Raw genomic sequence first — 55665 nt, forward strand, 5'->3', positions numbered from 1 at the left:
CGGAGAAGATCTTCCTCAACGCGGACGGGTTTATCGAGGGGCTTTTCTAGCGGGATATCCGCATGATTGTCGAGATCCTGCGGGCGTTCCGGACCCTTAGCCGTAGGGGCCGAGGAAGTCGATCTTGCCAACGGCCACGCCCTGGTTGCGCAGGATGTCGTGTGCCGTTGTGACGTGGAAGAAGAAATTCGGCAGGGCAAATTTCAGCACATAGTCATCGCCGGCAAAGGTGAAACTCAGCTTGCCGAAGGTGATGGTAATCTCCCTGGTATCGCTGTCGTCCAGATCGGATGGCTTGACCGTCTCCAGATAGGCGATCGTCCTGGCGATACGCTCGCGCAGGTCGGCAAACGTCTTTTCATCATCGGGAAAACTGGGTGCAGCGACGCCCGTCAGCCGGCCGATGGTATTTTTCGACGTATCGCTGACCCGCTGGATCTGGGCGGACAGGGGCAGCATGTCCGGGGCGAGCCGGGCGTTGAACAGGTCGTCAAGCGGGATCTTCTTCTGCGCGGCGTGAGACTCTGCCTTGTCGAGCAGACCGGCGAGCACGTTGAGGCCGCGAATAAAGACGGGAACCGACAGTTTGAACATGGAGACGGGCATAGAAAAATCCTTTGAGCGGAAGCCGTGAGTGGCCCGGATGTCCTGAGCAGATGGGACGTGGCCGAGCCTGGGGCAAGATGCTGCAGATAGTTTTCTGCGGCCATGTCGTCATCAGAGTCGCTATCGGCAGTAACGGTACCCACCCTTGCGCTCGATCACGTCGAAATGCAGATGGTTTTCGTGGGCTTCGTCGCTGCCGGGATCGAGCACGGTTTCGAAATACAGGCAGCCGGTCGCCGTTACGGCACGCTGGAAAGCCCCGGCCAATGTCGAATCCTCGTCGCGCGGCTGGATCTCGATCGATTTTCCGTTCTTGAAGGTGAAGGAAGCGATGTCGATGGCGTTGCCGCGCGCGTGCTCGGAAATCTTTCCGGTCTTGGCGTTGTTGCGCAGGCGGCAGATATAGCTGGATGCCTGGTTGATGGTGGTGAGCTCTCCCTCGCTTTCGAGCGCAACCTTGGCTGCGGGCAGAACCGCATCCTTGGTCCATCGCGCCAGTTCCAACGCCGTTTCGCACCGCATCTTGCCCTCAGGCTTCAAGGCGATCCCGGGCAGTACGGTCGACAGCGTCAACGGTTTGTCGATGCCGCAACCCTTGCCGTCGTCGATCCGCGGCTCTTCCTTGAAGATGGCGCCGATGGCCTTCAGGTCGGCAAGGCAAGCTGAATGTTCCTTCTCGTCTTCGGGCTCGATGGTCAGCACGGGCTCTGGTTCCGGCGCCGGTTGAACCGTCGCGGGCTTTGGGTCCACAGGGTTTTCCTCACCGGCTGGCGCCTTCTCGTCTTTCTTTGCTTGCAGCTTTTCCTCCGGTTTGACCGCTGGTATTACCTCGGGTTTCACGTCTGGTTTTTCCTGCGGGGTTGCAACCTTCGCACCCTGGTCGGGTTCAGCCGTGACCGGCTTGCTCTCCGGAACGGGAGCGTTTTCAGGAAGGCCGGCGCCCGCCAAAAGGAGGATCGACAGGAGGGAGGCGAGGAATCGAAGAGGCATGGATGGTCTCCGGTTCTGCCGGAGGCGGCAGGGGTTCGAATTCACAACGCATTTGAACAGGAAAGGGTTGCATTTAAAGCCGCAGGGTGCCGGATCGTTGCCAATTCGAAACACTTGCAGTGAGGAAGTCATAATCTGACAAAAGTAAGACAATTATTTGTTGACAATAAGGGTCATGTTTTTTAACCGATGCATATAAGCAGTCTTCGCGGCTGCTCCCAAATGCTTCAAAGCCAGTACCCAGCCAGCCCGTTGAGCAGAATGCCTCATTAGCCAGCCCGGTGACATTATCAAAGGATTGATCCATGATTACCCGGCATCACTGCGCGGCTCTTTTGGCATGCGTGGCGTTTTCTTCCGCTCTTCTTCCGGCACATATTTCCTTCGCGCAAGACGCAGTTGCCACGACGGCTGCCGAGACGGACGCGGGGACGACCACGCTGAAAAAGATCGTGGTCAAGGGTCCCCGTAGCACGACGACCGCGCCGGTGGGCAGTATCGCAGACACGCCTTTGGCGACCGAAATCGATGAAAAGACCATTGAGGAGAAGCAGGTTACGGACCTGGATGATCTCGGCCGCAGCGTCGATCCGGGCATCAATGCCTCGCGCGCCGATGCCGGTATCAACCTGCGCGGTCTTTCCGGTCCGCGCATTGTGACGGTGATTGACGGCATCCCAATTCCTTATCTCTCCAACAGCGCACGCCAGGGCGCCTTCGCGACCATCAACGCTAACGGCGGCGGCGATACATTTGATTTCTCATCTCTGTCAGCGCTCGACGTGGTCCGTGGCGCGGATTCGAGCCGGGGTGGTTCGGGCATGCTGGGTGGCGCCATTGTGCTGCGGACACTGGAGCCTGAAGACCTTATCGGCGAAGACCGCGATTGGGGTGGGATCGTCAAGTCTGTCTACGACAGCGAAGACGAAAGCCTTTCCGGTTCTATTGCCGGAGCGAAGAAGTTCGGCAACACTTCCGTTCTGTTCCAGGGTGGTTATCGCAAGGGCCATGAGCGTGACAACCGGGGAACTGTCGATAGCTACGGCAATACCCGTACCGAACCAAATCCGGCCGATTTCGATCAGAGCAACTTGCTTTTCAAGGTACGTCAGCAACTCGAAGGCGGCCACCGCATCGGCCTGACGGCAGAAAATTTCCGGCGTGATGCTGATTTCGATCAGAGGACGGAGCAGGGGGCTCCCCGTGTGTATGCCATCGGTAACTACAACAGTTTTGAAGACCGTTCGCGCAAGCGCGTTTCGCTCGATTATGATTACGAGGCATTGTCATCCGACGAAGCCTTCCGCGTTGCGCGTGCTACGCTTTACTGGCAGGAGCTGGAGCGGTCGTCCGGCTCGAATGGCCGCACGACGGCGAATGTCGCCTACGGCCGCGACAATTCGATCAGCAACAAGACCTTTGGCTTTAGCGGCAGTGCTACCAAAGAGTTCGAATATGGCGGTTTCGATCATTCCGTGACCGTTGGTCTGGATGCGGCCCGTTCCAAATGGAACCAGTATACCTGGGCCCTGTGCACGACGACTTGCCCGTCTTTGAACAATCAGTCTGAAATCCCGAATGTGACCAGCACAACTGTCGGTGCTACCATCGAGGATCGTATTTCGATGGGCGAGAGCGCCTTCGCGCTTACACCTGGGCTGCGCTTCGACTGGTTCGACTATGATTCGTCGGCTGGTGGTGGCTTCCAAAACAACTCTGGCGCTGTTTTATTCGGTGCGCCGAAGGATCGTGATGGAGCGCGTATCTCACCGAAGCTGCTCGCCACATATGATGTGACACCTGAAGTCGAGCTGTTCGTCCAATGGTCGATGGCCTACCGTGCTCCGACCGTCGACGAGCTCTACGCCCGCTTCTACAACCCCGGTGGCCGCTATGCCCAGCTTGGAAACCCCAACCTGAAGCCGGAAACCGGCAACGGGATCGAGATTGGTACAAACTTCGACACCGGTGGTCTGACAGGGCGCGTTGCTGCATTCCACAACACCTATGACAACTTCATCGATACCGTCACGACCACCAATCCCGCGACAGGGATCATGGAGTTCAGCTACACCAACGTCCGCAGTGTCAGGATCTCCGGTATCGAGGCCAGTGCGGTTAAGACCTTCGACAATGGCTTCAATATTCACGGTTCGCTGGCCTATGCCTATGGCAAGAACGGGGACACCGACAAGCGTCTGCGTTCGGTCGCACCTTTCAAGGCGATCATCGGTGCTGGCTACAGCCAGGATACGTTCGGGGTCGATCTTTCGATGACGGCCTCTTCCGCGATGCCGGATGACCGAGTTGCCTCGACCTTCGACGCGCCGGGCTATGGTGTCGTCGATTTCACAGGATGGTGGACGCCGGAGGAAGTTTCTGGCCTTCGTGTTCAGGCTGGTGTCTACAACATCTTCGACAAGAAGTACTTCAACGCACTGGGTGTCCGCGATGTCAATCTGGCATCCGCAGCCTCGCAGCCGCGCGATTTCTATTCCGAGCCGGGCCGGACCTTCAAGGTCTCGCTGACGCAGCGTTTCTAACTTTAGGTTCAACCCAAACCGTACTTTCCGGGAGCGGCCCATCAAGGCCGCTCCCTTTTCCGTGGCCGGTCCGATTGACAAAGTGCATATGCACATATATCTTGGAACGATGAAGCCGCAATCCTCCATCACCACCTGCAACTGCTTTGCCATTCGCCAGGCTGCGCGCTTCGTGTCGCAGCTTTACGAGCGGCATTATGCGCGGGCAGGGATCACGGCGGCGCAGTTTTCGTTGCTGGTCTATATTGCCGAAGCGGGAAAGGCTGGCATGGCTGATATCGCCGAAGCGATGGTGATGGATCGCACGACATTGGTGCGGGCGCTGAAGCCGCTGGAGCGCGACGGTTATGTGGCCAGCGAACCGGAAGGCAAAGGATCGCGCAAGCTGTTGCTGACGCTTTCCGCCAACGGACAACGGAAGCTTTTGGAAGCCGTCGAATGCTGGCACGCGGCGCAGGCAGAATATGTGGAGCTTGTCGGAGCCGAGCGCGCCGACGAGCTACGCCAGATGCTGCTGACCATCCCGTCCGGCAAGGCCGCCTGACGAGTAAAAGGCGGATCTGTATCCGGCTTTTTAACGAACAATATTGTGCATATGCACTTGTAGAAGGAAGAAAACGATGTCCCAGAAAATCGAAAATGCCGTTGCTCTCGTCACCGGTGCCAATCGTGGCATCGGCCGCGAATTCGTGGCCGAACTGCTGCGCCGCGGCGCCAAGAAAATCTATCTCGGCGCTCGCGATCCGGCCGCGCTTGCCGATCTCGTCGCTCTCGATCCCGCTCGCCTCGTGCCGCTCAAGCTGGATGTGACCAATGCGGCCGATGTCACCGATGCCGCCAAGGTGGCAACCGATGTCACGCTGCTGATCAACAATGCCGGTTTCGCCGGCGGGCAGGGGGTTATCTCGGCACCGGATCTTTCAATCGCCCGGCAGGAAATGGAGGTGAACTATTTCGGCGTGCTGTCGCTGTCGAAGGCGTTCGCGCCGATCCTCGCCAAGGCTTCTCAGAGCAGCATCGTCAATGTCCTGTCCTTCCTGTCGCTGGTAACGTTGCCATCGGCCGGCACCTATTCGGCGTCGAAGGCCGCAGGTCTTGCCGCCAGCCGCTCGATCCGGGCGGAACTGCTTGGTCAGGGTACGCAGGTCGTCGTCACCATGCCGGTGCAGGTCGAGACCGACATGGGCCGCAGCCTGCCGGAACCGCGCCTGCAGCCGCTGGATGTCGTCAGCGAAACGCTCGATGCGGTCGAGGCCGGCGTCGAGGAGGTTTTCCCGGGCGAACTGACCCGCACCGTCGCCACAGCCTTCGCGGCCGACCCGAAGGGCGTACAGGCGCATATGTCCACCCGGCTACCGGCATAATATGCAAAAGGGCGTGGCGGAAATCGCGGCTCCATTTTTCCGCCGGCGCCCGCTTGCACAATCCTCTCTCTCACGCTAACAATTCCGCCATGACACAGGCACGCAACATTGCAATCTGGTGGTGGGCTCGCTAAAGCGGCCTTGACCAGTCATGCGTGATTGAGACGATAAGCCGCCCGGAAGTTTCGAGGCGGCTTTTTTGTATTCGGGCCGCAGGAATGACGGGCCCGAACGGAGCGACAGATGGCGACGACAATTCTTGCAGACGGTGCGGAAGCCTATACCACCAAGGGCGGCATTTCCGTCACCCGCCGGCGGCGCGAGGCCCCTTATGGCGAAGCGATCTCCAGCTATGTCGATAGGCTCGACGAACGCCGGGGCGCGGTGTTCTCCTCCAACTACGAATATCCGGGCCGCTACACGCGCTGGGATACGGCAATCATCGATCCGCCACTCGCCATTTCGTCCTTCGGCCGTGCGCTGTGGATCGAAGCCTATAACGAGCGCGGCGAAGCGCTGTTGGAGATGGTCACGGCGCATCTGGCCGGTGTTGCCGATATCACGCTCGGCACTGCGACGGCGCGCCGTCTCGATCTGACCATCAACATGCCGGACCGGGTATTCACCGAGGAAGAACGCTCGAAAATGCCGACGGTGTTCACCGTCCTGCGCGCCGTCACCAACCTGTTCTATTCGCAGGAAGATGCCAATCTCGGTCTCTACGGCGCCTTCGGCTACGATCTTGCCTTCCAGTTCGATGCGATCGAATTGAAGCTGAAGCGTCCCGACGACCAGCGCGACATGGTGCTGTTCCTGCCGGACGAAATTCTCGTCGTCGATCACTACGCCGCCAAGGCCTGGATCGACCGCTATGACTTCTCCAAGGACGGCAAGACGACTGACGGCAAAGCCGGCGATATCGCTCCCGAACCCTTTCAGACCGTCGATAGCATCCCGCCGCATGGCGACCATCGTCCCGGCGAGTATGCCGAGCTGGTCACCAAGGCCAAGGAAAGTTTTCGCCGCGGCGATCTGTTCGAGGTGGTTCCGGGCCAAAAATTCTATGAGCGCTGCGAAAGCAAGCCATCGGAGATTTCAAACCGGCTGAAGGCGATCAACCCGTCGCCCTATTCCTTCTTCATCAATCTCGGCAATCAGGAATATCTGGTCGGCGCCTCGCCGGAAATGTTCGTGCGCGTCTCCGGCCGCCGCATCGAGACTTGCCCGATCTCCGGCACGATCAAGCGCGGCGAGGATCCGATCGCCGATAGCGAACAGATCCTCAAGCTGTTGAATTCCAAGAAGGACGAATCTGAACTGACGATGTGTTCGGACGTCGATCGCAACGACAAGAGCCGCGTATGTGTGCCGGGCTCCGTCAAGGTCATCGGCCGCCGCCAGATCGAGATGTATTCGCGCCTGATCCATACTGTCGATCATATCGAGGGCCGCCTGCGCGACGATATGGACGCTTTTGACGGCTTCCTGTCGCATGCCTGGGCCGTCACCGTCACCGGTGCACCAAAGCTGTGGGCGATGCGCTTCATCGAGAGCCATGAAAAGAGCGCCCGGCTCTGGTATGGTGGCGCCATCGGCATGGTCGGCTTCAACGGCGACATGAACACGGGCCTGACGCTGCGCACCATCCGCATCAAGGACGGCATAGCCGAGGTGCGGGCCGGCGCCACGCTGCTCAACGACAGCAATCCGGAAGAAGAAGAAGCCGAAACCGAACTGAAGGCATCCGCCATGATCGCAGCGATCCGCGACGCAAAGTCAGCCAACAGCCGTGGCACCGGCCGCGATGTCGCCCCTGTCGGTACCGGCGTCAAGATCCTGCTTGTCGATCACGAGGACAGTTTCGTTCATACGCTGGCCAACTATTTCCGCCAGACGGGCGCGACGGTCACGACAGTACGCTCGCCGGTCTCCGACGAGGTTTTCGATCGGGTGAAACCCGATCTCGTCGTGCTGTCGCCCGGCCCGGGTAGGCCGAAGGACTTTGATTGCAAGGCGACGATCAAGAAGGCGCGCGCCCATGATCTGCCGATCTTCGGCGTCTGCCTCGGGCTGCAGGCATTGGCCGAAGCCTATGGCGGCGATCTGCGCCAGCTGGCAGTGCCGATGCACGGCAAGCCATCGCGTATCCGCGTGCTGGAGCCCGGCATCGTCTTTTCCGGTCTCGGCAAGGAAGTCACCGTTGGCCGCTATCACTCGATCTTTGCCGATCCCTCGACCTTGCCGCGTGATTTCATGATCACCGCCGAGAGCGACGACGGCACGATCATGGGCATCGAACATACCAAGGAACCGATCGCAGCGGTGCAGTTCCACCCGGAATCGATCATGACGCTGGGCGGCGATGCCGGCATGCGGATGATCGAGAACGTGGTGGCGCACCTGGCCAAACGGGCAAAGATCAAGGCTGCCTGAGCCAGCATGGACGCAGGTTGAAAACCGCCGCGCCCGAAATGGCGCGGCGGTTCTTTTTGTGGGACGAAGGAATAAGCGATGGCGACTGAAATTCAGGGAAACAAGGCACAACGCCTGGCGTTCTGGGGCATCCCTCTGGCAATCGCCGTGCTGGGCCTGAAGATGCTCGCCTGGTGGGTGACTGGCTCGGTGGCGTTGCTGTCGGACGGTCTGGAATCGATCGTCAACGTCGTTGCCGCCATCGTCGCCTTCGTCGTCATCGGTTATGCCGCCAAGCCGGCAGATGCCGGACATCCGTTCGGCCATTATAAGGCCGAGTATTTTTCCGCCGTCGTCGAGGGGGTGCTGATTGTCGTCGCGGCCCTGTTGATCGTCGCCGAAGCGATCCCGGCGATCCTGGCGCCAAAGCTGCCGGAAACGCCGGTGCTTGGTCTGGCGATCAACCTTTTGGCCGGTATCATCAATGCGATCTGGGCCTATACCCTGATCCGCGCCGGTGCTGCCTTGCGCTCCCCGGCATTGACCGCCGACGGACATCACATCTTCTCCGATGTCATCACCTCGATCGGCGTCCTCATCGGGTTGGTGCTTGCCATTCTCACCGGTTATGCCGTGCTCGATCCGCTGCTTGCCGTGCTGGTTGCCTGCAACATTCTCTATCAGGGCTGGAAGGTCATCGCCCGCTCGGTGGACGGTTTGATGGATAAAGCCGTTCCGGCCGACGAGGAGGAAGCGATCAAGACGGCGATTGCCGCCAATGCGATGGGCTCGCTCGGCGTGCATGACCTGAAGACCCGCGAGGCGGGCGCGGCGATTTTCGTCGATTTCCACATGGTCGTTCCGGCTGCCATGCCGGTGGGCGAGGCGCATGACATCTGCGACCGCCTTGAAGACGCCATCCGCGAGGTTCATGCCGGTGCCAAGATTGCCATTCACGTCGAGCCGGAAGGCGAAAAGGCCCACGGCATTCGTGTCAAAGTCATCGAAGGATTGAGATCATGACAACAACCGACGTTTCCGGTCTATCGCAACTCGGACAGAATGTAGCGGCACCTCAAAATCCTGAAGAGGCCGTACTCGAGCGCGTTCCGACCAGCCATGCCGGCACGGATTTCGTCGTCCGCTTCACGGCACCGGAATTCACTTCGCTTTGCCCGATGACAGGGCAGCCGGATTTCGCCCATATCGTCATCGACTATGTTCCGGATGGCTGGCTGGTCGAATCGAAATCGCTGAAACTCTATCTGCATTCGTTCCGCAATCATGGTGCGTTCCATGAGGATTGCACGCTGGATATTGCCAAGCGGCTGGTCGATCTTCTGGCGCCGAAATGGCTGCGGATCGGCGCCTACTGGTATCCGCGCGGCGGCATCCCGATCGATGTCTTTTGGCAGACGGGCGCGCCGCCGGAAGGGCTTTGGCTGCCGGATCAGGGCGTGCAGCCCTATCGCGGACGCGGCTGAAACGAAAAAAAACGGCGGGCTTTTTGCCCGCCGTTTTTCGTTGAAGATGAGGATCAGTTGACGATCAGCGCCAGTCCGGCAAATGCGGTGAGGCCGCCGAGAATGCGCGAGATGAGCCGGCCGGAGGACAGCCGGCCGATGCCGAGTCCAAGGCCCATTCCGGCAATATGCAGGAGCGCGGTGGCAATCACGAAACCGGCGCTGAAAGGCAGGGCGCCGGCGGATCCGAGCTCGCCGCCATGGGCATACCCGTGGAAGAGCGCAAAAACGCCGACGAAGGCGGCGCAGGCAACGGTTTCCATGCGAACGGCCATGGCAACCAAAAGGCCAAGGGCGACGACGGAGGCGAGAATGGCGGGCTCGACGAAGGGCAGGTGGACACCGGCCATCGCCAGCGCAAAACCGAAGGCCATGGTACCGACGAAAGCAGAGGGCACCACCCACAGCGCGCGGCCGCCGATCTGCGCTGCCCAGAGGCCGACGGCGAGCATCACGAGAATGTGGTCGAGGCCTGACAGCGGATGGGTAAAGCCAGCCATCAACGATCCGTGTTCGGTTGGATCGAGATGGGCAAAGGCAGGTGAGGTCGAAATTGCGAAGGCCGATGCAGCGAGAAGAAGGCGTCTTTTCATTGTTGTCCCCATTGATGGGCGGGGAACGTGGGAGGCAGCCCCGCCGGATGCGAATTCATGACCTGAGCATCTTATTTGGCGATATTTCGCTGTCCATACGGCAATTGGCTTAGGTGGCGTCTTTACCATAGCCGCAGGGTGTTGAGGATTGAGCTTTCATCGGTATCCGCTTTTGTTGCATTGTTTTCGCAGTCGAGTCGCCTTATCTGACAGCGGCAGGACATTTGAATTTATTTCGCGGGAGAGTTCGCATGATGAACGAAGAAGACGACGACAAGGTCAAGGAATTGACTTTGGGCAAAGAGACTGAGGCGAACCTTTTCAAGTCTCGCTCGATTTTCATCTATGGCCCGATCAATCAGGAGCTGGCTCAAAAGGTTTGCTCGCAGCTCGTTGCGCTTTCCGCAGCCAGCGATGATGATATCCGCATCTTCGTCAGCTCGCCGGGTGGACACGTCGAATCCGGCGATTCGATCCATGACATGATCAAGTTCATCAAGCCGAAGGTCTGGATGATCGGAACGGGCTGGGTGGCCTCCGCCGGTGCGCTGATCTACGTGTCGGCTCCGAAGGAACGGCGCATTTGCCTGCCGAACACCCGTTTCCTGTTGCATCAACCCTCCGGTGGCACGCGCGGCATGGCGTCCGACATCGAGATCCAGGCACGTGAAATCATCAAGATGAACGAGCGTCTGAACCGGATCTTTGCCGAAGCCACCGGCCAGCCGGTCGAAAAGATCGCCAAGGACACGGACCGCGACTACTGGCTCTCCGCCGAGGAAGCCAAGTCCTACGGCCTGGTATCGCGCATCGTCACATCGGCTGCCGATATCTAAGGCTGATCGATATCCGAAGCATTCAAGCCCCGCTGGTCGCCCAGTGGGGCTTTTTATTGCCAGATTGCGCTTAGCGCTTTGGTGTCGACGATGGTGTCAACGGCTCTTCGGGATGGTTGGAGCCGACGCTTCGTTTCAATGGAACGAGGTCCATGACCGGCTTGCCAAAGCGAGTAATCGTGATCCTCTCTCCGGCTTCGGCACGGCGAGCAAGCTCGGAAAATTTGTCCTTAGCGATGCTGATCGGAATTTCGCCCATGTGGATATTGTAACTGCATCTGCCATATTCTCAATCGGATCGAGCTCCTGCGCGCGCCTTTTTCCAAACACCTCTCTTGCCCTGAAATTTATCTGCAGCTATACAAGCCTCATGTTGAAGACAGGCGCCATCATCGTCGAACAGGTTTCCCGCGGGCACGTTGCCATCGCGGAGCGTTCGCGCGCCTTTACATCGCTTCTTCTTCTCGGCCTTACACGCGGTTGCCGGGTTCTTTGAAGGAGCGCCCGGTGGCCGAAAGCCCACCGGCCCCAGCTCCTTGCCTCCCCTGAATTCCAGATACGAAAAGAACCCGAGAGCCAGCATTTTGCCGTCGCAATGCGACCGTCGATCGGTTATTGCATGCGGGCTATGCGCCTCACAGATGAAGAGAAGCCGCAATCATCATGAAGTCCCACACCGTCAAGCAAGGCATGCCTGAAGCCGCGGTCAAGTATCAGCCCTATCCGCAGATCAACATTCCCGACCGCACCTGGCCGGGCAACACCATCACCAAGGCGCCGATCTGGTGTTCGGTGGATTTGCGCGACGGCAACCAGTCGCTGGTCGACCCGATGGGTCACGACCGCAAGGCCCGGATGTTCCAGCTGCTGCTCGACATGGGCTTCAAGGAAATCGAGATCGGCTTCCCGTCGGCCTCGCAGACCGATTTCGACTTTGCCCGCTGGTGCGTCGAGGAAGGCAATGTTCCTGCCGACGTCTCCTTGCAGGTGCTGGTTCAGTGCCGTCCCGAGCTGATCACCCGCACGTTCGAATCGCTGCAGGGCGCCACCAAGCCGATCGTGCATTTCTATAATTCGACCAGCGAGTTGCAGCGCCGCGTGGTGTTTGCCAAGGACGTCAAGGGCATCAAGCAGATCGCAACCGACGCCGCCAAGATGATTGCCGACATGGCCGCCAAGGCCGGTGGCGGTTTCCGGTTCGAATATTCACCGGAGAGCTTTACCGGCACAGAGCTGGAAGTGGCGCTGGAAATCTGCAACTCGGTTGCCGAGATCATCCAGCCGACGGCGGACAACAAGCTGATCCTCAACTTGCCCTCGACCGTCGAGATGGCGACGCCCAACGTCTATGCAGACCAGATCGAGTGGATGTGCCGCAACCTCGACAATCGCGAAAACCTGATCATTTCCCTGCACCCGCACAATGACCGCGGCACGGGCATCGCTGCCACCGAGCTGGCGCTGATGGCCGGCGCCGACCGTGTCGAGGGCACGCTGTTTGGCAATGGCGAGCGGACCGGCAATGTCGATGTGGTGACATTGGCGCTCAACATGTTCACGCAAGGGATCGATCCGGAACTGGATTGCTCCGACATCGAGCGGATCAAGGAAGTCTACGAATATTCCAACCAGATGGTCATTCCCGAGCGTCATCCGTATGTCGGCGAACTGGTCTATACGGCCTTCTCCGGCTCGCATCAGGACGCCATCAACAAGGGCATGAAGGCGATCAAGGTTGCCAACAAGCCATTGTGGGAAGTGCCCTATCTGCCGATCGACCCGCAGGATGTCGGCCGGTCCTATGAGGCGATCATCCGTATCAACTCGCAGTCGGGCAAGGGCGGCATTGCCTATATCCTGCAAGCCGATTACGGCATCAACCTGCCGCGCAACCTGCAGGTCGAGTTCCGCGAGGATATCCAGCGCATCACCGACGAGTTCGGCAAGGAGTTGCCGTCAAAGGCGATCCACGGGCGTTTCATCGAGCGTTACGTCGATCAGCCGGATGCGCGCATCCGCTTCGTCGACCACCACACCTATCCGGTCGGCGAGCACAAGGGCGTGCGCGTCGTTGCCGCCGAAATCACCGACAATGGCGAAACCAAACGGATCGAAGGCAAGGGAACCGGTCCCATCGACGGCTTCATCAATGCGCTGTCGATCTATCTGGGCGTAGACATGTCGGTCGCTGATTATTCCGAGCATTCACTGCAGCACGGCTCGAATGCGGCCGCCATCGCCTATGTCGAGGTCGAGTATCCTGGTGGAAAGCTGTTTGGTGTTGGCATCAACACCAATATCGTCGCAGCCTCTCTTGAGGCCATTGTTTCGGCAGCGAACCGGGTGCTGGAACTGAAGGCCAAATAATTCAGCCGTTTACGCGGCGTCTTGAAAGAGTTGATTCAAACAGAAAGGGCCGCTTCCTGCGAGGATGCGGCCCTTTGCACATGGCAAGGCAAGATTCAGATCGCGGTCGAGACTGCTGTCGCCAGTTCATGCAGGCTTGCATCGGATGAGGGGCCGACCACGACGTAGGATGCGCCGGCCTTCTGCCACGAAATCATTGCGATGTCGTCGCGCATGCTTTCGGTCATCTTGCCATCGGTGCTGCCGGGCGTGCTCTTCAGAAAACAAATCGCAAAGACGTCGCCGTCCTGGTCCTTGTACATCAGTTGTGCCACCGGCTTGCCGGTTGCGACCAGCAGGCGGGCGCCTTCGAAGGTCAGGCCCTTGTCGCTCAAGTCCGGCAGCGCAAAGTTCACGCCGACGTTCGAAGCCAGCCAGCCCTCGATCTTGCCGCCTGCGGAGGCTGGTACCTCGACCAAATGTTCCGCTGTCTGGCGCGCATAGATGCGGTGATAGTCAGCGATATCGTCGAGCCATGTGCGGGCAGCGGCCATTTTCAATGGCTGGTCATCGTCATTGCCAGTCTTGCCGATGATGAAACCGGTCGAGCCGCCGACAAGTAGCAGGGCCACGGAGGCGGCGAGCGCGCGCGGCCACAGGCGCTGCTTTGCCTGGCGCGGCGTCGCGGTCACGACCCGCTCGGTCTTTGGATTGACGCCCGGCCCCTGCTTGATCCGGCGAACCAGCGACAGCGGCACCGGATCGTGAAGGAATTCCTCGAACGCCTCGTTTCCGAAGGTATTTCCCGCCTGAAGTATGTCAAAGACCCGCCTGGCCTCGTCATCGCGCGCCACCAGCTGTTCCAGTTCCTTACGTTCCGCCTCGCTGACTTCGCCGTCGAGATAGGCCGACAGCCGAACGTCGAGCGGGAGCCCCTTCGTGCTTTGCAACATTCAGGCCCTCCTTTCCGTCGTCTCTGTAATCATTGCGGCCAGGCGCAGGCGCGCGGTCGAAAGCCTGCTCATCACCGTTCCGATCGGTATCTTCAGGATGTCGGCTGCTTCCCGGTAGCTATGCCCTTCGACATTCACCAAAAGGAAAACACTTGCCAGCCCCTCCGGCATCGAGAGGATCATCTTCTGCAGCTGGTTGAGATAGACAGCCTTTTCGCCGGATGCCTCGATCGAGAGTTCATCCTGCTCGGAAGCATCGACCGTTCCACCGCCGGTGCGCACCCGGCGCTTTCTGATCTCGTCGATCCAGAGGTTGCGTGTCATTGCATATATCCAGCTCTCAAGCCGCCCTTCGCCGTTCCACAGGTGGTAACGGGTGATTGCACGCTCGCAAACCTCCTGCACCAGATCATCGGCATCGGCCGCATTGCGCGTCAGCGTCATCGCGAAACGGCGCAACTTGGGCAGCACGCTGACCAGGTCCCGTCGGAATTCGTTCGATTCTGCCGCTTGACGCATTGCTCTTCCAAAGAAAACGTTCCGGATCGGGGCTTTATTCGTCCGGTCTAAATAGACGCCGGTTGATATGAAACATTTGAGCCATGGTCTGCAAGTCGGCAGCGTATTGGAAGGGCATATTTTGCCACTTCAGGGACGTTTCTCACGTCAAATATCAGGCCGGGCAATGCCTTAGCGGAGCCCGGCCCGATTGCCGTCAATAGTGGCGGACGCCGCCGAGCGATTCGAGCAGCGCCCGATAGGCCCAGCTGTTTTCGCCGCCGCGGTCGCGAATCTCGATCAGTTGCGCCTTGGCTTCCTCGACCTTGCCCTGTTCAATCAGCGCCTGGCCCATGTAGGAACGGGCAAGGATATAGTTTTCGTCGGCCTGCAGCGCGCGCTTGTAGAAGCTCATGCCGACTTCCATGCGCCCGGCCTTGCGGTTGGAGTAGCCGCGATAGTTGAGAATGCGGGCACTGTTCTGGTCCTTGACCGCGTCGAGCACCTTGAGCGAATTTTCATACTGGCCGGCATAGGCCAATTCGCGGGCCGCCTTGAACAGGATATCGTCGTCAAGCCCGCTCTTTTTGGCGTTTACGCATTCCTTCTTGGTCTTGTCCCAGATCTTGCCGTCCTTGCATTCGGTGGAGGTCTTGGTCTTTTCCGGCGGCGCGGTCGTGTCCTCGCCTGCAGCAAAGGCCGCTTGGCCGAGTGAAAAGAAAGAGGCGGCTGAGAACAAGGCAATCATTGCAGTCTTGCTGTGGATCATGGTCATCTCCCTGGCTGAAACTGATACCGGCAAGCCGATCGCGCATGACATTTGCCGATGTCAGCGTTCTCCTTCTTACGGTCAGCCCTGTGGGACGGATGACCAGCACCGATTATTTCGCGAGCATAGTCTTTTTTCGCTGCTTGGCGAGTAACGAGTGGGCGATCAGAGCCGGGTGGTTTCGACCAGCGTCACGGTGCGGCTGTCCATCGTCAGTTCGAACCGTTCGCGAATGACGTTCCATTGTCCCGGACTGCCGGAGATCGAAAACAGGTTGAACCCGGCCGGTGGCTTTCGGCCACCACGGCCCTGCGATGCCGACGCGATGCCGACGACGGGCACGGGCTTGACCTGACCCTTGAGGGAATAGACCGTGTTCAGGTGCGTATGCCCGTGCAACACCAGTTCGGCCCCGCCGGCGGTGATCGTCGCGGCAAAGCGGCGGATGCCGAGCATGCGCTTGTGCATGGATGTGGCACCGCGGATCGGGGGATGATGGATCATCACGACGCGGAAGAGACCGGCTTCGCCTGCCGCACGCAGCAGGTTGACGGTCTCGCGCGCCTGGCGGCTGCCGAAATAGCCGCTGGCGGCAAAGGGCGGCGTGGCGACTGCCGTCGAGCAGCCGATCAGCGCCACGGGGCCGCGAACCCTAAGATAGGGAAAGCAGTGAAAATCCTCGTTCCATTCCGCCGGTCCGCGCTCGCCGCGCATATAGGGATACCAGGCCCGGGTGGTCTTCTCATAGGCACCCGGCACATAGGCATCGTGATTGCCCGGAACGATCGAGATGTTTTCCGGTTCTCCCGCTTCGCGCAACCATTCCGTCACGACCTCGATCTCGCGTGAGGAGGCAAGGTTGACCAGATCGCCTGTTATCGCCAGATGATCCGGATCGATCCGCTCGATTTCGTCCATCAGAAGGTTGAGCGTGTTGCCGACCAGATGATTGCGCCGGTTGCGGTGCCAGTTGACGAAGCCGGTAATGCGTTTCGATGCGAGTTCACGGAAGGAAAGGTCGGGCAGGGGGCCGAGATGGATGTCGGAAATATGGGCGAGTTTGAACATCCTTCGTACCTAGCGCATATTCCCGAAAAGGGGAATCATTCCAGACGCTTTATCCTCGGCGTGACACAACGAAAGGAACCGGACCGGCATGAGTGCAGCGCCGCCGGAAATGCGAAGCTGGAGGTCATGGCTCCTGACACGCCTGGCCCACAGCTATTTCGCCATCGCACGCGGCATGACGATGGGGGTTCGTGCTGCCTGCTTCGATGCCGAGGGCCGGGTTTTTCTGGTCCGGCATTCCTATCTCCCCGGTTGGCATATGCCGGGTGGCGGACTGGAGCGGCGCGAGACGGCCTTGCAGGCACTCGTCAAGGAGTTGCGCGAGGAGGGCAATCTCGAAATGAGTGGTCCACCCGAGCTTTTCCATGTCTATTTCAACCGGCAGACCAGCAATCGCGACCATGTGATCTTCTATCGCTGCCGCAATGTCCGGCAGGCTTCGCCGAAGAAACCGGATATGGAAATCGTTGAGAGCGGCTTCTTTGCGCTTGATGCCCTGCCGGCGGAAACAACGCCTGCGACGCGCCGGCGCCTGGCGGAACTCTCGGGAAGCGCTCCGCCAGCCGACGTGTGGTAGTTAGGCAGCCAGTTTTTCGCGGCCGTGCGGCGCGTCGAGGGCGAGCACCGGCCCAACGGGCACGACGCCAGTCGGATTGATCATCGTGTGACTGCGGTAATAATGCTCCTTGATATGACGCATGTTGACCGTCTCGGCGACACCGGACACCTGATAGAGATCCTGCAGATAGGCTTGCAGGTTCGGGTAATCGGCAATGCGGCGAATGTTGCACTTGAAGTGTCCGACATAAACAGGATCGAAGCGCACCAGCGTTGTGAACAACCGCCAATCGGCCTCGGTGATCCGTTCGCCGCTCAGATAACGGCGGGTGGACAGGCGCTCTTCCAGTTCGTCCAGCGCCTCGAATACCGTCGTGACGCTTTCCGCATAGGCGTCCTGCGCCGTGGCAAAGCCCGCCTTGTAGACGCCATTGTTGACGGCGCCATAGATACGCTCGTTCAGGGCATCGATTTCACCGCGCAGTTCTTGCGGATAGAAATCGTCGTTGGACCCTGTCAAGCCGTCGAAGGCCGAGTTGAACATGCGGATGATTTCCGCGGATTCGTTGGAGACCATCTTGTTCTGCTGCTTGTCCCAGAGCACCGGCACGGTGACGCGGCCGGAATAATGCGGATCAGCCTTCACATAGACCTGCCAGAGCGCCTCCGAGCCGAACAGGTGATCGACGGTGCCGCCGATCTCGTTCTTGAACTCCCAGCCCTTCGACAACATCAGCGGATCGACGATCGAGACGGTGATCAGGTCTTCCAGCTTCTTCAGCTTGCGGAAGATCAGCGTGCGATGGGCCCAAGGGCAGGCAAGCGATACGTAGAGGTGGTAGCGCCCTGGCTCTGCCTTGAAGCCTGCTTCACCAGTCGGGCCGGCCGAACCGTCGGCGGTGATCCAGTTGCGGAACTGCGATGCCGCCCGCTTGAAATGTCCCTTGGTTTCCTTGGTATCGTACCAGACGTCCTGCCAGACGCCATCAACCAGCATGCCCATCGTCAATCTCCTGCGGCGAAAGTGCCGCTTGTTTGTGAATTCATGATCTATAGATAGCGCATCAGAACGGCGCATATAGTGCGCAAAATCTGAACAGTGCGTTTTAGGCTTTGACGCGGCGCATTTTTCTGCTATCCGGCCATGCAGAATTTTTCTGAACACGGATCAAAATTGATGTCTTTCCCGGGAAGCCCACGACGACGCTGATGCTGCAAACGCCCCTGAGGGCGAAGCCATCATATTTTTGTCTCGTATGCCCGGTTTTCCGATGTTCATGAAAAAGCACGATCTCGTCTATCTTACCGAAGACGCTTCCCACGACGCAGCCATCGAAATTATCAATGAAGAAGCGTTCGGCCCCGGCCGGTTCGCCCGTGCTGCCGCCCGCATCCGCGAGCAGGGGCCGCACGATCTGGCGCTATCGTTCGTCTGCGCCGACGATGGTGAAACCATAGCCTCCGTGCGGATGACCCCTGTGATGGCCGGTTCGATCAAGGGTCATCTGCTCGGACCGCTTGCCGTTCGCCCCTCGCACAAGAACCGCGGAATTGGCCGCGAGCTGGTACGCATCGCGGTGGAGGCGGCGCGGCGCAAGGGTTCGCAATGTGTGATCCTCGTCGGCGATCCGCCTTATTACCAGCCGCTCGGTTTCGAGAAGGTCGCCTATGGCGCGCTGACCTTTCCGGGGCCGGTCGATCCCAATCGGGTTCTGGTCGTGCCGATGGTCGAGGACGCTCATGCCGGCTTGAAGGGCGATATCCACTGGCGGGCGTGATTTCCAGGCCGGGGATTATCGGCGGATAACGCCGCCACCTTCCCAATTCCGCCACAGTGACTGCGAATATCCCGGCCATCGCAACCGGGATATTTTGAATGCGTCTGCTGCCCGCCGTCTTCGCCTCGCTTCTCCTTGCCACATCCGCTTCCGCCGCCGATCTCATCCAGTTCTGGGACAAGCCGCAGCACGGCGGCAACAGTTTCAACCGACTGCCACCGGATCAGGCCTATTTCGATGCTCTTAAAGGCTATGGCGCCACCTGGGTGCGGCTGTCCTACGACAAGTGGAAGCCGGCCAAACGCGACTTCCTGATCGGTGATGCCGACAAATACGAAGGTATTCCGGCGCAGGACCTGGCGACGCTGAAGGCTGCGCTCGACCGGGCCGGGAAGGCGGGGCTGAAGGTGGTGATCACGCCACTGTCGCTGCCCGGCATGCGCTGGGCACAGAACAACGGCAACAAGTTCGATGGCCGGATCTGGCAGGACAAGCGCTTCTGGGCACAATCCGCCGCTTTTTGGAAGGATCTGGCTGCAGCCCTCAAGGACCATCCGGGCGTCGCCGCCTACAACATCATCAACGAACCGGCGCCGGAAAAGAACAATGGCGTTGCCGAGCATGGCGGCACGGAGGCAATGAAGGAATGGTATGCGAAGCAGGCCGATACCGCTCGTGACCTTCCGGCCTTTTACGACACCGTGATCAAGGCCATCCGCGAGGTCGATCCGTCAACCCCGATCATGGCGGATGCCGGCTGGTATGCGGCGGCCGACGCGTTCAGCTATTGGCCAAAGCCGCTCGCCGACGAAAAGGTGCTCTACAGTTTCCATATGTACGAACCCTATGCTGCCACCAGCGCGCCGAACATGAAGCGGGACAAACCCTATGCCTATCCGGGCAAGGTCCCGTTTGGCGAGATGGAAGAAACCTGGAACCGCGAACGGGTCGCCGCCTATCTGCAGCAGCCGGTCGAGTGGGCCGACAGCCACGACGTGCCGCGCAACCGCATGGTCGCCGGCGAATTTGGCTGCATGCGCCGCTGGGACGGCTGCAAAACCTATCTCGGGGATGTGCTGACGTCGCTCGACGGTAACAAACTGCACTGGGCCTTCTACAGTTTTCGCGAGGACAGCTGGGACGGCATGGACTACGAACTCGGCTCGCAAAAGGTCAATTGGAAATATTGGGAGGCCATCGACGAGGGCAAACCCGATCCGGTGAAGCGCAAACCGGGGCCGGAATTCGATCCGATCCGCAAAAGGCTTTAAGGGCTTAGCCCTTCGGCTCAAAGTCAGTGTGAATGACGGCTTGTCAAAACTCTCCTCCGTCATTCCTGTGCTTGTCACAGGAATCCAGCCACGGCGCGTCTGCGCCGTGAGGGGACAGTTACTCCGCTTAGAAGAAGAGTCTTACGCGCCGCAGACGCGGCGCACTGGATTCCTGTGACGAGCACAGGAATGACGGAGGCTATGGCGGCTTTGATACTGCAAAACGGAGAACCGCAGGAAATGCCCCTTACCGTCCCTCGCGATGCCACGTGGCTGAAAGCACGAACAGCAGCGCCGCCAGTCCAAGGAAGCCGGCGAACAGCGAGAGCGAATTGATGCCCTTCAGCACCGTTTCGTCGGTCATTCGCAGCGACATGCGCTGATCGTCGGCAACGCGGACGGTGCCGCGGACCGGCAGGATCTGCGGCATATCCACCGGCCCATCGGCATTGGCAAGCCGCTGTACCAGACCCTTGGTCTTTTGCGCCCAGGGGGCAAGCGTCTCGGTCGTCGAGATGGTTGCCTTGAACTCGGGCGCATCGACGCTGCCGACATGCACCAGCGTGTTGAGCTCGCCATTGGTGACTTCGAAAAGACCGGTCTCGGCTGTGCGCACACTGGCCTTGTAGAGGCCGGGTTCGCCTTCGTTGAACGTGATTTCCTCGGTCTTGCCGGAAGGGTAGGTCAGCGTGGCGGCGCCGGGATCACCGGCGATGGTTTGCCGGGCGATTTCCAGTGTTCTACCGCTGGCATGCGCCGTCAGCGCTTCTTCCTCCAGCGCCGGTTCCTGCATCAGCCAGTGGGCCGTGCGGCGGTAGAGCGACACGCTGGGGCCGCCGCCTTCAAAGCCGCGTGCCCAGAGCCAGCCTTGGTCGGAGAGCAGCATGGCGACGCGGCCCTTGCCGACGCGGTTCAACACCAAGAGCGGCTTGCCATCGGCGGCCTGCATCACCGTCTGGCCTAGTGGCTTATCGACATCGACCGTGCGGAACCAGCGACCCCAATGCGGCGGCTCGCTGTCGGCGCCTTCAAGGCCGCGGGTCACCGGATGTTTCTTTCCTTCTTCCGACAGCCGCGGATAGAAGGCCTTTTCGTTCATAAAGCCGGTCGGGCTGGCAGGCAGCACCGCCGACAACGGCGTCGTTGCAATCGAATCGTCGCCGGCATGTTCGGGACCTGCGGCAATCAGCAGGGCGCCGCCGTTTTCGACATATTGGGCGATGTTGTCATAGTAGAGGATCGGCAGAACGCCGCGATGCTGGTAGCGGTCGAAGATGATCAGGTCGAATTCCTTGATCTTGTCGACGAACAGCTCGCGGGTCGGGAAGGCGATCAGCGACAATTCGTTGATCGGCGTGCCGTCCTGCTTTTCCGGCGGCCGTAGAATGGTGAAATGCACCAGATCGACGGCGGCGTCAGATTTGAGCAGATTGCGCCAGGCCCGTTCACCGGCATGCGGCTCGCCCGACACCAGAAGTACGCGCAGGTTTTCGCGGATGCCATCGATGACGTGGACGGCGCGGTTGTTGGCTTCCGTCACTTCACCGGCGACCGGCGCCACGGCGAATTCGAGAATATTGTTGCCGCCGCGCGGCACGGTGAAGGCGAAAGGCACGTCGGTTCCGGGCTCTGCCATTTCCGTGGCGATCTGATTGCCGTTCAGGCTGACGGTGACTTCCGCCGTGCCGCCGGGCGCCTTTCCGTCATCGGCGATGCGGAACGTTACCTTCTGTTCTTCACCGACAATGCCGAAGCGTGGCCCACTGACGATCTCGACACGGCGGTCGAATTCGTCCGGCTTGCCGGTGATCAGCCCGTGGATGGGCGCGTCGAAGCCGAGCGGCTGGTTGATGTCGGGAACATCATGGATCTGGCCATCGGTGATGAAGATCGCGCCGCCGACGAGGGCGGGCGGCACGTCGGCCAGCGCCGTCTGCAGGGCCGTGAACAGTTTGGTCGATGGCGTTTCGGTATTCTCGTCATCGGCGGCTTCGACGATGCGGGCCTCGATCTGCGGGAATTTGGCCAACCGCTGTTTCAGCGTCGCCAAGGCTGCGTCGGTCATGGCGCGGCGGCCGGCATTGTCCTGGCTCTGGCTGCGATCGACGACAACGCCGACGATGGTGGAGAGCGGCTCGCGTTCCTCCTGAAAGAACACCGGATTGGCGACGGCAAGGATCAAGGCTGCAAGTGCTGCCGTCCGGAAGGCCGCACCCCGCACGCCGCGCCAGAAACCGAGCGCCGACAGCAGGATTGCAATAAGCGCAAGTACGGCGATGAAAGGCCATGGCAATAGCGGCTGGAAATCGAGTGTCATGGTCGCGCCCTCACTGGCCAAGCCGTTCGAGCAAAGCAGGGATATGCACCTGGTCGGCCTTGTAGTTGCCGGTCAGCATATACATCATGATGTTGACGCCGGAGCGGAAGGCGAGTTCGCGCTGCTGCTCGTCCGGCGGCACGGTCGGCAGAAGCGGCATGCCGTTGGTGTCGATCGCCCAGGCGCCGGCAAAATCATTGCCGGTGATCATGATCGGCGACACGCCGTCGCCTGAACGCGCCGGCCTGCCGGTTGGCTGGGAGCCATTGTCCGGCTGCGCCTCGATCCACAGCGGGCTGCCATTGTAGCGGCCGGGAAAGTTCGAGAGCAGATAGAAGGACTTGGTCAGCACGTTGTCTGTCGGCACCGGTTCCAGCGGCGGGATATCGAGATCGGCAAGGATCGCCTGCAACCGTTCGGAATTGGGGCTGGTGCCCGCACCGGATGACAGCGAGGAAAACTGGTCGCGCGTGTCGAACAGCACGGTGCCCCCGGAACGCATATAGGCATCGATCCGGCTGATCGCCGCCGGGCTCGGCATCGGCGCATTGGCGGATATCGGCCAATAGATCAGCGAGTAGAACGCCAGTTCGTCCGAAGCGATGTCGAGACCGATCGGCGGGCCGGGTTCGAGCGTCGTGCGGTAGGTGAGGAAGTCGGTGAGGCCCGCGAGACCGCGTTCGGACATACGATCGACATCGGCTTCGCCGGTGATGACATAGGCGAGATGGGTCTTGTCCAATTGCCGCAAAATGATGTCGTCGCCCGGCTTGCTATCATCGGCCAGTGATTGGCCGGGGATGGCGACCAGTAAACCTGCCGCGAGCGCCAGCGCGATCGCCGCTGCTGCCGGCATTCTCAACCGGGCAAAGGCGCCGCCCATGAACAGAACCACGGCGGAATCGATCAGCAGCAGTATAAGCGCTGCCGCAAACAGCCATGGCTTCAGCGACCAGGCCTCTGCACCGATCAGGGGCTCCGATGTGTACGGAATGGACAGGCCGGTGGCATCGATCGCCTTCAACTCCGTATCGCGGGGCAAAAGGTTCAGTGCGGCAAATCCTTCTTCGGAACCATAGAGACCAGGCGGATGTTCTGCGCTTGAGACCGGGGTGGTCCCAGTGGCAATTTCCAGCGGCCGCGCCTTGCCGGTCTCGCTGATTAGCACGCCATTGGCATTCAAGAGGCGGTATGGCGCCAGCGTCTGGCCCTTTGCCGTCGCTTCGCTCGCCACGCCGCCGCTGCGCGACAATTGCACGCTCCGGCGCAGCATCTCGACGAAATCACCCGAGATCGGCAGGTTCGACCAGGTCGCTTCGGCGCTGACATGGAACAGGATGATACGGCCGGCCCCTTGCGTCTTCGTTGTTACCAGCGGCGTGCCATCGGCAAGGCTCGCCCAGGTGCGTGATGAAAGATCGGCGGTCGGCTCGGCCAGCACTTGCCGCTTGACGAGAATGCCCTGCGGTTTCGGCATGCCGGCAAAGGGGCTGAGCGCCGGATAGTCGGCCAGCGGCTGCGGTTCCGACCAGGAGAGGGCGCCGCCCAATGCGCGTTCGCCCTGCCGCAGCGTTACCGGCACCAGCGGATCGTCGGCCGGGGCTGCGGCCAGACGCGGACCGGCAAAGCGAACCAGCGTGCCGCCGTTTTCGATCCACTTGGTGATCGGTGCATAGGTTTCTTCTGGCAGGCGGCCGATATCGGCCATGATCAGCATTGACGGCTTCTGGGCCAGAAGTTCGGGGATCGAGACGGCGAGGTCGGCTTCGGCCGGCTGGATCAGGTCCGCATAGGGAGCAAGCGCCCGGTTGATATAATAGAGCGGCGAGAGCAGCGGCTGCGACTGGTCGCGGGCTTCACCGCTGAGCAGCGCCACCCGGCGGCGGCGAAAGCCGTCATCGAGCAGGAAGGTGCCGCCGGCTGTTGCCGCGCCATCGATGGCGACGCGGGCAAAATCGTTGCGCAGTTCAAAGGGCGCGGCGAGCGTCCCCTTTGCGATCCCTTCACCGGCTGCAAATGCGACCGAGCCATTGGCGATCGCCCGGCCACGCGTGTCGTAGGCCGTGACCGGCAGCGTGCGCGCAGTGGTGGTGTCGAGGCGAGTGGCGCTGACCACCATCGACTCGGCATCATTGGCGGAATTGCTGATCGCCACGGCCTGAGCCTTGCCGCCTTCGATTAGCCTGAAATTTTCGGGCGAGAGCGCCGCAAGCTCGGCCATGATTTTGCCGTCACCCGTCTCGATACCATCCGAAAGGAAGGCCAGCGTACCGGGGGCAATGCCATTGAGCGCGGTCTTCAGCGCGTTGACCGCCGCTTCCCGATCCGGGCGCAGCGGTTGCGGTGCGGCGGCGGCCAGTCGGTTGCGGGCGGTGACGGCCGATCCGGGCACCGCGTTGTGGTCTTGATCTGCGGTGAAGACGACGGCAACCGGGAGGTCCTTTTCCTCGGCGTCACTGATCAACGCATCCGCCGTCTCCACCCGGCGCTGCCAATCGGTCGATGTCGCCCAGCTATTGTCGATCACCAGTGCCAGCGGGCCGTTGCCGGCCAGCGTATTGGAGCGCGGATTGAACACCGGATCGGCGATGGCAAAAATGATGGCGGCGGCCATCAGCATGCGCAGCAGCGTCAGCCACCACGGGCTTTTCGACGGCGTTTCCTCGCGCTTCAGGACGCTGGCGAGAATGCGCAGCGGGGGAAACACCTCGGTGACGGGTTTCGGCGGCGTCATGCGCAGAAGCCACCAGATCGCCGGAAGGGCAACGAGGGCGGCGAGCATCAGCGGATTGGCGAAGATGAACGGCAGGAAGCTCACAGCTGGCCTCCATGGGTGGCGCGCCCGGGCATGCCGGAGAGGTACATGTGCACGGCGACCAGCGCCTCGGAGGCGAGGTGATCGGTGCGGTGCGGCGTGAACGTCCAGCCGAGATGGCGCAGGTTTTCGCCAAGAGTGTCGCGCCTTGCGATATAGGCGCGGCGATAGTCGTCGCGGACGATTTCGGCACGGCCGGCGGTCAGCTTCTCGCCGGTTTCCGGATCGGTGAACTCGGTACGCCCGGCATAGGGAAAGCTCTCCTCGGCCGGGTCGGCGATCTCGATGACATGGCCGCGCAATCCGCGCCGGGCCAGCGGCCCGAGCTGTGCCATGATCGCATCGGCCGGATCAAGGAAGTCACCGACCAGCACCAGATCGCTGGCGCCACGGATCATCGCCGTCTGCGGCAGGCCGCCGGAAAGCGGCGTGTGCATCAGCGCGGTGGCCAGCCGTTCGGCGGCATTGCGGGCCGACACCGGCTCCATCACGCCGGGGCAACCGATGCGCTCGCCGGAACGGGCCAGAATTTCGGCAAGCGCCAGCATCAGCACCAGTGCCCGGCTTTCTTTGGAAACCGAGCCGAACTTCGATTTGTACATCATCGACGGCGACAGGTCGGCCCAGAGCCAGATCGTGTGGGCGGCCTCCCATTCGCGGTCGCGCACATAGGTATGATCGTCGCGGGCGGAGCGGCGCCAGTCGATACGCGACAGACTCTCGCCGTCGCTATAGGGCCGGAATTGCCAGAAATTCTCGCCGATGCCGCGCTTGCGGCGCCCGTGCCAGCCGGAAATCACCGTATTGGCAATGCGCTTGGCTTCGACCATGCAGTCCGGGATCAGCCGGGCGCGGCTCTGCGCACGGGAAAGCACGTCTCCTGAAGGCGTCGGCTCGACGATTTGGCCTATGGCAGCCATTCATTATCCCTTGGCTTGCTTGACTAGGCCGGTAATCACGTCACGTACCGTCATGCCTTCGGCCCGGGCTGCGAATGTCAGCGCCATGCGGTGCTGCAGCACCGGTTCGGCCAGCGCCATGATGTCATCGATGGATGGCGCCAGCCTGCCGTCATAAAGGGCGCGGGCGCGGGCGCACAGCATCAGCGACTGGCCGGCGCGCGGACCGGGGCCCCAGGCGACGTTCTTGTCGGTGGCAGCATTGCCGTTGCCGGGGCGGGCCGAGCGGACCAGCGACAGGATGGCATCGACGACTTTCTCGCTGACCGGCATCTGGCGGATCAGGTGCTGGATAGCCCGCAGCTGCGCGGCATCGATGACGTCGCGCGCCTCGGATTCATGCGTGCCGGTGGTTTCGAGCAGAATCTGCCGTTCCGCCGCCAGTTCGGGATAGCCGACATCGACCTGCATCAGGAAGCGGTCGAGCTGGGCCTCGGGCAGGGGATAGGTGCCTTCCTGCTCCAGCGGGTTCTGCGTCGCCAGCACATGGAACGGCTGCGGCAGGTCGTTGCGCTGGCCGGCAACGGTGACGTGATATTCCTGCATGGCCTGCAGCAGCGCCGACTGCGTGCGCGGGCTGGCGCGATTGATTTCATCGGCCATCAACAGTTGGGTGAAGATCGGGCCGGGCACGAAGCGGAACGACCGGCGGCCGTTGTCGTCCTGGTCCATCACTTCGGAGCCGAGAATATCGGACGGCATCAGGTCGGGGGTGAACTGGATGCGGCTGGAATTGAGACCGAGCACGGTGCCGAGCGTCGATACCAGCTTGGTCTTGGCAAGGCCGGGAACGCCGACCAGCAGCGCATGGCCGCCCGACAGGACCGCGAGCAGCGTCTGCTCGACGACGCTTTCCTGGCCGAAGATCACCTTGCCGACTTCCTTGCGGATCAGGGCGATCTCGCCCAGCGCCTTTTCAGCGGCGGCGATGATCGCCTTGTCGTCGACCGCGCCGTCTGTGGTTTTCATCACACCCATTGTCTGTCTCCAGTGGCCGGCAACGGTGCCGAATCGCGAAAAGCGCGCTTTTCGTCTCTGATTTTCAATCTATGCTCCGCCCGGTGGCTGACAAGACGGGAGCAACGCACTATCTCGTGAGCCAGTGCTCGATAAAAAGCAAGAATAGGGCCAAACGGGACGGAACGATGGCGGATGCGGAAATACATGGAACGGGCGATGCGGCGGGACTTGCGGCGCTGATCACCCGCGCGGCCGGGCAAACCAACGGGCAGACCAAGGGCTTGCCCCCCGTCGAGCGCTGGAATCCGCCGTTTTGCGGCGATATCGACATGGAGATCCACGCCGATGGAACCTGGTTCTACATGGGTACGCCGATCGGCCGGCAGCCTCTGGTGCGGCTGTTTTCCACGGTTCTGCGCAAGGACGAGGACGGCAACACCTATCTGGTAACTCCTGTGGAAAAACTGGGCATCCGCATCGTCGATGCACCTTTTGTCGCCGTCGAAATGAATGTGACGGAACGCGACGGCACGCCCGTCCTCACCTTCCGCACCAATGTCGGCGATGTCGTCGAGGCAGGCCCGGATCATGCGCTTCGTTTCGTCGTGCATGGCGAAAACCGCGAACTGAAACCCTATCTGCATGTACGCGGCCGGCTGGAGGCGTTGGTCTCCCGCGCGGTCATGTACGATCTGGTGGCACTTGGTGAGACGATCGAGATCGACGGTATCGAGATGTTTGCCGTCCGCTCCGGTGGCGTGACCTTCGCCATCATGCCCGCCCAAGAACTCGAAGCGCTTTCGGCATGACGGGCATTTTGTTTTCAGCCGACGATTTTCGCCGCCGTGCGCTCCAGCAATCCGGCAGTCCGGCCGAGGAGGCCTGGCGCGACCATGGCGATTTTCTGCTCAATCCGGATACGGTGCCTTACCTTGAAACCCTGAAGCTTAGGGATGCTGCCGTTCTCGTGCCGGTGATCGACGATGGCGATGAGGCGCGGGTTATCTTTACCCGGCGCACGGCGACGCTGCGCAAGCATTCCGGCCAGGTTTCCTTTCCCGGCGGCGCCATCGATCCCGAGGATGACACACCAGAGCGTGCGGCTCTGCGCGAAACCGAGGAAGAAATCGGCCTCGACCGCCGCTTCGTCGAGACGGTCGGGCGGTTGCCCTATTACATGGCGATGTCCGGCTTTCGCATCACCCCCATTCTGGCCGTGGTCCAGCCCGGTTACGATCTCATCCCCAATCCTGCGGAGGTCGCTGCCGTCTTCGACGTGCCGCTGTCCTTCCTGATGAACCCTGATAATCACGGCCGCGGCCAGGCGACCTGGAAAGGTGCCGAGCGGCATTTTTACAGCATGCCCTATGGCGAGCAGCATATCTGGGGCATTACCGCGGGCATTGTCCGCATGTTGTATGAAAGGCTTTACGCATGACCTCCGTTGCCACCGAGGCCTGGTTTTCGGCGCCCCCGCTGACGCGCATCTTCGATCTTCTCAATGCCGATGGCGGCGAGGTGCGCGTCGTCGGTGGTGCCGTGCGCAACAGTCTGATGGGCCGTGCCGTCGCCGATATCGACATGGCCACCACGCTCCTGCCGGAGGTAGTGGTTTCCCGTGCCAAACTGGCTGGTATTAAGGCGGTGCCGACCGGGATCGAACACGGCACGGTAACGCTGGTCATCGACGGAAAACCGTACGAAGTGACGACCTTGCGCCGCGACGTGGAGACCGACGGCCGCCATGCCGAGGTCGCATTCGGTACCGACTGGACGGTGGATGCGCAGCGGCGCGACCTGACGATCAACGCACTTTATGCCAATGCCAAGGGCGAGGTGATCGACCTCGCCGGTGGTCTGCCCGACATCGAGACGCGCACGATCCGCTTCATCGGCAATGCCAGCGAGCGGGTGGCCGAAGATTATCTGCGGGTGCTGCGGTTCTTCCGGTTCTTCGCTCACTACGGCTCAGGCCGCCCGGATGCCGACGGTCTGCGGGCCTGCGCACAGGCGCGCTCGAAGCTATCGACGCTATCGGCTGAGCGGGTCTGGTCCGAGCTGAAGAAGCTGCTTGCGGCACGCGATCCAGGCCGGGCCTTGCTGTGGATGCGGACATCGGGGGTGCTGACCGAAATTCTTCCAGAAAGCGAGAAATGGGGTATCGACGCAATCCCGGGTCTGATTGCCGCAGAACAGACTTTCGGATGGTTGCCCGATCCGCTACTCAGGCTTTCTTCCATCGTTCCGCCGGATGCGGAACGGCTCGATGCGATGGCCAAGCGGTTGCGGCTGTCGAAGGCTGAAGCGGCCTATTTTATCGGCTGGACCAAAGCACCGCGCCTGCCTGCCGAGATTGCCGATACCGCATTCGACCGGATGCTTTACCGGAACGGCGAAAAGGGTTTGGCGACGGCGCTGCGGCTTTCGCTCGCCTCCGCGCGCCAAAAATCCGAAAACGACCCGTCGCAGTTGCCTGAGTCGGCGCGGCTTCAGCGGTTGCTGACGCGAGCGGAGAAATGGCAGAAGCCGGTGTTCCCGCTGACTGGAGCCGATGTTCTGGCAATCGGCATTCCTGCCGGCCCGCGCGTTGGGGAAATTCTGGGGCAACTTGAGGACAAGTGGGTTGACGGAAATTTCAATTCCGACCGGGCAACGCTGGTTGCCCGGCTTCAATCGCTGACTTGAAACTGACGATGGTCTGAAATTGACGGCTGAGGCTCAGGCGACCTTAGCCTCCTCGACGATCCGCGCCTTGATATTGTCGACCATGTTTTCGCGAATCAGCGTTTCGCCATGCGTCGAACGCATGTGCTCCACGGCACGCCGCACGACTTCGGCGTCGCTGTCGGCGTGGGTGTGCCAGTCGCAGCCGGGCACGAGGGTCCCGCATTCAAACAATCGCATGATGCTCCTCCTTGCGTTTGCATATTCCGCCCGGCCTGGATTTCGGCCAGGCGGAACGATGCGACTATAACCGAAAACGCGGGACGATGGTTCCGCCGATTGCTCGCTGGCGCTCACAATGTTGACCGGACCCTTTTGGCGAATGCCCGTTTTCTGAACGCGACATCGCCTTGATGCTTCCTTTTCAGGGTCACATTGTCGCCCGATCCATCCTCAACCCTTGGGGCCGGGGTTAGCCCCTTTCGGAAAGGACGGTGAAAATCGTCTTGAGACTGACTTAAGGAAGGACACGCATATGACCATTCGCCACATGCCCGTTGCAGCCCTGACCGCTGCCGCTCTCAGCCTGATCGTCATCAATTCGCCCGCCTTTGCCCAAGGCGCTGCTGAGCCACAGGCAACCCAGCCGATGCAGGGCACGGCACCCGCCGCCATCAGCGACCAGAAGATCGAAGCCTTCGCCGTTGCCTATCTGCAGGTCGACAAGGTGCGTCAGGACTATGCCGCCAAGATCGGCGCCGAAAAGGATGCGGTGAACAAGCAGAAGCTTCAGAACGAAGCCAACAAGCAGATGATCAATGCGGTTGAAAAATCACCCGACATGTCGCTTGACGAATACAAGACCATCATCACTGCGGCGCAGACTAATCCGGATGTCGCCAAGAAGGTGCAGGACAAGCTCAAGACGAGCGATACCGCCCAATAGGTTGAATGGCGGAGCAGGGCAGTTTCGGTCCTGCTCCCCGCCGATTTCGATCAGAAAGCACTATAGAAAACCCGGGCTTTGATGCTATGCCTTCGTCTCCCTGAGACCTCCGCAAAGGCATGCCCATCATCATGAGCTCTTCTCTTCAGCAGGAACTGATCGCTTCCATCCGCAACATTGCGGATTATCCGAAGCCCGGCATCATGTTCCGCGATATCACCACGCTGCTTGGCAATCCGCGCGCTTTTCGCAGCGCGATCGATGCGTTGATCCAGCCCTTTGCAGGTACCAAGATCGACAAGGTTGCCGGTGTTGAGGCACGCGGCTTCATCATGGGCGGCGCCATGGCGCACCAGATGTCGGCCGGGTTCGTGCCGATCCGCAAGAAGGGCAAGCTGCCGCACGATATCGTCCGCATCGCCTACAGCCTCGAATACGGCGTCGATGAGATGGAAATGCACCGCGACGCTATCAAGCCGGGTGAAAAGGTCGTTTTGGTCGATGACCTGATCGCCACCGGCGGTACCGCCGAAGGCGCGACCAAGCTTCTGCAGCAGATGGGCGCCGATATTGTCGCCGCCTGTTTCATCATCGACCTGCCGGAACTCGGCGGCCGCAAGAAGCTGGAAGCCCTCGGTGTCGAGGTTCGCACGCTGATCGAATTCGACGGCCACTGATACACCAGGAAAACACACATGGTTTCGATACGCGATGCGCTCAGCTCCGCCGCTGACGAGGGGATTATCACGCCCGCACAGGCTGAAAAGCTGGTGCCGTTTCTGCTTGCCACAGACACTGGTGCGAGTGACGAAAAGCGTGCAGCGCCCGAACATGTCCTGCAGGCCGAAGATGCGCTTGAGGCCGAAGAAAGCGAACAGCCGCGTTTCGTTCGCGGCTTTCACGATATCCTGATCACCATCGGCGTCATCGTGGCGCTGGTCGGGCTTTGGGGTATCGGCAGCCTGTTTGCTGTCCTCCCGGCAATCGTCATTCTGGCTGAAATTCTGATCCGGCGGCAACGTCTGGCGCTTCCGGCTGTGGCGCTGACGGTGGCTCTGGCGCACTGGACCGTCATGTTTGCCCTTCTGGTTGTCGAAGTGGCGGCCCCCGAGGGGCTCGACACCTTGACCGACTGGCTTATGGTACTGCCGATCTTCGCCACTGTTATGGCCGTATTCTACTGGCGATACCGAGTGCCGCTGGCACTTGCGGCGACGCTTCTGTCGCTGTTCCTGCTGGCCATGGATATCGTGCTTGTCCTGCTCTCCAAGGTCTTGGGCTCGGCCGAGCTCATCACTGAGCATACAGGCCTCACTGCGAGCATATTCCTGATCAGCGCGCTGGGCATCTTTTCGGCGGCAATGTCCTACGATATTGCCGATCCAACCCGCAAGAGCCGTCAATCCGACGTAGCGTTCTGGCTGCATCTGGCGGCTGCTCCGGCGCTGCTCTATGCCATGCTGTCATTCATCTTCCTGCGCAACGTGTCGGGAGAATGGTGGGGGGATGCGACATCGCCGAGCGATGCCGCAGCCGTGCTGGCGATCGTCATCGCGTTCATGGCTGTCGGCCTGATCATCGACCGGCGCGCCTTCGTCACGTCCGGGCTACTGTCGCTCGGATTGGCTATCTGGACGATCCTGCAGCGCGGCGGTGTGGATTTCAGCGATTATTTTTCGGTCACCGTGCTTGCGGTCGGCGTTGTCGTGCTGATGATCGGTATCTTCTGGCAGGTGCTGCGGCGGGCCATCGTTTCGGTCCTGCCTGCCGGCATTACCTCACGCCTGCATCCGGTCTACCGCGCGAAGGGCTGACGACGGGTTGTCTCAAGGGAACTCGATGACCTTGCTCTCGAACCGGATGACCGGCTGGCCATCCTGATTCTCGCCTTCGCAGAGGATGGTGTTGATCCGCCATCCCGGCCGTGATTCCAGATCCTTTGCCGTGACGAACGTGACGAAGTAGGTGATCGTGTCGCCGGCAAAGACCGGCCGCAGCCAGCGCATGTCGCGAAAACCGGGCGACGGGCCAAGTTTTGGCGCCACGATGCCTTCGGCCGCCAGCCGCTTCATTTCGCCCAACCAGTAAGGGACAAAGCATTTCATCCAGCCGGCACAGGTATGCCAGCCGGATGCACAGAGCCCGCCGAACAGCGACTGTTTGGCTCGTTCCTCGTCAAGATGAAAGGGCTGCGGATCGAACTTTTCGGCGAAATGGATGATGTCCTCAGCCGTGAAGGTCACCGTGCCGATGGTTTCCCGTATTCCCGCGGGATGAAGGTCCGACAGCTTCATGGTTTTTCTCCCGCCGTTTGTTCTCCCGTCGGCTGGCAGCGGATCATGTTGGCATAGTCGCAGATCGCCACCGTCTCGCCGCGCTGGTTGGTGACGATGGCCCGCAGCCGGACGATGCCGATCTCGGGTCTTGAGCGCGAGACCCGCGCATCAACGACGGTGCAGCTGCCGGACAGCGTATCGCCGGCAAGCACCGCCTTCTTCCACTCCATGCTGTCGACGCCGGGAGAACCTTCAGACGCCGTCTCGTGGATATAGCCGTCGCACAGCATGCGCATCATCATCGCGCTGGTATGCCAGCCCGAGGCCGCAAGTCCGCCCAGGATGCTGGCCTTGCCTCCGTCTTCCGATAGGTGCATCGGCTGCGGATCGAATTCCGACGCAAAGGCGATCACCTCCTCGGCCTTGACCTCGATCGGCTTGAAATCGAACCGTTTACCGGCCGGAAAATCTTCAAAATGAAGCATGGTCAAATATTCTCCAACACGCACGTTCTAACATCCGTGCGTGTTCTGGGAAATGGAAACAGCAACGAGGGCGTACCGGGTCAAGGCTGGAAAGGCAGGTCCTGGCCGTTGATCTTCACCTTCTTGTTTTCGTCCACAACGATGTTCCACATATCACGGCCATCCGGCGCCCGCTTGGCGAAGCCCTTGACCATCAACAGCATGAACGCGGCCTGACCGAATTCCGGCACGGTCGCAGCATTGTTCTGCAGGTAGGAGATCGTCTTGTCGAAATGCTTGGCATAAAGGGTGATGTCGGTGTTCTGGCGGCCCTGCTGTTCGGGATAGACGGTGGTCGTGCCCGAGAGGCTGAAATCGTAGACGGCGGAGCGGGCCGAAACCTCGTCATACTTGATCGTCATGGCGCCGCCCGGCAGAAAGATGCGGCCGGCTTCCGCCGATTGTTCGTCGGTCAGCGGCTTGTCGGTGTCGAAATTGGCGCGGTCGATCAGATAGGTGATACCGCTTGCCAGGTTGAGCTTTTCCAGCGAGATGCGGGTGGTCAAGGTTTCTGGCAGCGCCGAGGCAAAGGCATCCGGAACCAGGCCAGGCGGCAGCGAGGGCTTGTCGATGGTGACGCCGAAGCCGACCTTCGCGTCATCCTTCAGGCCGTTGGTATCGATCGTGTAGCGCAGGGTTTCGGCGCCATAGGTGCCGGTCGGGGTAGCGACCTTGAGATTGGCGACCTCGATCGATTCCAAAAGGTTGTCAAACATCGGCAGGTTGGCCCGCACCAGAGCCTTGAGGCGGACCTGCTCGGTCGGCAGCAGCTTTTCCTTCTTCACATTGTCGAGGACGAAGAAAACCAGATCCTGCACCGGGCGATAGGTGAGCCCGTTGAACGCGACATCCGCCGTCATGCTGTCGGCGGAGATATCGACCTTCATTTTTGCGGGATCGATGATCGTTTCGGTAAAGCCCTTCATCGCCATGTTGGAGCGGATGTCGATGGTCTCAGGCGTTGTCCGCGTCGCATTCATCGTCGATTTCATCGACCCGAACCGCGCCTCGACCGACTGCTGCGGCGATGTCGATGTCATGAAAAGGCCGTCTGCCGACATCTCGCCGGATTTGAAATAGAGCAGATCGGGATCGACGATGCCTTCGGTACGCATCGCGTCGACCTTGTAGGTGAAATCGGTCTTTTCGGTTCCGGCGGTGAACTGTCCCTTCACATCGAGATCCGCTGCCTGGGAGAAGTGCCAGAGCCCGTCTTCCATCGGCCGGATCAGCGACAGAAACGGCTTCAGGCCCGAAATGCTGAAGGTCTTTGGATCAACGTCCTTCAGGAGCACGGTTGGATCGAAGGTCAGCTCGTAATCGGCAGTCCCGGGGCGGACCTTGATCAGGCCGGACTTCGCCAAGGTTTCCGGCAGGTAGGCGGTGAATTTCTGCTCGAGTTCCTGAGCGCCCTGATGGCTGATATCTGCGGCCTGCACCGGCTGGGTGACGAGGGCGGTTGAAAGCAGAAGGGCAGGTAGCAGGCGCATGGAAAACTCCTTGAGTGATTGCGAGGCAAACATAGAGCCGCACGCCGGAAGGGCAAGCGCCAATGGCCGCTGCCATCGCCACAGACGGCAACGCCGCTCGCTAGAGTTAACGAACGGCGTTGTCATGTCTTGAAGTGTTTGTCGCAGGCGGAGCCGATTGGCTGGCTTGCCGCTTGGTTTAGGTGTTGAAGCGGAAGTGGATCACGTCGCCGTCCTGGACGACATATTCCTTGCCTTCGTCGCGCGCCTTGCCGGCTTCCTTGGCGCCGCTTTCACCACCGAAGGCGATGTAGTCGTCATAGGCGATGGTGAAGGCGCGGATGAAGCCGCGTTCGAAATCGGTGTGGATGACGCCGGCTGCGGCCGGTGCCTTGGTGCCGCGCGGAATGGTCCAGGCGCGGGTTTCCTTGGGGCCGACGGTGAAATAGGTGATCAGGTCGAGCAGCTTGTAGCCGGCACGGATCAACTGGTCGAGACCGGCTTCGTGCAGGCCGAGCGCCTCCAGGAATTCCTTGGCTTCCTCTTCCGGCAATTGCGCAACTTCGGATTCGATCGCAGCCGAGATGACCACGGTTTCGGCGCCCTGCGCCTTGGCCATTTCTTCAACGGCCTTGGTGTGGGCATTGCCGGACACGGCATCGGCTTCGGCGACGTTGCAGACGTAGAGAACCGGATGGGCGGTCAAGAGATTGAGGCTCTGCAGCACCAGCTTTTCTTCCGCATCCAGCGTCGGCAAAAGCGTGCGTACCGGCTTGCCGTCCTGAAGCAGCTTCAAGGCTGCATCCATGACCGGCAGCAGGGTGACCGATTCCTTGTCCTTGGAGGCGGCGCGCTTGCGCGTCTGCTCGGTGCGGCGCTCCAGGCTTTCCAAATCGGCGAGCATCAGCTCGGTCTCGATCGTTTCGGCATCGCCAACCGGATTGATGCGGCCTTCGACATGGGTGATGTCGTCGTCTTCAAAGCAGCGCAGCACATGCACGGTCGCATCGACTTCGCGGATATTGGCGAGGAACTTGTTGCCGAGGCCTTCACCCTTCGACGCGCCACGCACGAGGCCGGCGATATCGACAAAGGAGATACGGGTCGGGATCAGTTCCTTCGACTTGGCGATATCGGCCAGCTTGCGCATGCGCGGGTCCGGCACGGCCACTTCGCCGGTGTTCGGCTCGATGGTGCAGAACGGATAGTTCGCGGCCTGCGCCTGCGCCGTCTTGGTCAGCGCGTTGAAGAGTGTGGACTTGCCGACATTCGGCAGTCCGACGATACCGCATTTGAAACCCATGGCCTTGAAACCTGTCCAATCGAATTCTGTTGCAGTGCCTTTTGCGGAAACTTGGGCCGAGGTCAAGCCTCAGAGCTGTTAAGGTGACACCTGATGGCATTTCGACTTGCAGGTAAGGCTGTTTTACCTTACTTTCAAGGCTGTGCAGGAGATAAACATGGCGATGCTAAAAGTCACTTCGAAAGGGCAGGTTACGCTTAAAAAGGAAGTTTTGCAGCATCTCGGTGCTCAACCGGGCGATAGCCTCAATGTCGATCTTTTGGCGAACGGCAGGGTGTCCGTTAGCATCGTCAAGCCGGAAAAACAGAGTATCGAAGGGCTGTTCGGGATGGTAAAAAATACGACCGGCAGAGTTCCGACGATCGATCATATCAATGAAGCCATTGCGGCAGGCTGGGCAGGCGAGGTCAAGTATTGAAGCTGATCGCCGACACCAACGTGCTTATTCGCAGCATTGTCGATGACGACAACAGCGAAACTCGTCAGGCGAGAAACGCGCTGACAACTGCGGACTGCATCGTCATTCCATTGGTAACGCTCTGCGAAACGGTGTGGGTTCTGCGCAGTTCCTATCGACTGAGCAGAGAGCAAGTGATCGCTGTCATCGTCCGGCTTCTGGGAGCGGAAAAGATCGTCATCGAACGCATGGCAGCCGAAGCGGGACTCGCCGTCATGAATGCTGGTGGCGATTTTGCCGATGGCGTCATCGCGTTCGAGGGACGCAGGCTTGGTGGCGTGGTTTTCGCGACATTCGACAAACGAGCGGCGGCAATCTTGAAAAAGACCGATCAGGCCGTCCTGTTGCTCGCTGCGGACTGACGACCCGTTGTCCGTCTTGTCTCGGAGCTGGTCACGATGCACAATGTCTCCATCCTCCACTCCCCTGCAAAAAGTGTGGATTTCCGATGGCGGACAACGACACCAGTCTCGAGCCGAAAACGACGACCAAGCCGAAGCTGGAAAGGCCGAAGCTCTACAAGGTCATTCTGATCAACGACGATTATACGCCGCGCGAATTCGTCATCATGGTGCTGAAGGCGGTGTTTCACATGAGCGAGGAGACCGGTTACCGGATGATGCTGACGGCGCACAAGATGGGAGTCTGCGTCATCGTCGTCTGTGCCAAGGATATTGCCGAAAGCAAGGCCAAGGAAGCAACCGATCTCGGCAAGGAAGCGGGCTTTCCGCTGATGTTCACCACCGAGCCGGAAGAATAGGGGAGGCGCTCTTCGGGAGCGTCAAATCCCGGGCGGACGCCGGATCTGGAAGCCGGTCTTGTTCTGCGTGAAGCCGCAGCCCTGATAGAATTTCAGCGTCGATTGTTCCTTGGAACCGGTCAGCAGCATGACCTTGTAGCAGCCCTGTCGCCAGGCGCATTCGAGCGCGTTTTTGATCAAGGCCCTCGCATGGCCGCGCTTGCGGTATTCCGCGTGCGTGACGACATTTTCGATCAACGCATAGGGCGCGCCGCTGCGGGTGAGGTTGGGGATTACCACCAGCGTCACCGACGAGGTTAAGGCTTCGCCCGAGAGACCGATCAGCACCGTCATGCCGGGCTGGGCGGTGATCTCGACGAAGCGCTCAGTTGCGATATCCGGCGCAATCTCCACATCATCCGCGTTGAGCTGGCGGTAGAGCGCAAGCAGCGCCGGAAGGTCGCCCCGCACTGCCGGCCGGATACGGAAATCGTCAGCCTGCACGTCTATTCGTCCTTGTTGCCGAACAGCTTCTTCAGCATGTCGGCCATCGGTCCGGTTGTCGGCAGGATCTTTGGCTGGGCGCTGTTGCGGGCCTGGCGGATATGCGATTTTCCAGCCGGTTTGGCGGGTGCCGGTTCAGGTTCCGGCTTGCCGCCGGTGGCCAGCGTCAGCTTGTTGAGAAACTGCGAATCGTCTGATTTGACCAGCATCTCGGCATTGTCGGCAAGTGCATCGAGCAGTGGCTTCAGCCAGACCTTGTCGGCCTTGGAAAAATCGCCGAGCACGTGGTTGTTCACCTTCTCCTTGGAGCCGGGATGGCCGATTCCGAGGCGCAGGCGGCGGTATTCCCGGCCGCAATGGGCATCGAGCGACTTGATGCCGTTATGGCCGCCATGGCCGCCGCCGGTCTTGATCCGCGCCTTCCCCTCGATCAGATCGAGTTCGTCGTAGATCGCCAGAATGTGCTTCGGCTCCAGCTTGTAGAAGCGCATGGCTTCGCCCACCGCCTCGCCCGACAGGTTCATGAACGTCTGCGGCTTCATCAGGAGCACCCGTTCGCCGCCGATCTCGCCTTCCGAAATCAGCGCCTTGAACTTCTTCGACCACGGCGAGAAGCTGTGGCGCTGCTGGATCGCGTCGACGGCCATGAAACCGATATTGTGGCGGTTTCCGGCATAGTCGGCGCCGGGATTACCAAGACCTGCGAAAATCTGCATGGATGTATCTCTAACAGTCGGACAGACCCGTCTTGCACCGTGTTGGCGGCCGGATGTCAACTGTTTGCGCTACGGCTGCAAAGATTTCCGGTCAGACCCTGGTGCGTGCAGGGGAGACCGACAGGTGCCCTCCAGAGAATGTGAGGCTTGGGTTGGCTGGCCTAGCGGTTCCCGCGCAGTCCGTATTTGGCGAAAATCCGGTCCTGCGTGCCGTCGGCGATGAGTTTTTCGAGCTGTGCCTGCATTTTTTCCACCAGGGCATCGGGCAGGTTGAGGTTGCAGGCGAAACCATAGAGCTTGCCTTCAAGGACGAGCGCGGGTTCAAGCGCCTTTCCCTCGTCGCGCATCGCCTCGAACGTCTTTTCGGAGGTCATCATCAGATCGATGCGCCCTCCGAGCAGCTTCTTGACCGTGGTTTCCATGTCGGCAGCGAGATCGATCTTGGGAAAAGCGTGGTTCTGCAGATAGGTGGCGGAAAAATCCCCACGCTGCGTCCCCACCGTAAAACGCTTGGCTTCTTCGATATTGGCCGGATTGACGCCAGAGCTCGTCTTGCGCACCATGACCATGCGATCGACGAGCAGCGGCTCGACCCATTTGAAGCGTTTGTCCCGCTCATCGTCATGCCCTGTCGTGAAGACGCAGGTCCATGGCTGATTTTCAGCAAGCGACAAGGCCCGCGCCCAGGGGAGGATTTCCAGCGAGTAGGGCGTATCGAGGCCCTTCATCATCAGTTCGGCCTGCTCGACGGCAGCACCGCTGATGACCCCATTTTTGCTGAAGTTGTAGGGAGGATATTCCTCCGTCAGCAATTTCAGTGTTTCGGCATTGGCGGTGTCCGACACAGCCGTACCTGATAGAAGGAGGGCGAGTGCGAACGCAATGTGTCTCATACCCGTTCTCCCGTCATTGTCGTTGTCATCATGCGAGGCTGGTGGCCTTCGCTTCTGATTCCATTTCCAGCATCAGCAGCATGTTTTCGATCGGCATCGGCCGGCTGAACAGATAGCCCTGACCGTAGTCGAGACCGAGCTTGCGCAGCAGCTCCCATTGCTCCTTGGTCTCGATACCTTCGGCAACGACGGTACAGCCCATCTGGTGCGAGATCGTCCGGATGCCCTTGATCAACATCCGGCTCTTGCGGCGGACGTTGGCAGTTCCTGTCGTCAGCGACCGTGTGAAGGACTGATCGACCTTGACGATATCGACCGGGAACCGGTTGAGATAGCTCAGCGAGGAATAGCCGGTGCCGAAATCGTCGAGCGCGATGCGGCAGCCGAATTCGCTGAGCTGCTTCAGCACCGCGTGTACATCGGGATTGTCGAGCATCAGCACGGCTTCGGTGATTTCGATGACGATGCGGGCTGGCGAGATATGGTTTTTGAGCAGCAGTGCCGCCAGCTTGTGCGGCAACGTCTCTTCGAACTGGAGCGGCGAGAAATTGACCGCGAGATAGGTGGTCTCTGTCCCCTCCATACGCGTCAGCCGGGCCAGGTGGCTGATCGCCTTTTCCAGCACCCGCTCGCCGATGCGGGCGATCGTGCCGGTTTCCTCGGCAATGCCGATGATCTTGGCGGGCGGCAGGATGCCCTTTTCCGGATGGTTCAGGCGCATCAGCGCTTCGAAGCCGGCAATGCGGCCATCGCTCAAGCTGACGATCGGCTGCAGATAGGCTTCGAACCAGTCCTCCTTGAGGCCGGCTTCGATGTTCTGTTCCATTTCATGGCGTTCGCGGGCGATGTCGAGCATGCTGGTATCGAACAGCAGCATGCCGTTCTTGCCGTCGCGCTTGCGCGCATACATCGCCATGTCGGATTTCAAAAGCAGTTCCGCCGCGTTTGCCGCGTGGTCGGGATAAAGCGCGATACCGACGCTGGCGCTGACCGAGAGCTCCGCACCTTCGACGAGGATCGGCTGGCGCAGGCTGGCGCAGATGCGGTCGCCGATCTCGCTTGCCAGAGCCTCGACATCCTCGGCGCTGACGAGGATGGCAAATTCGTCGCCGCCGAGCCGTGACATCGTATCTCCGGGGCGAAGGGTGGTGCGGATACGGGCAACGACCTGGCGCAACACTTCGTCGCCGGCGGCATGGCCGAAATTATCGTTGATCCATTTGAAGCGGTCGAGATCGATGAAGATGCAGGCGAGTTGCATCCTGTTCTCGTCTGCCTGATGGATGCCCTCATCGAGGGCTGCTTCGAAACCCTGGCGGTTCAAGAGGCCTGTCAGATGATCGGTGATGGCCTGCGCGTGGTTGCGGCTTTCGGCCTGCTTCAGTTCGGTGACGTCGGTCATGACGGACAGAGAGAGGCCGCCGCGCTCGCCGCTGGTGGCACTTTTCATTTCAAGGATGAGAACGGTCATCGTGTCACCATTCGCCTTGATGAAGGGAACCGTGACCTCGCAGATATTGGCATGGGTGGTGTTGCCGTTGCGGCGGCGCGCCCGGTAGGTTTCGTGCCAGTGTTCATCGACGAAATCGGTAAAGACACGTCCGATGACATCGCTGCGCGCATAGCCAGTGGCCGTCAGCCAGTAGTCGCTGACGGCGGTGAGGCAATTGGCCAGATCAAGGGAGAACAGCATGGAAGGTGTGAGGTTGTAGATGTCGGTCGCCCGGCTATGGGCGAGCTTCAGCTCGGTTTCCTCACGCTCCAGCTTGCTCTGCATCTCGTTGAAATTATGGGCCAACGCTCCCATCTCGTCGTCCGAAGTCCAGTCGACATGGTGGCGCGAACCGAGCCTCCGGGTGGCTTCGATCGCTGCCGTCAACCGCATCAGCGGCCGGATGACGGTCAGGCGGTTGCCGAGGATGGCTGCTGCAAAGACGATGCCGACGGCGACGATCAGGATGAAGAATACGCTTAGCTCATCCCTGCTGAAGCGCGACAGGAGGCCGGGCGTGGAGAGCCATATCTCCAGAGTGCCGACAGATTTTTGGCCGTCCTTCGAATTATAGAGGATTTCCCTGGTGAGAACCTTGTGCGGCAGGCTGGCATCCACTGGGCCGGTGGGAAGAGTGACGGAGATCGATTGGGAACTGTCTTTGACCTGCACCGACATGATCGCCGCATCGCCGATCAGCGATTTTGCAATCTGCTCGATACCGTCCGTATCGAAATCCCAAAGCGGCTTGGCAAGCGCCTGAGCACCTGCCTCCATGAGAACCTGCGTGTTCTGCAGGCTGTCACGCGCAACGCGCTCTGACGACAGGGTCAGAAACAACACGATCAACGGAGCGATAAAGACAAGCATCGCACCACAAACGATCGCAATAAAACGATTTTCAACAGAGTGCATCATCGGATGCACCCGGTCGCTGTACCAATCTTACGTCCCATTAGGATTCTCGTACACTGAAGCCGGAAAAATCCCCCAGCGACAACACATCATGAAAATCTTAAATGTTGCTGAAACCTCTGGACAAAAGCCGGGTTGGTCCACCGTACTGGACCGGTGAGGCGCGCACTACGCAACAAAAAACCCGCCTCACGCGGTGTGAGGCGGGTTCACAATCCAGGCCGTCAGGCCCCGATTTTTACTCGGAAGCTGTTTCTTCTTCTTCCGTCGTGCCGCCGGCAGGCTGCGCGATGGTAGCAATGGTGAAGTCGCGGTCGGCGATAACCGGTGTCGCGTTCTTCGGCAGCTTGATGTTCGAGATGTGGATGCCGTCGCCGATCTTGAGGCCCGACAGGTCGGCCGTCAGGAATTCCGGAATATCGTCGGCCGGAACAACCAGTTCGACTTCGTGACGAACGATGTTCAAAACGCCGCCGATCTTGAGGCCCGGGGACTTTTCTTCGTTGACGAAGTGAACCGGGATTTCAACGGTGACGACGCTATCCTTCGAAACGCGAAGGAAATCGACGTGCATGGTGAAGTCACGGACCGGATCCAGCTGGTAGTCCTTCGGCAGTACGCGGATCTTCTCGCCGCCAACGTCGATCGTGGCGATGGTGGTCATGAAACCACCGGCGTGAATCTTCTGGGTGACTTCCTTCGTGGAGAGGGCGATGGAAATCGGTGTCTGCTTGTCACCATAGATGACTGCAGGAATAAGACCGTTGCGGCGAAGTTCACGGGAGGACCCCTTACCAACCCGTTCGCGCGTTTCGGCCTTGAGCTCGTAGGATGCATGGCTCATGGTCGTACCTTTCTGGTGTGTTTTGGAGAGCTCATCCGCTTATCTATCAAGACTGGATGAACCGAGACGTTTGACCGCCTCATCCGCGTTTGCCTCCAAGGGTGTCTGCGCGGACGCGCGTCCATAGCCGAGAATACCCGTAAATGCAAGCAAAGCCGGTTTTTCGGGAAAAAGCGCCGCTTTGCCTCAAAATCCGCCTGAAAGTAGCGCTGCAACCGCCGTTGCACGCAACGCGCGATATCGTTCAGGGCTTGATAACCGTCAAATTATGGAAAATCCGCCCCGTTAATCTCTCTTAGCTGTTGCATGGCACATTGCGGCCACGTTCAAAACAGGTGTTTTATGATCAAGGTTCTCTCCTGCATCGCAACAGACCATCATTATGGCTTGTTGTCGCTTGCAACTCTCGTCTGTGTTCTCGGGTCCGTCCTGACCATACGGCTCTATGCCCGTGTCAGGCGTACCGTCGGTGTGCAGAAGCTGAACTGGCTGTTTCTGGGCGGCGCGATCGGCGGATCGACGATCTGGACGACGCATTTCATCGCCATGCTGAGTTTCAGGCCCTCGCTGGCACATGCCTATGAGCCGATCCTGACCCTGGCATCGCTGGGCGTGGCGATCGCCGTCACCACATTGGGCTTTGCCGTCACGGCGATGCGCAAGACCGGTCCGACCATCGAGCTTGGTGGTGCGATCGTCGGCGCCGGCATCGCCATCATGCATTACATGGGCATGATGGCCTACCAGATCGCCGGCCGGGTGGAATGGGATTTCACCTATTATGCCGCTTCGATCATTCTGGGCATCGGTTTCGGGGCTCTGGCCACCAGCCGGGTTGCGCGTCCGGTAACACGCTTTTGCAAATACGGCGGTGTCTTAGCGCTGATCCTGGCAATCGTCAGCATGCATTTCACCGGCATGGCCGCGATCACCATCGTTCCCGATCCGATGATCCAGCCGTCTGCGGCTCTTATTCCGGACAATCTGCTGATCATCATGGTCATGGCGATGATGTGCCTGATGCTCGGCCTCGGTGCCTCGACCTATGTCATCGATCTGCATTCCAGCCATCTGGCCGCCGAGCGCTTCCGTCACCTGTCCCTGCACGATCCGCTGACGGCCCTGCCGAACCGGGTTGCCTTCGGCGAGCATCTCGAAGACATTATCCGGCGCCAGAAGGACGATACCGCACGTGTCGCGGTGCTCTCCTTCGACCTCGACCGGTTCAAGGATGTCAACGACGTCCACGGCCATGCGGCCGGTGATGCGGTTTTACGCACAATCTCCGAGCGGATGTCACAGGTCTTGGGTGAGGGGGAATACGTCGCCCGCATCGGCGGCGATGAATTCGTCGCGCTCACGTCGAATTTCTTCATGAAAAGCGAGGCCAAAACCTTTGCTTCGCGGCTGATCGCGGAGATCGGCAGGCCTGTCGAATGGCAAGGGCAGACACTCTTGGTCGGCACCAGCGTGGGCATTTCGCTTTTCCCTGTTGATGCGGGCACGCCTGAAGAGCTTTTGGCGCAGGCGGATCTCGCAATGTACCGCGCCAAGGCGGCCGGTTCCAATTCGATCCGACTCTACGAACCGTCGATGGACGATGCCGCTCGCAGTCGCAGCGTCCTTGCCATGGATATGCGCCAGGGTATCGAGCGCAACGAGTTCGAACTCTATTACCAGTACCAGAACAACTCGGTGACACGGGACGTCATCGGATTTGAAGTTCTGTTGCGCTGGAAGCATCCCGTGCGCGGCATGGTTCCGCCAATGGAATTCATCCCGATCGCCGAGAAGAACGGCTTCATTCACGAACTCGGGGACTGGGTGCTGTTGAGCGCCTGCCGTCAGGCGGCCTCCTGGGAAAATCCCATCAAGATTGCCGTCAATGTTGCCCCGGCCCAGCTGGCCGATACCAATTTTCCCAACCGCGTCAGCGAAATCCTGAAGGAGACGGGCCTCGACGCAGCCCGCCTGGAACTGGAAATCACCGAATCGGGCATCATCGCCGACCAGCAGCACGCGCTGCACATCATCCGTCAGTTGAAGCAGCTCGGCGTCAAGATCGCCATGGACGACTATGGAACCGGCTATTCGTCGCTTTCGACGCTGCAGAATTTTCCGTTCGACAAGATCAAGATCGATCGTGCTTTCATCGATGGGGTGACCAGCAACCGGCAGTCGGCCGCGATCGTCCGCTCGACCATCATCCTCGCCCAGAGCCTGGACATTCCCGTGCTAGCCGAAGGGGTGGAGAACGAGGAACACATGGACTTCCTGCGCAGCGAAGGCTGCCTGCAGGTGCAGGGATATCTGTTCGGACGGCCGATGCCGCTCAGCGAGATCGACCATGTGGTGAACAATACGTCACTGCTGCTTCCAGCCCTTGCGCGGGCGCCCGAAAGGGACGGGGAAAACGCCGTCGCTGCATGATTGACAAAGTGCGGACGCACCAAAATCGGACAATTGCGGCCTGCGCGTTGCACAGGCCGGGTCAAACACCTTAAAACTGCACGTTATACGAGTGCATTTTTCGGTTCAGTGGTGTGAACGGCGCCGCATCTGGGACGATACGCCAAACCGAAGAACACATATTTTCCGAGGTTTACGTCATTGCCGGACATCCAATTCCCGGGGTGCCGTTCCCATGGCAGGTTGCGGCAATGTCATTTAATGATTATTAGTGGTTGCGTGAGACGATGCTTTCGTATCAGTACGAGTGGTGTCAATGCTCAAGGTTCTTTCCTGTATAGCCACCGACCATAGTTACGGACTTCTCGCGCTCGCAACTCTTGTTTGCGTACTGGGTTCGCTTTTAACTGTCCGGCTCTATGTCCGGGTTCAGCGCGGCGGTGGGATGCAGAAGCTGAACTGGCTGTTCATGAGCGGTGTCGTCGGTGGATCGACGATCTGGATGACGCATTTCATTGCCATGCTGAGTTTCGATCCGCCTCTGGCTCATGCCTACGAGCCGACGCTGACGATGGCATCGCTGGCTGCTGCGATCGGCGTCACCATTTTGGGGTTTCTGATCACGGCGGCAGGCAAGCCCGGCTTTCTCATCGAATTCGGCGGCGTCGTCGTCGGGGCAGGGATCGCCATCATGCACTATACAGGCATGGCCGGTTACCAGATCGCCGGCCGGATGGAATGGGATCCAGGCTACTACGCTGCCTCCGTGTTTCTCGGCATCGGCTTCGGCGCCGTTGCGATGAGCCTGATTGCAAGACCCGGTGCGCCGCTGCGTCAATATCTCGGTATTGCCGCCCTGATCCTGGCGATCACGACGATGCATTTTACCGCGATGAGCGCGATCACGATCATCCCGGATTCGCTCATTGTCACCTCCAATGACATGATCCCCGACAGCCTGTTGACGGTCGTGGTTGCAATCATCGGCATGATGCTGGCGCTCGGCGCATCGACCTACGCCATCGACCTTCAATCGACCCGGGGAACGGCGGAGCGGTTCCGCTATCTGTCGCTTCACGATCCGTTGACCGGATTGCCAAACCGCGTCGCTCTCGGAGAACATCTTCAGGAGATGATATCCCGGCAGAAGAATGACGCGCCGGGGATTGCGGTCCTGTCTTTCGACCTCGACCGGTTCAAGGACGTCAACGACGTGCATGGGCATGCGGCCGGCGATGCGGTCTTGCGCGGCGTGGCCGAACGCATGTCGAAGGTGTTGGGCGAGGGGGAGTTCATCGCCCGCATGGGGGGCGACGAGTTTGTTGCCCTGTCCCGCAATCTCGCCGGGGATCATGCCGCGTCCGCCTTCGCGTCGAGGCTGATCGAGGCGATCATCAAGCCCGTCGAATGGCAGGGGAAAAATCTGCTCGTCGGCACCAGCGTGGGTATTTCCCGCTACCCTGCCGACGCGCCCAAGCCGGAGGAGCTTCTGGCCCAGGCGGATCTTGCGATGTACCGTGCCAAGACTGTCGGATCGAACGCCGTTCGGCACTACGAGCCGGCGATGGATGATGCGGCCCGGGATCGCAGCGCACTGGCGATGGACATGCGCCAGGGGATCGAGCGCAATGAATTCGAGCTCTATTACCAGTATCAAAACAACTCGCTGACCCGTGACGTCATCGGTTTCGAGGTTCTGTTGCGCTGGCATCATCCTGTGCGGGGCATGGTGCCACCGGCGGAATTCATTCCGATCGCCGATAGGAACGGCTTCATTCACGAACTGGGCGATTGGGTCCTGCTTACCGCCTGCCAGCAGGCGGCATGCTGGAAGAACCCGCTCAGGATCGCCGTGAATGTCGCTCCGGGCCAGCTCGCCAACGCCAACCTGGCGACGCGGGTGCACGAAATTCTTCTGGAAACCGGCCTTGAGCCATCGCGGCTGGAATTGGAAATCACCGAATCCGGCATCATCGCCGATCATCAAAATGCCCTGCGTATCATCCGGCAGTTGAAGCAACTCGGCGTCAAGATCGCCATGGACGACTATGGCACCGGCTATTCCTCTCTCACGACCTTGCAGAACTTTCCGTTCGACAAGATCAAGATCGACCGTGCCTTCATCGATGGCGTGACGACCAACCGCCAGTCGGCGGCGATCGTCCGCTCGACCATCATCCTTGCCGACAGCCTCGGCATTCCGGTTCTGGCCGAAGGTGTCGAACGCGAAGAGCATATGGATTTCCTGTTGAAGGAAGGCTGTCCGCAGGTGCAGGGTTTTCTGTTCGGCAGGCCGATGCCGTTGAGCGAGATCAGTCATGTGGTGAACAGGACGGGCGGGGAACGATCCTGCGACGAGGCCGCCCAGACAGAACCGGAAACCATCCACATCCGGTCCGCCGTCGCTTGACCGGCTGTCTCAACCTTTCCGCGATCGGGTGAACCGGGCGAGTGCGAGCATCAGCCCGCCCGCCATCAGCCCCCAGAAAGCACCGGAGACCCCTGCGAAACTGACGCCGGATGCGGTAACCAGAAATGTCACGGCTGCTGCTTCCCGGCCGTCGGCTTCCTTGAATGCGGCCATGGCCGATCCGGCAAAGGCGCTGATCAAGGCAAGGCCGGCCACCGCCTGGATCAGGATCGGTGGGGCGAGACTGACAAAGGCCGTCACGGTCGCCGCCAAAAGCCCGAAGACAATATAACCGGCACCGGCAACGATCGCCGACCAGTAACGCCGGGCCGGGTCGCGATGCGCATCCTCGCCGGCGCACATCGCAGCGGTGATCGCCGCCAGATTGACCGCGTGGCCGCCGAACGGGGCACTCAGGATCGAGAATAAGCCGGTTGTTGCAAACAGCGGGCCGGGCTGCGGTTCATAGCCGTTGACCTTCAGGACGGCGATGCCCGGAATGTTCTGCGATGCCATGGTGACGATGAACAGCGGCAGCGCAATGCTGACGAGGCCGGCGACGGTGAAAGCCGGGGTGACCCATTCGATATGCGGAACCAGCGTCGCCGAAAGCCGCGTCATCGCATCGGCCGGCATATCGACCCCAAAGGCCAGCACCAGCACGAATGCCAGAAGCGCGGCGGGCACTGCAAACAGCCGGTTGATACTGCCGACAATCACCCAGGCGATGACGATGGGCAGACCAAGCAGAGGATTGAAGGCGATGGCCTTGACCGGCGCAAAGCACAGTCCGATCAGCACTCCGGCGAGCATCGCATTGGCGAGCGCCGCCGGGATTGCGGCAACTGCCCGCCCCAGCGGTTTCCACAGGCCTGCAAGGACGATCAGCGCGCCGCAGATCAGGAAACCACCGACCGCCGTATTGAAACCGCCGGCGACCGCGCCCGAACTTGCCAGCAGCGCCGCACCGGGTGTCGACCAGGCGATGCTCACCGGCAGCCGTGTTGAAAGGCTGAGCACGATCGCACAAACACCCATCGAAACCGACAGCGCCATCAGGCCGGAAGCCGCTTGCGCCTCGGTTGCGCCAACGCCGGTCAGGCCATGCAGCACGACGGCAAAGGAACTTGCGAAGCCAACAAAGGCAGTGAGCAGGCCCATGAACAGGCTCTGAAGGGAGAAGTCACGAAACATTGTACGGGAACCATGGCTGCGGGCGTGTCTGGACGAGAGATTCGCCTATCATATCGTCATGTTCGGGCAATACCATCTGCTTCGGATGAGCTATAAATAGGGGTGAGACCGTTTTGTCTTTGACCTTTGCTCAACTGGACGTTTTACTGCCATTCTATCGATGGTGAGGTTCGCGTCAGCCCTCAGGGAGGAGAGCCGATGAAACATTCCGATCATGTTCAGGCCGTTGCACACCACATGTCGGCCGCAGCCAGTTCGCCCGTCGCTGCCTCCTGGCGCCGCTGCCTGACCGTCCACGGGCTGTCACCCGAAGATGCCCGCTCGCCCGTACGGCTTTCAGAGCAGGAGTTCCGGGCGGCACGGGAAAAATCCGGGCATCTGATCGAGGAGGCACAAGGCGAACTGGACCGGCTGTTTTCGACGGTTGGCAAGGCGGGATGCTGCCTGCTGTTGACCGACGAGAACGGCATTGCGCTCGAACGCCGCGGCGCGCCGGGCGACGACCATGATTTTCGCGGGCTGGGTCTCTGGTCCGGAACCGTGTGGAGCGAGGCAAGCGTCGGCACCAACGGTATCGGCACGGCGATCGCCGACGAGCGCGCCGTGGTCATCCAGCGCGACCAGCATTTCCTCAGCTGCAACACGGGGCTCTCGTGCGTGACTGCGCCGATCCGCGATCATCTCGGACGGGTCGCCGCCGCCATCGATATTTCCACCTGCCGCGACGATGCCGGCGAAATGGCCATGCTGCTGTTGTCGCAGGCGGTGCGCGATGCCGCCGCCCGCATCGAGGCCAATTTGTTCCACCGCGCCTTCAACGGCGCGCGCATTCTGCTGGTGCCAGCCGACGGCAAGAGCAGTCCTGCGCTCATCGCCATCGACCGCGATGATCTCGTGCTTGGCGCAACCCGCGCCGCCCGGCTCAAGCTCAATCTCGATGACCGGCGCATTGCCAATGGCCTTCCGGCTGCCGACCTATTGAACGAGGCGCCAATGGGGCAGGGCGAGGATCTTGTCGATGCCGAACGTGCCGCTCTTCGCCGCGTGTTGTCGCGCGCCAATGGCAATGTGTCTTTGGCGGCCGATACTTTGGGGATCAGCAGGGCGACGCTGTACCGGAAGATGAAGAAACTCTCGGTCAATTGATGTAGCCTGTTCCGGCATGGCGTCATTTGCCGCGCTGCAGCACGTTTGCTGCATTTCACCTGTCGCACATCTGAAACACTTGGCGTCCTGCGCAAGCAGGGTGCCTCTACGCGTTCTGAACGTTCCGGCGCACCTTTCTCCCCAACAGATGTTGGAGTCTGTTCAGGAGGAGAAATCACATGTTGCATCAAAAGATCGTCGAGAACCCGTTCAAGCAGAAGTACGGCAACTATATCGGTGGCGATTGGCGCGAGCCGGTGAGCGGCCGCTATTTCGACAACACGACACCGGTCACCGGCGGGGTTCTCTGCCAGATCGCCCGTTCCGAGGCGGCCGATATCGAGCTGGCACTGGATGCCGCCCACGCCGCCAAGGAAAAATGGGGCCGCACCTCCTCGACTGAGCGCGCCAATATCCTGATGAAGATCGCCCAGCGGATGGAAGACAATATCGAGCTTCTGGCCAAGGCCGAGACCTGGGATAACGGCAAGCCGCTGCGTGAAACGATGGCCGCCGACATGCCGCTCGCCATCGACCATTTCCGCTATTTCGCATCCTGCGTCCGCGCTCAGGAAGGCACGATCGGCGAGATCGACCACGACACGGTCGCCTATCACTTTCATGAGCCTCTCGGCGTCGTCGCCCAGATCATCCCGTGGAATTTCCCGATCCTGATGGCTGCGTGGAAGCTTGCTCCGGCGCTGGCTGCCGGCAATTGCGTCATCCTGAAACCGGCCGAACAGACACCGGCCTCGATCCTCGTCTGGATCGAACTGGTCGGCGACCTTCTGCCGCCCGGCGTGCTCAACATCGTCAACGGTTTCGGTCTTGAGGCCGGTAAGCCGCTGGCGACCAACCCGCGCATCAACAAGGTCGCCTTCACCGGTGAAACCTCCACCGGCCGGCTGATCATGCAATATGCTAGCCAGAACCTGATCCCGGTGACGCTGGAACTCGGCGGCAAGTCGCCGAACATCTTCTTCGAAGACGTCATGCGCGAGGATGATGACTATCTCGACAAGGCGCTGGAAGGTTTTGCGATGTTTGCGCTCAACCAGGGCGAGGTCTGCACATGCCCAAGCCGCGCGCTGGTGCATGAAAAGATCTACGATCGCTTCATGGAAAAGGCGATCAAGCGCGTTGCTGCGATCAAGCAGGGCAACCCGCTCGACATGTCGACAATGATCGGCGCCCAGGCTTCCAGCGAGCAGCTGGAAAAGATCATGTCCTACATGGATATCGGTAAGCAGGAAGGCGCTGAGGTCCTGATCGGCGGCGAGCGCAACAATCTTGAAGGCGAACTTTCCGGTGGCTTCTACGTCAAGCCGACGGTGTTCAAGGGCCACAACAAGATGCGTGTCTTCCAGGAGGAAATTTTTGGGCCAGTCGTGTCGGTAACGACCTTCAAGACCGATGAGGAAGCCTTGGAAATCGCCAATGACACGCTCTATGGCCTGGGTTCCGGCGTCTGGAGCCGCGATGCCAACCGCTGCTACAATTTCGGCCGTAACATCCAGGCCGGCCGCGTCTGGACCAATTGCTACCACGCCTATCCGGCAGGTGCGGCCTTCGGCGGCTACAAGCAATCCGGCATCGGCCGCGAAACCCACAAGATGATGCTCGATCACTATCAGCAGACCAAGAACATGCTGGTGAGCTACAGCCCGAAAGCGCTGGGTTTCTTTTGAGGTTAACCCTCCCCCTTGTGGGGAAGGTCGGAGCGAAGCGACGGGGAGGGGTTCTTTCTTTTTAAAAAGAAATCCCCTCCCCAACCCTCCCCACAAGGGGGAGGGAGTTTATCCGAGTGCGCCGCAGATCTCATGCGGTCCGGAAGGAAATGACAATGACCGACACCATCCACGGCGAACCGCGTGTGCTGGCCACCGACGCGGCGCTGGCGTTCATCAAGGAAATCCAGCAAGATCATCCCGATGTGCTGTTTCATCAGTCCGGCGGCTGTTGCGATGGTTCGTCGCCGATGTGTTATCCGGCGGACGATTACATCGTCGGCGACAACGACGTGAAGCTTGGCGAGATTGGTGGTGTGCCCGTCTATATCAGCGCCAGCCAGTTCGAGGTCTGGAAACACACGCAGCTGATCATCGACGTCGTGCCGGGCAGGGGCGGGATGTTTTCGCTCGACAACGGTCGCGAACGGCGGTTTCTCACCCGCTCGCGGTTGTTTGCAGGCGGCGAGGCCTGTGCCATTCCGATTGTCAAAAGAGCGTAAAGCGGCTGGTGCCACCGATTGAGTGGATCAATCGAACAGGCTGGAGACCGATTCTTCCTGGCTGGTGCGGTTGATCGCTTCGCCGATCAGGCTGGCGGTCGAGATGACGCGGATATTGTGTGCCGACTGGACTGCCGTGGTCGGCTGGATCGAGTCGGTGATCACCAGTTCCTTCAGCTTCGACGAGGTGACGCGGGCGACAGCACCGCCGGACAGAACGCCGTGGGTGATATAGGCCGTAACGCTGGTGGCGCCGTTCTTCAACAGTGCCTCGGCGGCATTGCAGAGCGTGCCGCCGCTGTCGACGATATCGTCGATCAGCAGACAGTCCTTGCCGGTGACATCACCGATGACGTTCATAACCTCGGATTCGCCGGCGCGCTCGCGGCGCTTGTCGACGATGGCCAACTGGCAGTCGAGGCGCTTGGCAAGAGCACGTGCACGGACCACGCCGCCGACGTCGGGCGAAACGACCATGACGTTTTCGAGATTGTAGTTTTCCTTCACGTCGCGCGACAGGATCGGCACGGCGTAGAGGTTGTCGGTGGGAATATCGAAGAAGCCCTGGATCTGGCCGGCATGCAGGTCGAGCGTCAGGACGCGGTCGGCACCGGCTTCGGTGATCAGGTTGGCGACCAGCTTGGCAGAAATCGGCGTGCGCGGAGCGGATTTGCGGTCCTGGCGGGCATAGCCGAAATAGGGAATGACGGCGGTGATGCGGCGGGCTGACGAGCGGCGCATGGCGTCGGTCATGATCAGCAGTTCCATCAGATGGTCATTGGTCGGAAAGGACGTCGATTGAACGAGGAAGACATCCTCGCCGCGCACGTTTTCCTGAATTTCCACGAAAATTTCCTGGTCTGCAAACCGTCTAACGGTTGCTTTGCCCAGGGGCAGGTTGAGATAATTGCAGATCGCTTCGGCCAGGAGCCGGTTCGAGTTGCCTGCGAAAACCTTCATCGATGGTCCGCCTGTGCTGGCGCGGGTTTTTCGTCCGCGCAAATTCCGTAAGCCAGCCGGGGTCTCGATCGTCCCAAGCTTATGCGCGCTTCTTAACGCCCTTGACTTTGAATGCAAGGGGATTGCCGCGTTGCAGCGTAGTTTATCCTAAAAAGATTTGTCCAAACGTGGCGAAGTAACGACATTTCGCCTCAAAGGGCCAGATTTTCCGTTTTGCCCGGTGCTTAGCCGGCATTGCCGTCGCGCCAGCTCAAATACTCGTTGATGGTCTTCGTGGCGATCGCCTGCATCGTCTGTGGCGGTACGACGGACCAGAGATTGGCGGCGGTCGCGTTCACCGTATCCTGTCCCTGGATGCGGTGCAGCCGGTTGCCTGTGCCGTCAAGCACGTCCCAGACATAGACCACGGTCGTCTTGCCGCCGTCGTTCAGTGCCGAGAAATAGCCCTTGAGGATATGCTGGCTACTGGTGTCGGATGCAGCCTTGATCGTCAGGCCGTGAGAGCGGGCCTCGGCGCCGAGCTGTTTGGAGAGCGGCGTGACGACCTCGACCGGCGCACCGATGATCGGCAGGAAGCGGATCGTGCCGGCTGTCGCCGCAGGGGCGATGGCCGCAGACTTTTGCGGAGGCTGGTCCTGAGGCTCCTGCTCGGCCGCCTGTTGTTCGGGTTCGCTTGCCTGCCCGTTCGCCGCAGTATCCTGGTCATCGGCCGTGTCTGCGGGTTCGGCGGCGACGGGGCGGCGCGACACCTGCCGTTCCTGCACCGGGATCTCGCCTTGCTGCAAACGGCTGGCCTGCGCATCGAGCGATCCGGCCGGATCGGTATAGTCGGAATCGCCCTGCGCCATCACGGTGCCGCTCGGGCCTTCCGAAAATCCCTCCTGCTCGGGTGCTGAAAGCTGCGTGCTTTGCACCGGCGTCGATGCCTGTGGCGCGACGTCAACCGTCTGCATGGAATCGAGATCGGACTGGTTGACCGGAGGGGAGCGGAACGTGCCTGCACCGACATCGACCTGCGGGGTCAGGTCGTCCATGCTGTTGCAGCCCGTCAGGGCGGCAATCATTGCAAGGCTCGCAAAAAGCATGATCAGCTTGTGCATTGTCCTACCGTCCGGTTCCTCGGTGACGGAATGCCTTGAAGGCCCCAGCTTCTTCCGCCGTTCAAAAGGACGATAGATCAATTTTCCTAAGCAGAGATGAAGTCCAGCCCATAGCGCGACAATGCCTTCGGCGCGCCGTCCGTGGTCAGGTAGGTCTGGCCGAGCGTCATGGCCGCGCCGCTGTCGCTGTCCATGATGATCATATGGACGAACAGCGACATGTCGGGCGTGATCTCCTGCGGATTGCCCATATGGAACATCTGGTGCTCCATCCATGACGGCGAGAAGCGGGCGCCGAGCGAGTAACCGCAGGCGTTCAGCCGGTGCCGGGTGAGGCCGCGCTCATCCATGATCTTGGAGTGCACGTCGAACACGGTGCCGAACGTATTGCCGGGGCGGAGAACCATCTCGATGGCCTGGATGGTGTCGCGGCAGGCGCTGTACAGTTCGCGGTGGCGGTTGGTGGGCTCGCCGATCACGACGGTGCGCATCATGGCGGCGTGATAGTGGGCGCTGACGCCGGCCCATTCCAGCGTCAGCTGGTCCTGCGCGTCCAGCGTCCGGCGGCCGGCCTTGTAGCGGCAGAGCAGGGCGTCGGCACCGGAGCCGATGATGAATTCGTTGGCGGGGTAGTCGCCGCCGCCGGCAAAGACGGCCCCTTGCATCGCGGCCAGGATGGCGGCTTCGCCGCCGCCGGCATGGATCAGCGGAATGGCGGCATCCAGCGCGTCGTCGGCAAGGCTTGCCGCCTTTTCGACATAGACGATCTCTGCGGCGCTCTTTACCAGGCGGAGGCGGCTGACCAGCAGTGAGGCATCGACCAGTTCGCCGAAACTCGTCAGCTGCTGGTCCAGCAACCGGGCAGTGCGGCCGGTCATGCCATGGGTATCATATTCGATGCCGATGCGGGTGCCGAGCAGGTCGAGATCGCTGAGCAGGTTCTTCAGATCCATAGTCGGATCGGCGTTGACGCGATCCACCCAGACTTCAACGCGCTCGATGTTGGATGTGTGCTTGGCCTGGCGCAGATCGGCCGAGCGGGTCAAAAGAACCATCGAACCGTCGGCCTTGACCACCAGCGTCTGGAAGAAACAGTAGCCGAACGTGTCATAGCCCGTCAGCCAATACATGCTTTCCTGCGCAAACAGCAGCATGGCGGCCAGCTTCTCTTCCTTCATCTTGGCCGTCAGCCGTTCCAGCCGCGCCGAAAATTCATCCTGCGTAAAATGCAGTGCCATGTCATGCCTCCCGTATGGATATTGCAGAAATCTGCCGGCCATAATCCGGCTCGCTGCGATGGGTCTTGCGGCGGTAG

At 60.3% G+C, this 55665-nt stretch carries 54 protein-coding genes (2 of these 54 running past the window's edge); 26 read left to right on the plus strand and 28 right to left on the minus strand.

The features are described 5' to 3' along the window. On the plus strand, positions 1-50 hold the final stretch of the coding sequence (locus ACP7BS_RS00245) for a formate--tetrahydrofolate ligase (protein WP_426235176.1). It extends 1630 nt beyond the left edge of the window; only the last 50 of its 1680 coding nucleotides appear in the window; the start codon falls outside the window, past its left edge; its stop codon occupies positions 48-50. A gap of 46 nt (positions 51-96) precedes the next feature. On the opposite strand, the gene ACP7BS_RS00250 is transcribed toward ACP7BS_RS00245, so the two are convergent. Further along, a complete protein-coding gene (locus ACP7BS_RS00250; protein ID WP_426235178.1) occupies positions 97-606 on the minus strand; it encodes a DUF1993 domain-containing protein in 510 nt (169 codons plus the stop codon). A gap of 120 nt (positions 607-726) precedes the next feature. Then, the gene (locus tag ACP7BS_RS00255) at positions 727-1596 is read right to left on the minus strand and encodes an extensin family protein (RefSeq protein WP_426235180.1); all 870 of its coding nucleotides are present in this window, start codon (positions 1594-1596) and stop codon (positions 727-729) included. 305 nt (positions 1597-1901) lie between these two features. Between ACP7BS_RS00255 and ACP7BS_RS00260 the strand changes: the two genes are divergently transcribed. From ACP7BS_RS00260 to queF, 6 genes are all read left to right on the plus strand, one after another. Beyond that, positions 1902-4139, plus strand: a complete 2238-nt coding sequence (locus ACP7BS_RS00260) for a TonB-dependent hemoglobin/transferrin/lactoferrin family receptor (RefSeq protein WP_426235182.1) — start codon at positions 1902-1904, stop codon at positions 4137-4139. 88 nt (positions 4140-4227) lie between these two features. Beyond that, positions 4228-4683 (plus strand): MarR family winged helix-turn-helix transcriptional regulator, encoded by a 456-nt coding sequence (locus ACP7BS_RS00265; protein WP_426235184.1) that lies wholly within the window; start codon positions 4228-4230, stop codon positions 4681-4683. 76 nt (positions 4684-4759) lie between these two features. Then, entirely contained in the window at positions 4760-5503 is a 744-nt protein-coding gene (locus ACP7BS_RS00270; RefSeq protein WP_426235186.1) for an SDR family NAD(P)-dependent oxidoreductase, read from the plus strand. Positions 5504-5746: 243 nt separating this feature from the next. After that, positions 5747-7936, plus strand: a complete 2190-nt coding sequence (locus ACP7BS_RS00275; RefSeq protein ID WP_426235188.1) for an anthranilate synthase — start codon at positions 5747-5749, stop codon at positions 7934-7936. 78 nt (positions 7937-8014) lie between these two features. Continuing rightward, positions 8015-8938, plus strand: a complete 924-nt coding sequence (locus tag ACP7BS_RS00280) for a cation diffusion facilitator family transporter (protein ID WP_426235190.1) — start codon at positions 8015-8017, stop codon at positions 8936-8938. Next, entirely contained in the window at positions 8935-9399 is a 465-nt protein-coding gene (queF, locus tag ACP7BS_RS00285) for a preQ(1) synthase (RefSeq protein ID WP_426122317.1), read from the plus strand. Before ACP7BS_RS00280 ends, queF begins: the two co-directional genes overlap by 4 nt. Before the next feature lie 53 nt (positions 9400-9452). Here the strand turns inward: queF and ACP7BS_RS00290 are convergent, their stop codons facing one another. Next, on the minus strand, positions 9453-10031 hold the full coding sequence (locus ACP7BS_RS00290; protein WP_426235192.1) for a HupE/UreJ family protein: 579 nt from the start codon (positions 10029-10031) through the stop codon (positions 9453-9455). A 254-nt stretch (positions 10032-10285) separates the two neighbouring features. Between ACP7BS_RS00290 and ACP7BS_RS00295 the strand changes: the two genes are divergently transcribed. Next, positions 10286-10867: an ATP-dependent Clp protease proteolytic subunit gene (locus ACP7BS_RS00295; protein WP_426236421.1), complete on the plus strand. Its 582-nt coding sequence runs from the start codon at positions 10286-10288 to the stop codon at positions 10865-10867. Between the two features lie 70 nt (positions 10868-10937). On the opposite strand, the gene ACP7BS_RS00300 is transcribed toward ACP7BS_RS00295, so the two are convergent. Further along, positions 10938-11126, minus strand: coding sequence for a type II toxin-antitoxin system Phd/YefM family antitoxin (locus tag ACP7BS_RS00300; RefSeq protein ID WP_426235194.1), 189 nt, complete (start codon positions 11124-11126; stop codon positions 10938-10940). Positions 11127-11524: 398 nt separating this feature from the next. Here ACP7BS_RS00300 and leuA point away from each other — a divergent pair, with 398 nt between their 5' ends. Next, positions 11525-13234, plus strand: coding sequence for a 2-isopropylmalate synthase (gene leuA, locus ACP7BS_RS00305; RefSeq protein ID WP_426236423.1), 1710 nt, complete (start codon positions 11525-11527; stop codon positions 13232-13234). A gap of 95 nt (positions 13235-13329) precedes the next feature. Here the strand turns inward: leuA and ACP7BS_RS00310 are convergent, their stop codons facing one another. The 4 genes from ACP7BS_RS00310 to ACP7BS_RS00325 form a co-directional block, all read right to left on the minus strand. Beyond that, positions 13330-14166 (minus strand): anti-sigma factor family protein, encoded by an 837-nt coding sequence (locus ACP7BS_RS00310; protein WP_426235196.1) that lies wholly within the window; start codon positions 14164-14166, stop codon positions 13330-13332. Beyond that, positions 14167-14685: an RNA polymerase sigma factor gene (locus ACP7BS_RS00315; protein WP_426235198.1), complete on the minus strand. Its 519-nt coding sequence runs from the start codon at positions 14683-14685 to the stop codon at positions 14167-14169. Between the two features lie 196 nt (positions 14686-14881). After that, positions 14882-15439 (minus strand): tetratricopeptide repeat protein, encoded by a 558-nt coding sequence (locus ACP7BS_RS00320; RefSeq protein WP_426235199.1) that lies wholly within the window; start codon positions 15437-15439, stop codon positions 14882-14884. 159 nt (positions 15440-15598) lie between these two features. After that, the gene (locus ACP7BS_RS00325; RefSeq protein WP_426235201.1) at positions 15599-16501 is read right to left on the minus strand and encodes a metallophosphoesterase family protein; all 903 of its coding nucleotides are present in this window, start codon (positions 16499-16501) and stop codon (positions 15599-15601) included. An 88-nt stretch (positions 16502-16589) separates the two neighbouring features. Between ACP7BS_RS00325 and ACP7BS_RS00330 the strand changes: the two genes are divergently transcribed. After that, a complete protein-coding gene (locus tag ACP7BS_RS00330) occupies positions 16590-17078 on the plus strand; it encodes an NUDIX domain-containing protein (protein WP_426235203.1) in 489 nt (162 codons plus the stop codon). Here the strand turns inward: ACP7BS_RS00330 and ACP7BS_RS00335 are convergent, their stop codons facing one another. After that, complete coding sequence (locus ACP7BS_RS00335) at positions 17079-18062, minus strand: glutathione S-transferase family protein (protein ID WP_426235205.1); 984 nt, start codon at positions 18060-18062, stop codon at positions 17079-17081. Between the two features lie 274 nt (positions 18063-18336). Here ACP7BS_RS00335 and ACP7BS_RS00340 point away from each other — a divergent pair, with 274 nt between their 5' ends. Both ACP7BS_RS00340 and ACP7BS_RS00345 read left to right on the plus strand, forming a co-directional pair. Next, the gene (locus tag ACP7BS_RS00340) at positions 18337-18837 is read left to right on the plus strand and encodes a GNAT family N-acetyltransferase (protein ID WP_426228487.1); all 501 of its coding nucleotides are present in this window, start codon (positions 18337-18339) and stop codon (positions 18835-18837) included. 98 nt (positions 18838-18935) lie between these two features. Next, positions 18936-20108: a glycoside hydrolase family 5 protein gene (locus ACP7BS_RS00345; RefSeq protein ID WP_426235207.1), complete on the plus strand. Its 1173-nt coding sequence runs from the start codon at positions 18936-18938 to the stop codon at positions 20106-20108. Between the two features lie 247 nt (positions 20109-20355). On the opposite strand, the gene ACP7BS_RS00350 is transcribed toward ACP7BS_RS00345, so the two are convergent. The 4 genes from ACP7BS_RS00350 to ACP7BS_RS00365 are packed head-to-tail and all read right to left on the minus strand — an operon-like array spanning position 20356 to position 27177. Then, positions 20356-22425, minus strand: coding sequence for a hypothetical protein (locus tag ACP7BS_RS00350; RefSeq protein ID WP_426235209.1), 2070 nt, complete (start codon positions 22423-22425; stop codon positions 20356-20358). A 10-nt stretch (positions 22426-22435) separates the two neighbouring features. Next, complete coding sequence (locus ACP7BS_RS00355; RefSeq protein WP_426236425.1) at positions 22436-25207, minus strand: DUF4159 domain-containing protein; 2772 nt, start codon at positions 25205-25207, stop codon at positions 22436-22438. Positions 25208-25239: 32 nt separating this feature from the next. Then, the gene (locus ACP7BS_RS00360; protein WP_426235211.1) at positions 25240-26160 is read right to left on the minus strand and encodes a DUF58 domain-containing protein; all 921 of its coding nucleotides are present in this window, start codon (positions 26158-26160) and stop codon (positions 25240-25242) included. 3 nt (positions 26161-26163) lie between these two features. Then, complete coding sequence (locus tag ACP7BS_RS00365; protein WP_426235213.1) at positions 26164-27177, minus strand: AAA family ATPase; 1014 nt, start codon at positions 27175-27177, stop codon at positions 26164-26166. Between the two features lie 167 nt (positions 27178-27344). Between ACP7BS_RS00365 and ACP7BS_RS00370 the strand changes: the two genes are divergently transcribed. The 3 genes from ACP7BS_RS00370 to ACP7BS_RS00380 are packed head-to-tail and all read left to right on the plus strand — an operon-like array spanning position 27345 to position 29844. Further along, positions 27345-27968, plus strand: a complete 624-nt coding sequence (locus tag ACP7BS_RS00370; RefSeq protein ID WP_426235215.1) for a DUF1285 domain-containing protein — start codon at positions 27345-27347, stop codon at positions 27966-27968. Further along, on the plus strand, positions 27965-28597 hold the full coding sequence (locus ACP7BS_RS00375) for a CoA pyrophosphatase (protein ID WP_426227209.1): 633 nt from the start codon (positions 27965-27967) through the stop codon (positions 28595-28597). The genes ACP7BS_RS00370 and ACP7BS_RS00375 overlap by 4 nt, the downstream gene beginning before the upstream one ends. Beyond that, positions 28594-29844 carry a CCA tRNA nucleotidyltransferase gene (locus ACP7BS_RS00380; protein WP_426235217.1) on the plus strand — a complete coding sequence of 417 codons (1251 nt, stop codon included), beginning with the start codon at positions 28594-28596 and terminating at the stop codon, positions 29842-29844. The genes ACP7BS_RS00375 and ACP7BS_RS00380 overlap by 4 nt, the downstream gene beginning before the upstream one ends. A 33-nt stretch (positions 29845-29877) precedes the next feature. On the opposite strand, the gene ACP7BS_RS00385 is transcribed toward ACP7BS_RS00380, so the two are convergent. After that, on the minus strand, positions 29878-30063 hold the full coding sequence (locus tag ACP7BS_RS00385) for a DUF1059 domain-containing protein (protein WP_426122341.1): 186 nt from the start codon (positions 30061-30063) through the stop codon (positions 29878-29880). Between the two features lie 295 nt (positions 30064-30358). On the opposite strand from ACP7BS_RS00385, the gene ACP7BS_RS00390 reads away from it, so the two are divergent. The 3 genes from ACP7BS_RS00390 to ACP7BS_RS00400 all read left to right on the plus strand — a co-directional run bounded on the left by ACP7BS_RS00390 (position 30359) and on the right by ACP7BS_RS00400 (position 32583). Further along, positions 30359-30769 (plus strand): DUF4168 domain-containing protein, encoded by a 411-nt coding sequence (locus ACP7BS_RS00390; protein ID WP_426235219.1) that lies wholly within the window; start codon positions 30359-30361, stop codon positions 30767-30769. A gap of 131 nt (positions 30770-30900) precedes the next feature. Further along, entirely contained in the window at positions 30901-31446 is a 546-nt protein-coding gene (locus ACP7BS_RS00395) for an adenine phosphoribosyltransferase (RefSeq protein WP_060506056.1), read from the plus strand. Positions 31447-31464: 18 nt separating this feature from the next. Then, positions 31465-32583, plus strand: a complete 1119-nt coding sequence (locus ACP7BS_RS00400; RefSeq protein ID WP_426235221.1) for a hypothetical protein — start codon at positions 31465-31467, stop codon at positions 32581-32583. A 12-nt stretch (positions 32584-32595) separates the two neighbouring features. Here the strand turns inward: ACP7BS_RS00400 and ACP7BS_RS00405 are convergent, their stop codons facing one another. The 4 genes from ACP7BS_RS00405 to ychF all read right to left on the minus strand — a co-directional run bounded on the left by ACP7BS_RS00405 (position 32596) and on the right by ychF (position 36341). After that, on the minus strand, positions 32596-33063 hold the full coding sequence (locus ACP7BS_RS00405) for a MaoC family dehydratase (protein ID WP_426227216.1): 468 nt from the start codon (positions 33061-33063) through the stop codon (positions 32596-32598). Beyond that, the gene (locus tag ACP7BS_RS00410) at positions 33060-33530 is read right to left on the minus strand and encodes a MaoC family dehydratase (protein ID WP_426235223.1); all 471 of its coding nucleotides are present in this window, start codon (positions 33528-33530) and stop codon (positions 33060-33062) included. The genes ACP7BS_RS00405 and ACP7BS_RS00410 overlap by 4 nt, the downstream gene beginning before the upstream one ends. Positions 33531-33610: 80 nt before the next feature. Continuing rightward, positions 33611-35059, minus strand: coding sequence for a hypothetical protein (locus ACP7BS_RS00415; RefSeq protein ID WP_426235225.1), 1449 nt, complete (start codon positions 35057-35059; stop codon positions 33611-33613). A gap of 178 nt (positions 35060-35237) precedes the next feature. Next, entirely contained in the window at positions 35238-36341 is a 1104-nt protein-coding gene (gene ychF, locus ACP7BS_RS00420) for a redox-regulated ATPase YchF (RefSeq protein ID WP_113312836.1), read from the minus strand. 157 nt (positions 36342-36498) lie between these two features. Here ychF and ACP7BS_RS00425 point away from each other — a divergent pair, with 157 nt between their 5' ends. The 3 genes from ACP7BS_RS00425 to clpS all read left to right on the plus strand — a co-directional run bounded on the left by ACP7BS_RS00425 (position 36499) and on the right by clpS (position 37558). After that, entirely contained in the window at positions 36499-36759 is a 261-nt protein-coding gene (locus ACP7BS_RS00425) for an AbrB/MazE/SpoVT family DNA-binding domain-containing protein (RefSeq protein ID WP_426235227.1), read from the plus strand. Beyond that, positions 36756-37160, plus strand: a complete 405-nt coding sequence (locus ACP7BS_RS00430) for a type II toxin-antitoxin system VapC family toxin (RefSeq protein WP_426227226.1) — start codon at positions 36756-36758, stop codon at positions 37158-37160. The genes ACP7BS_RS00425 and ACP7BS_RS00430 overlap by 4 nt, the downstream gene beginning before the upstream one ends. A gap of 86 nt (positions 37161-37246) precedes the next feature. Then, positions 37247-37558, plus strand: a complete 312-nt coding sequence (gene clpS, locus ACP7BS_RS00435) for an ATP-dependent Clp protease adapter ClpS (protein WP_426235229.1) — start codon at positions 37247-37249, stop codon at positions 37556-37558. 21 nt (positions 37559-37579) lie between these two features. On the opposite strand, the gene ACP7BS_RS00440 is transcribed toward clpS, so the two are convergent. From ACP7BS_RS00440 to ACP7BS_RS00460, 5 genes are all read right to left on the minus strand, one after another. Next, positions 37580-38041: a GNAT family N-acetyltransferase gene (locus ACP7BS_RS00440; RefSeq protein ID WP_426235231.1), complete on the minus strand. Its 462-nt coding sequence runs from the start codon at positions 38039-38041 to the stop codon at positions 37580-37582. A gap of 2 nt (positions 38042-38043) precedes the next feature. After that, on the minus strand, positions 38044-38757 hold the full coding sequence (pth, locus tag ACP7BS_RS00445; RefSeq protein WP_426235232.1) for an aminoacyl-tRNA hydrolase: 714 nt from the start codon (positions 38755-38757) through the stop codon (positions 38044-38046). Positions 38758-38918: 161 nt separating this feature from the next. After that, positions 38919-39650 (minus strand): substrate-binding periplasmic protein, encoded by a 732-nt coding sequence (locus ACP7BS_RS00450; RefSeq protein ID WP_426235234.1) that lies wholly within the window; start codon positions 39648-39650, stop codon positions 38919-38921. A 28-nt stretch (positions 39651-39678) separates the two neighbouring features. Next, the gene (locus ACP7BS_RS00455) at positions 39679-42060 is read right to left on the minus strand and encodes an EAL domain-containing protein (protein WP_426235236.1); all 2382 of its coding nucleotides are present in this window, start codon (positions 42058-42060) and stop codon (positions 39679-39681) included. 235 nt (positions 42061-42295) lie between these two features. Then, positions 42296-42901 carry a 50S ribosomal protein L25/general stress protein Ctc gene (locus tag ACP7BS_RS00460; protein WP_209855063.1) on the minus strand — a complete coding sequence of 202 codons (606 nt, stop codon included), beginning with the start codon at positions 42899-42901 and terminating at the stop codon, positions 42296-42298. Positions 42902-43243: 342 nt separating this feature from the next. On the opposite strand from ACP7BS_RS00460, the gene ACP7BS_RS00465 reads away from it, so the two are divergent. Next, positions 43244-45331 carry a putative bifunctional diguanylate cyclase/phosphodiesterase gene (locus ACP7BS_RS00465; protein ID WP_426235238.1) on the plus strand — a complete coding sequence of 696 codons (2088 nt, stop codon included), beginning with the start codon at positions 43244-43246 and terminating at the stop codon, positions 45329-45331. Between the two features lie 424 nt (positions 45332-45755). Then, positions 45756-47720 (plus strand): bifunctional diguanylate cyclase/phosphodiesterase, encoded by a 1965-nt coding sequence (locus tag ACP7BS_RS00470; protein WP_426235240.1) that lies wholly within the window; start codon positions 45756-45758, stop codon positions 47718-47720. 9 nt (positions 47721-47729) lie between these two features. Here ACP7BS_RS00470 and ACP7BS_RS00475 read toward each other — a convergent pair whose 3' ends face one another. Next, on the minus strand, positions 47730-48914 hold the full coding sequence (locus ACP7BS_RS00475; RefSeq protein ID WP_426235242.1) for a benzoate/H(+) symporter BenE family transporter: 1185 nt from the start codon (positions 48912-48914) through the stop codon (positions 47730-47732). A gap of 198 nt (positions 48915-49112) precedes the next feature. Here ACP7BS_RS00475 and ACP7BS_RS00480 point away from each other — a divergent pair, with 198 nt between their 5' ends. The 3 genes from ACP7BS_RS00480 to ACP7BS_RS00490 all read left to right on the plus strand — a co-directional run bounded on the left by ACP7BS_RS00480 (position 49113) and on the right by ACP7BS_RS00490 (position 52290). Further along, on the plus strand, positions 49113-50060 hold the full coding sequence (locus ACP7BS_RS00480; protein WP_426235244.1) for a helix-turn-helix domain-containing protein: 948 nt from the start codon (positions 49113-49115) through the stop codon (positions 50058-50060). Positions 50061-50239: 179 nt separating this feature from the next. Then, the gene (gene adh / locus ACP7BS_RS00485) at positions 50240-51748 is read left to right on the plus strand and encodes an aldehyde dehydrogenase (RefSeq protein ID WP_113245001.1); all 1509 of its coding nucleotides are present in this window, start codon (positions 50240-50242) and stop codon (positions 51746-51748) included. A 155-nt stretch (positions 51749-51903) separates the two neighbouring features. Further along, on the plus strand, positions 51904-52290 hold the full coding sequence (locus tag ACP7BS_RS00490; RefSeq protein ID WP_426227247.1) for a DUF779 domain-containing protein: 387 nt from the start codon (positions 51904-51906) through the stop codon (positions 52288-52290). Positions 52291-52317: 27 nt separating this feature from the next. Here the strand turns inward: ACP7BS_RS00490 and ACP7BS_RS00495 are convergent, their stop codons facing one another. From ACP7BS_RS00495 to pgeF, 4 genes are all read right to left on the minus strand, one after another. Next, complete coding sequence (locus ACP7BS_RS00495) at positions 52318-53250, minus strand: ribose-phosphate pyrophosphokinase (protein WP_426227249.1); 933 nt, start codon at positions 53248-53250, stop codon at positions 52318-52320. 224 nt (positions 53251-53474) lie between these two features. Then, positions 53475-54350 carry a hypothetical protein gene (locus ACP7BS_RS00500; protein WP_426235246.1) on the minus strand — a complete coding sequence of 292 codons (876 nt, stop codon included), beginning with the start codon at positions 54348-54350 and terminating at the stop codon, positions 53475-53477. Positions 54351-54436: 86 nt separating this feature from the next. Continuing rightward, entirely contained in the window at positions 54437-55588 is a 1152-nt protein-coding gene (locus ACP7BS_RS00505) for a M24 family metallopeptidase (RefSeq protein ID WP_426235248.1), read from the minus strand. A gap of 1 nt (position 55589) precedes the next feature. Continuing rightward, positions 55590-55665: the 3' end of a peptidoglycan editing factor PgeF gene (gene pgeF / locus ACP7BS_RS00510; protein ID WP_426236427.1), read on the minus strand. 719 nt of this gene lie beyond the right edge of the window; 76 of the gene's 795 nt are visible here — the last part of the coding sequence; the start codon falls outside the window, past its right edge; the stop codon is at positions 55590-55592.

It is taken from the genome of Pararhizobium sp. DWP1-1-3, from assembly GCF_049896125.1.
Taxonomy (GTDB): Bacteria; Pseudomonadota; Alphaproteobacteria; order Rhizobiales; family Rhizobiaceae; genus Pararhizobium.

Excerpts from the sequence above, each read along its gene's own strand:
- queF (WP_426122317.1), top strand. The coding sequence starts at position 8,935 with ATGACAACAACCGACGTTTCCGGTCTATCGCAACTCGGACAGAATGTA.
- ACP7BS_RS00490 (WP_426227247.1), top strand. The coding sequence starts at position 51,904 with ATGACCGACACCATCCACGGCGAACCGCGTGTGCTGGCCACCGACGCG.
- ACP7BS_RS00395 (WP_060506056.1), top strand. The coding sequence starts at position 30,901 with ATGAGCTCTTCTCTTCAGCAGGAACTGATCGCTTCCATCCGCAACATT.
- ACP7BS_RS00495 (WP_426227249.1), bottom strand. The coding sequence starts at position 53,250 with ATGAAGGTTTTCGCAGGCAACTCGAACCGGCTCCTGGCCGAAGCGATC.
- ACP7BS_RS00390 (WP_426235219.1), top strand. The coding sequence starts at position 30,359 with ATGACCATTCGCCACATGCCCGTTGCAGCCCTGACCGCTGCCGCTCTC.
- ACP7BS_RS00380 (WP_426235217.1), top strand. The coding sequence starts at position 28,594 with ATGACCTCCGTTGCCACCGAGGCCTGGTTTTCGGCGCCCCCGCTGACG.
- adh (WP_113245001.1), top strand. The coding sequence starts at position 50,240 with ATGTTGCATCAAAAGATCGTCGAGAACCCGTTCAAGCAGAAGTACGGC.
- ACP7BS_RS00280 (WP_426235190.1), top strand. The coding sequence starts at position 8,015 with ATGGCGACTGAAATTCAGGGAAACAAGGCACAACGCCTGGCGTTCTGG.
- ACP7BS_RS00355 (WP_426236425.1), bottom strand. The coding sequence starts at position 25,207 with ATGCTCGCCGCCCTCGTTGCCCTTCCGGCGATCTGGTGGCTTCTGCGC.
- ACP7BS_RS00400 (WP_426235221.1), top strand. The coding sequence starts at position 31,465 with ATGGTTTCGATACGCGATGCGCTCAGCTCCGCCGCTGACGAGGGGATT.
- ACP7BS_RS00325 (WP_426235201.1), bottom strand. The coding sequence starts at position 16,501 with ATGTTCAAACTCGCCCATATTTCCGACATCCATCTCGGCCCCCTGCCC.
- ACP7BS_RS00255 (WP_426235180.1), bottom strand. The coding sequence starts at position 1,596 with ATGCCTCTTCGATTCCTCGCCTCCCTCCTGTCGATCCTCCTTTTGGCG.
- ACP7BS_RS00265 (WP_426235184.1), top strand. The coding sequence starts at position 4,228 with ATGCACATATATCTTGGAACGATGAAGCCGCAATCCTCCATCACCACC.
- ACP7BS_RS00365 (WP_426235213.1), bottom strand. The coding sequence starts at position 27,177 with ATGGGTGTGATGAAAACCACAGACGGCGCGGTCGACGACAAGGCGATC.
- ACP7BS_RS00330 (WP_426235203.1), top strand. The coding sequence starts at position 16,590 with ATGAGTGCAGCGCCGCCGGAAATGCGAAGCTGGAGGTCATGGCTCCTG.
- ACP7BS_RS00500 (WP_426235246.1), bottom strand. The coding sequence starts at position 54,350 with ATGCACAAGCTGATCATGCTTTTTGCGAGCCTTGCAATGATTGCCGCC.
- ACP7BS_RS00345 (WP_426235207.1), top strand. The coding sequence starts at position 18,936 with ATGCGTCTGCTGCCCGCCGTCTTCGCCTCGCTTCTCCTTGCCACATCC.
- ACP7BS_RS00260 (WP_426235182.1), top strand. The coding sequence starts at position 1,902 with ATGATTACCCGGCATCACTGCGCGGCTCTTTTGGCATGCGTGGCGTTT.
- ACP7BS_RS00350 (WP_426235209.1), bottom strand. The coding sequence starts at position 22,425 with ATGACACTCGATTTCCAGCCGCTATTGCCATGGCCTTTCATCGCCGTA.
- ACP7BS_RS00455 (WP_426235236.1), bottom strand. The coding sequence starts at position 42,060 with ATGATGCACTCTGTTGAAAATCGTTTTATTGCGATCGTTTGTGGTGCG.
- ACP7BS_RS00450 (WP_426235234.1), bottom strand. The coding sequence starts at position 39,650 with ATGAGACACATTGCGTTCGCACTCGCCCTCCTTCTATCAGGTACGGCT.
- ACP7BS_RS00480 (WP_426235244.1), top strand. The coding sequence starts at position 49,113 with ATGAAACATTCCGATCATGTTCAGGCCGTTGCACACCACATGTCGGCC.
- ACP7BS_RS00335 (WP_426235205.1), bottom strand. The coding sequence starts at position 18,062 with ATGGGCATGCTGGTTGATGGCGTCTGGCAGGACGTCTGGTACGATACC.
- ACP7BS_RS00465 (WP_426235238.1), top strand. The coding sequence starts at position 43,244 with ATGATCAAGGTTCTCTCCTGCATCGCAACAGACCATCATTATGGCTTG.
- ACP7BS_RS00360 (WP_426235211.1), bottom strand. The coding sequence starts at position 26,160 with ATGGCTGCCATAGGCCAAATCGTCGAGCCGACGCCTTCAGGAGACGTG.
- ACP7BS_RS00405 (WP_426227216.1), bottom strand. The coding sequence starts at position 33,063 with ATGAAGCTGTCGGACCTTCATCCCGCGGGAATACGGGAAACCATCGGC.
- ychF (WP_113312836.1), bottom strand. The coding sequence starts at position 36,341 with ATGGGTTTCAAATGCGGTATCGTCGGACTGCCGAATGTCGGCAAGTCC.
- ACP7BS_RS00460 (WP_209855063.1), bottom strand. The coding sequence starts at position 42,901 with ATGAGCCATGCATCCTACGAGCTCAAGGCCGAAACGCGCGAACGGGTT.
- ACP7BS_RS00320 (WP_426235199.1), bottom strand. The coding sequence starts at position 15,439 with ATGACCATGATCCACAGCAAGACTGCAATGATTGCCTTGTTCTCAGCC.
- ACP7BS_RS00295 (WP_426236421.1), top strand. The coding sequence starts at position 10,286 with ATGAACGAAGAAGACGACGACAAGGTCAAGGAATTGACTTTGGGCAAA.
- ACP7BS_RS00340 (WP_426228487.1), top strand. The coding sequence starts at position 18,337 with ATGAAAAAGCACGATCTCGTCTATCTTACCGAAGACGCTTCCCACGAC.
- ACP7BS_RS00505 (WP_426235248.1), bottom strand. The coding sequence starts at position 55,588 with ATGGCACTGCATTTTACGCAGGATGAATTTTCGGCGCGGCTGGAACGG.
- ACP7BS_RS00370 (WP_426235215.1), top strand. The coding sequence starts at position 27,345 with ATGGCGGATGCGGAAATACATGGAACGGGCGATGCGGCGGGACTTGCG.
- ACP7BS_RS00475 (WP_426235242.1), bottom strand. The coding sequence starts at position 48,914 with ATGTTTCGTGACTTCTCCCTTCAGAGCCTGTTCATGGGCCTGCTCACT.
- ACP7BS_RS00425 (WP_426235227.1), top strand. The coding sequence starts at position 36,499 with ATGGCGATGCTAAAAGTCACTTCGAAAGGGCAGGTTACGCTTAAAAAG.
- ACP7BS_RS00470 (WP_426235240.1), top strand. The coding sequence starts at position 45,756 with ATGCAGAAGCTGAACTGGCTGTTCATGAGCGGTGTCGTCGGTGGATCG.
- clpS (WP_426235229.1), top strand. The coding sequence starts at position 37,247 with ATGGCGGACAACGACACCAGTCTCGAGCCGAAAACGACGACCAAGCCG.
- ACP7BS_RS00250 (WP_426235178.1), bottom strand. The coding sequence starts at position 606 with ATGCCCGTCTCCATGTTCAAACTGTCGGTTCCCGTCTTTATTCGCGGC.
- ACP7BS_RS00410 (WP_426235223.1), bottom strand. The coding sequence starts at position 33,530 with ATGCTTCATTTTGAAGATTTTCCGGCCGGTAAACGGTTCGATTTCAAG.
- ACP7BS_RS00375 (WP_426227209.1), top strand. The coding sequence starts at position 27,965 with ATGACGGGCATTTTGTTTTCAGCCGACGATTTTCGCCGCCGTGCGCTC.
- ACP7BS_RS00315 (WP_426235198.1), bottom strand. The coding sequence starts at position 14,685 with ATGCGTCAAGCGGCAGAATCGAACGAATTCCGACGGGACCTGGTCAGC.
- ACP7BS_RS00270 (WP_426235186.1), top strand. The coding sequence starts at position 4,760 with ATGTCCCAGAAAATCGAAAATGCCGTTGCTCTCGTCACCGGTGCCAAT.
- ACP7BS_RS00300 (WP_426235194.1), bottom strand. The coding sequence starts at position 11,126 with ATGGGCGAAATTCCGATCAGCATCGCTAAGGACAAATTTTCCGAGCTT.
- ACP7BS_RS00385 (WP_426122341.1), bottom strand. The coding sequence starts at position 30,063 with ATGCGATTGTTTGAATGCGGGACCCTCGTGCCCGGCTGCGACTGGCAC.
- pth (WP_426235232.1), bottom strand. The coding sequence starts at position 38,757 with ATGCAGATTTTCGCAGGTCTTGGTAATCCCGGCGCCGACTATGCCGGA.
- ACP7BS_RS00290 (WP_426235192.1), bottom strand. The coding sequence starts at position 10,031 with ATGAAAAGACGCCTTCTTCTCGCTGCATCGGCCTTCGCAATTTCGACC.
- ACP7BS_RS00415 (WP_426235225.1), bottom strand. The coding sequence starts at position 35,059 with ATGCGCCTGCTACCTGCCCTTCTGCTTTCAACCGCCCTCGTCACCCAG.
- ACP7BS_RS00275 (WP_426235188.1), top strand. The coding sequence starts at position 5,747 with ATGGCGACGACAATTCTTGCAGACGGTGCGGAAGCCTATACCACCAAG.
- ACP7BS_RS00310 (WP_426235196.1), bottom strand. The coding sequence starts at position 14,166 with ATGTTGCAAAGCACGAAGGGGCTCCCGCTCGACGTTCGGCTGTCGGCC.